55 protein-coding genes and 1 pseudogene are annotated in these 56380 nt (G+C 57.9%); 40 read left to right on the forward strand and 16 right to left on the reverse strand.

Features of this window, described 5'->3' with window-relative positions; all coding sequences use genetic code 11:
* Positions 1-154 precede the first annotated feature (154 nt).
* From ABLU88_RS27145 to ABLU88_RS27155, 3 genes are read right to left on the reverse strand one after another with little or no spacing between them, the layout of a single operon-like run.
* A complete protein-coding gene (locus ABLU88_RS27145) occupies positions 155-358 on the reverse strand; it encodes a YpfN family protein (protein ID WP_004123464.1) in 204 nt (67 codons plus the stop codon).
* A gap of 27 nt (positions 359-385) precedes the next feature.
* Positions 386-1513 (reverse strand): succinyl-diaminopimelate desuccinylase, encoded by a 1128-nt coding sequence (dapE, locus tag ABLU88_RS27150; RefSeq protein WP_004853076.1) that lies wholly within the window; start codon positions 1511-1513, stop codon positions 386-388.
* A gap of 3 nt (positions 1514-1516) precedes the next feature.
* Positions 1517-1870, reverse strand: coding sequence for an ArsC family reductase (locus tag ABLU88_RS27155; RefSeq protein WP_004853073.1), 354 nt, complete (start codon positions 1868-1870; stop codon positions 1517-1519).
* Between the two features lie 386 nt (positions 1871-2256).
* On the opposite strand from ABLU88_RS27155, the gene ypfM reads away from it, so the two are divergent.
* Positions 2257-2316, forward strand: a complete 60-nt coding sequence (gene ypfM, locus ABLU88_RS27160; RefSeq protein ID WP_100181659.1) for a protein YpfM — start codon at positions 2257-2259, stop codon at positions 2314-2316.
* 137 nt (positions 2317-2453) lie between these two features.
* On the opposite strand, the gene acrD is transcribed toward ypfM, so the two are convergent.
* Positions 2454-5567 (reverse strand): multidrug efflux RND transporter permease AcrD, encoded by a 3114-nt coding sequence (gene acrD, locus ABLU88_RS27165; protein WP_004853071.1) that lies wholly within the window; start codon positions 5565-5567, stop codon positions 2454-2456.
* Between the two features lie 381 nt (positions 5568-5948).
* Here acrD and aegA point away from each other — a divergent pair, with 381 nt between their 5' ends.
* The 3 genes and pseudogenes from aegA to ABLU88_RS27180 all read left to right on the forward strand — a co-directional run bounded on the left by aegA (position 5949) and on the right by ABLU88_RS27180 (position 9702).
* Complete coding sequence (aegA, locus tag ABLU88_RS27170) at positions 5949-7913, forward strand: formate-dependent uric acid utilization protein AegA (protein ID WP_348838669.1); 1965 nt, start codon at positions 5949-5951, stop codon at positions 7911-7913.
* A gap of 58 nt (positions 7914-7971) precedes the next feature.
* Positions 7972-8569 (forward strand): annotated as a pseudogene (gene nudK, locus ABLU88_RS27175) (GDP-mannose pyrophosphatase NudK).
* Positions 8570-8634: 65 nt separating this feature from the next.
* On the forward strand, positions 8635-9702 hold the full coding sequence (locus tag ABLU88_RS27180; RefSeq protein ID WP_032693170.1) for a DUF1176 domain-containing protein: 1068 nt from the start codon (positions 8635-8637) through the stop codon (positions 9700-9702).
* Here the strand turns inward: ABLU88_RS27180 and tkt are convergent.
* Positions 9671-11665, reverse strand: a complete 1995-nt coding sequence (gene tkt / locus ABLU88_RS27185) for a transketolase (protein ID WP_042945780.1) — start codon at positions 11663-11665, stop codon at positions 9671-9673. The two genes, ABLU88_RS27180 and tkt, sit on opposite strands and share 32 nt — an antisense overlap.
* 289 nt (positions 11666-11954) lie before the next feature.
* Between tkt and maeB the strand changes: the two genes are divergently transcribed.
* The 18 genes from maeB (at position 11955) to eutR (ending at position 29257) form a co-directional block, all read left to right on the forward strand.
* The gene (maeB, locus tag ABLU88_RS27190; protein ID WP_004853066.1) at positions 11955-14234 is read left to right on the forward strand and encodes an NADP-dependent oxaloacetate-decarboxylating malate dehydrogenase; all 2280 of its coding nucleotides are present in this window, start codon (positions 11955-11957) and stop codon (positions 14232-14234) included.
* 159 nt (positions 14235-14393) lie between these two features.
* Entirely contained in the window at positions 14394-14729 is a 336-nt protein-coding gene (gene eutS, locus ABLU88_RS27195; RefSeq protein WP_004123425.1) for an ethanolamine utilization microcompartment protein EutS, read from the forward strand.
* A gap of 12 nt (positions 14730-14741) precedes the next feature.
* Entirely contained in the window at positions 14742-15221 is a 480-nt protein-coding gene (gene eutP / locus ABLU88_RS27200) for an ethanolamine utilization acetate kinase EutP (protein ID WP_009654912.1), read from the forward strand.
* Positions 15199-15891, forward strand: coding sequence for an ethanolamine utilization acetate kinase EutQ (gene eutQ, locus ABLU88_RS27205; RefSeq protein WP_014230335.1), 693 nt, complete (start codon positions 15199-15201; stop codon positions 15889-15891). The genes eutP and eutQ overlap by 23 nt, the downstream gene beginning before the upstream one ends.
* On the forward strand, positions 15888-16691 hold the full coding sequence (gene eutT / locus ABLU88_RS27210) for an ethanolamine utilization cob(I)yrinic acid a,c-diamide adenosyltransferase EutT (protein WP_014839175.1): 804 nt from the start codon (positions 15888-15890) through the stop codon (positions 16689-16691). Before eutQ ends, eutT begins: the two co-directional genes overlap by 4 nt.
* Positions 16688-17704, forward strand: coding sequence for a phosphate acetyltransferase (pta, locus tag ABLU88_RS27215; RefSeq protein ID WP_032750862.1), 1017 nt, complete (start codon positions 16688-16690; stop codon positions 17702-17704). The genes eutT and pta overlap by 4 nt, the downstream gene beginning before the upstream one ends.
* 41 nt (positions 17705-17745) lie before the next feature.
* The gene (gene eutM / locus ABLU88_RS27220) at positions 17746-18036 is read left to right on the forward strand and encodes an ethanolamine utilization microcompartment protein EutM (protein WP_000387720.1); all 291 of its coding nucleotides are present in this window, start codon (positions 17746-17748) and stop codon (positions 18034-18036) included.
* 114 nt (positions 18037-18150) lie between these two features.
* A complete protein-coding gene (eutN, locus tag ABLU88_RS27225; RefSeq protein ID WP_004853058.1) occupies positions 18151-18438 on the forward strand; it encodes an ethanolamine utilization microcompartment protein EutN in 288 nt (95 codons plus the stop codon).
* A gap of 11 nt (positions 18439-18449) precedes the next feature.
* Positions 18450-19853 (forward strand): aldehyde dehydrogenase family protein, encoded by a 1404-nt coding sequence (locus tag ABLU88_RS27230; RefSeq protein ID WP_025106624.1) that lies wholly within the window; start codon positions 18450-18452, stop codon positions 19851-19853.
* 10 nt (positions 19854-19863) lie between these two features.
* Entirely contained in the window at positions 19864-20703 is an 840-nt protein-coding gene (gene eutJ, locus ABLU88_RS27235; RefSeq protein ID WP_348838675.1) for an ethanolamine utilization protein EutJ, read from the forward strand.
* Positions 20693-21880 (forward strand): ethanolamine utilization ethanol dehydrogenase EutG, encoded by a 1188-nt coding sequence (gene eutG, locus ABLU88_RS27240; protein ID WP_265810443.1) that lies wholly within the window; start codon positions 20693-20695, stop codon positions 21878-21880. The genes eutJ and eutG overlap by 11 nt, the downstream gene beginning before the upstream one ends.
* Positions 21881-22074: 194 nt before the next feature.
* Entirely contained in the window at positions 22075-23307 is a 1233-nt protein-coding gene (gene eutH, locus ABLU88_RS27245) for an ethanolamine utilization protein EutH (protein WP_004853049.1), read from the forward strand.
* Positions 23304-24707 carry an ethanolamine ammonia-lyase reactivating factor EutA gene (gene eutA / locus ABLU88_RS27250; RefSeq protein ID WP_154919640.1) on the forward strand — a complete coding sequence of 468 codons (1404 nt, stop codon included), beginning with the start codon at positions 23304-23306 and terminating at the stop codon, positions 24705-24707. The genes eutH and eutA overlap by 4 nt, the downstream gene beginning before the upstream one ends.
* Before the next feature lie 11 nt (positions 24708-24718).
* Entirely contained in the window at positions 24719-26080 is a 1362-nt protein-coding gene (gene eutB / locus ABLU88_RS27255; protein WP_004104373.1) for an ethanolamine ammonia-lyase subunit alpha, read from the forward strand.
* Between the two features lie 20 nt (positions 26081-26100).
* Positions 26101-26994, forward strand: coding sequence for an ethanolamine ammonia-lyase subunit EutC (eutC, locus tag ABLU88_RS27260; RefSeq protein WP_348838704.1), 894 nt, complete (start codon positions 26101-26103; stop codon positions 26992-26994).
* A gap of 9 nt (positions 26995-27003) precedes the next feature.
* Positions 27004-27663: an ethanolamine utilization microcompartment protein EutL gene (eutL, locus tag ABLU88_RS27265; protein ID WP_348838679.1), complete on the forward strand. Its 660-nt coding sequence runs from the start codon at positions 27004-27006 to the stop codon at positions 27661-27663.
* A 10-nt stretch (positions 27664-27673) separates the two neighbouring features.
* Positions 27674-28156 carry an ethanolamine utilization microcompartment protein EutK gene (gene eutK, locus ABLU88_RS27270; RefSeq protein WP_128334611.1) on the forward strand — a complete coding sequence of 161 codons (483 nt, stop codon included), beginning with the start codon at positions 27674-27676 and terminating at the stop codon, positions 28154-28156.
* A 48-nt stretch (positions 28157-28204) separates the two neighbouring features.
* Positions 28205-29257 (forward strand): HTH-type transcriptional regulator EutR, encoded by a 1053-nt coding sequence (eutR, locus tag ABLU88_RS27275; RefSeq protein WP_025106630.1) that lies wholly within the window; start codon positions 28205-28207, stop codon positions 29255-29257.
* Between the two features lie 114 nt (positions 29258-29371).
* On the opposite strand, the gene hemF is transcribed toward eutR, so the two are convergent.
* Both hemF and amiA read right to left on the reverse strand, forming a co-directional pair.
* Positions 29372-30271 carry an oxygen-dependent coproporphyrinogen oxidase gene (gene hemF / locus ABLU88_RS27280; RefSeq protein WP_047723139.1) on the reverse strand — a complete coding sequence of 300 codons (900 nt, stop codon included), beginning with the start codon at positions 30269-30271 and terminating at the stop codon, positions 29372-29374.
* Entirely contained in the window at positions 30271-31146 is an 876-nt protein-coding gene (amiA, locus tag ABLU88_RS27285) for an N-acetylmuramoyl-L-alanine amidase AmiA (RefSeq protein ID WP_004870750.1), read from the reverse strand. The genes hemF and amiA overlap by 1 nt, the downstream gene beginning before the upstream one ends.
* Before the next feature lie 211 nt (positions 31147-31357).
* Between amiA and ABLU88_RS27290 the strand changes: the two genes are divergently transcribed.
* The 9 genes from ABLU88_RS27290 (at position 31358) to cysM (ending at position 38865) form a co-directional block, all read left to right on the forward strand.
* The gene (locus tag ABLU88_RS27290) at positions 31358-31783 is read left to right on the forward strand and encodes a GNAT family acetyltransferase (RefSeq protein ID WP_004853033.1); all 426 of its coding nucleotides are present in this window, start codon (positions 31358-31360) and stop codon (positions 31781-31783) included.
* Complete coding sequence (locus ABLU88_RS27295; protein ID WP_004853030.1) at positions 31770-32219, forward strand: DUF2919 domain-containing protein; 450 nt, start codon at positions 31770-31772, stop codon at positions 32217-32219. The genes ABLU88_RS27290 and ABLU88_RS27295 overlap by 14 nt, the downstream gene beginning before the upstream one ends.
* 63 nt (positions 32220-32282) lie before the next feature.
* Positions 32283-32858 carry an RpoE-regulated lipoprotein gene (locus ABLU88_RS27300; RefSeq protein WP_014230324.1) on the forward strand — a complete coding sequence of 192 codons (576 nt, stop codon included), beginning with the start codon at positions 32283-32285 and terminating at the stop codon, positions 32856-32858.
* Between the two features lie 93 nt (positions 32859-32951).
* Positions 32952-33851, forward strand: coding sequence for a Dyp-type peroxidase (locus tag ABLU88_RS27305; RefSeq protein ID WP_009654897.1), 900 nt, complete (start codon positions 32952-32954; stop codon positions 33849-33851).
* 227 nt (positions 33852-34078) lie between these two features.
* Positions 34079-35095, forward strand: a complete 1017-nt coding sequence (gene cysP / locus ABLU88_RS27310; RefSeq protein WP_014230322.1) for a thiosulfate/sulfate ABC transporter substrate-binding protein CysP — start codon at positions 34079-34081, stop codon at positions 35093-35095.
* Positions 35095-35928 carry a sulfate/thiosulfate ABC transporter permease CysT gene (cysT, locus tag ABLU88_RS27315; RefSeq protein ID WP_134898413.1) on the forward strand — a complete coding sequence of 278 codons (834 nt, stop codon included), beginning with the start codon at positions 35095-35097 and terminating at the stop codon, positions 35926-35928. Before cysP ends, cysT begins: the two co-directional genes overlap by 1 nt.
* Positions 35928-36803 carry a sulfate/thiosulfate ABC transporter permease CysW gene (gene cysW, locus ABLU88_RS27320; RefSeq protein ID WP_004853017.1) on the forward strand — a complete coding sequence of 292 codons (876 nt, stop codon included), beginning with the start codon at positions 35928-35930 and terminating at the stop codon, positions 36801-36803. The genes cysT and cysW overlap by 1 nt, the downstream gene beginning before the upstream one ends.
* Complete coding sequence (gene cysA, locus ABLU88_RS27325; RefSeq protein WP_004853015.1) at positions 36793-37887, forward strand: sulfate/thiosulfate ABC transporter ATP-binding protein CysA; 1095 nt, start codon at positions 36793-36795, stop codon at positions 37885-37887. Before cysW ends, cysA begins: the two co-directional genes overlap by 11 nt.
* Before the next feature lie 66 nt (positions 37888-37953).
* The gene (cysM, locus tag ABLU88_RS27330; RefSeq protein WP_014230319.1) at positions 37954-38865 is read left to right on the forward strand and encodes a cysteine synthase CysM; all 912 of its coding nucleotides are present in this window, start codon (positions 37954-37956) and stop codon (positions 38863-38865) included.
* Here the strand turns inward: cysM and ABLU88_RS27335 are convergent.
* From ABLU88_RS27335 to ptsJ, 3 genes are read right to left on the reverse strand one after another with little or no spacing between them, the layout of a single operon-like run.
* Positions 38862-39269: a nuclear transport factor 2 family protein gene (locus tag ABLU88_RS27335; protein ID WP_134898411.1), complete on the reverse strand. Its 408-nt coding sequence runs from the start codon at positions 39267-39269 to the stop codon at positions 38862-38864. The two genes, cysM and ABLU88_RS27335, sit on opposite strands and share 4 nt — an antisense overlap.
* A 45-nt stretch (positions 39270-39314) precedes the next feature.
* A complete protein-coding gene (locus ABLU88_RS27340) occupies positions 39315-40022 on the reverse strand; it encodes a type 1 glutamine amidotransferase (protein ID WP_134898409.1) in 708 nt (235 codons plus the stop codon).
* A gap of 14 nt (positions 40023-40036) precedes the next feature.
* A complete protein-coding gene (ptsJ, locus tag ABLU88_RS27345; RefSeq protein ID WP_025106635.1) occupies positions 40037-41335 on the reverse strand; it encodes a transcriptional regulator PtsJ in 1299 nt (432 codons plus the stop codon).
* A gap of 82 nt (positions 41336-41417) precedes the next feature.
* Between ptsJ and pdxK the strand changes: the two genes are divergently transcribed.
* Together pdxK and ABLU88_RS27355 are read left to right on the forward strand one after the other, a co-directional pair.
* Entirely contained in the window at positions 41418-42284 is an 867-nt protein-coding gene (gene pdxK / locus ABLU88_RS27350) for a pyridoxine/pyridoxal/pyridoxamine kinase (RefSeq protein ID WP_014230316.1), read from the forward strand.
* Positions 42281-42520 (forward strand): hypothetical protein, encoded by a 240-nt coding sequence (locus tag ABLU88_RS27355; protein WP_004104337.1) that lies wholly within the window; start codon positions 42281-42283, stop codon positions 42518-42520. The genes pdxK and ABLU88_RS27355 overlap by 4 nt, the downstream gene beginning before the upstream one ends.
* 41 nt (positions 42521-42561) lie before the next feature.
* Here the strand turns inward: ABLU88_RS27355 and crr are convergent, their stop codons facing one another.
* The 5 genes from crr to cysZ form a co-directional block, all read right to left on the reverse strand.
* Positions 42562-43071, reverse strand: coding sequence for a PTS glucose transporter subunit IIA (crr, locus tag ABLU88_RS27360; protein ID WP_000522253.1), 510 nt, complete (start codon positions 43069-43071; stop codon positions 42562-42564).
* A gap of 42 nt (positions 43072-43113) precedes the next feature.
* Positions 43114-44841 (reverse strand): phosphoenolpyruvate-protein phosphotransferase PtsI, encoded by a 1728-nt coding sequence (gene ptsI, locus ABLU88_RS27365; RefSeq protein ID WP_004852999.1) that lies wholly within the window; start codon positions 44839-44841, stop codon positions 43114-43116.
* 44 nt (positions 44842-44885) lie between these two features.
* On the reverse strand, positions 44886-45143 hold the full coding sequence (gene ptsH / locus ABLU88_RS27370; RefSeq protein WP_002913505.1) for a phosphocarrier protein Hpr: 258 nt from the start codon (positions 45141-45143) through the stop codon (positions 44886-44888).
* 381 nt (positions 45144-45524) lie between these two features.
* On the reverse strand, positions 45525-46496 hold the full coding sequence (cysK, locus tag ABLU88_RS27375; RefSeq protein ID WP_046878226.1) for a cysteine synthase A: 972 nt from the start codon (positions 46494-46496) through the stop codon (positions 45525-45527).
* 159 nt (positions 46497-46655) lie between these two features.
* On the reverse strand, positions 46656-47417 hold the full coding sequence (gene cysZ, locus ABLU88_RS27380) for a sulfate transporter CysZ (protein ID WP_009654873.1): 762 nt from the start codon (positions 47415-47417) through the stop codon (positions 46656-46658).
* Positions 47418-47647: 230 nt separating this feature from the next.
* Here cysZ and zipA point away from each other — a divergent pair, with 230 nt between their 5' ends.
* The 3 genes from zipA to ABLU88_RS27395 all read left to right on the forward strand — a co-directional run bounded on the left by zipA (position 47648) and on the right by ABLU88_RS27395 (position 50971).
* Positions 47648-48661, forward strand: coding sequence for a cell division protein ZipA (gene zipA / locus ABLU88_RS27385; RefSeq protein WP_014230313.1), 1014 nt, complete (start codon positions 47648-47650; stop codon positions 48659-48661).
* Positions 48662-48735: 74 nt separating this feature from the next.
* The gene (gene ligA / locus ABLU88_RS27390) at positions 48736-50760 is read left to right on the forward strand and encodes an NAD-dependent DNA ligase LigA (RefSeq protein ID WP_048260628.1); all 2025 of its coding nucleotides are present in this window, start codon (positions 48736-48738) and stop codon (positions 50758-50760) included.
* Positions 50753-50971 carry a DUF3820 family protein gene (locus tag ABLU88_RS27395; RefSeq protein ID WP_064374459.1) on the forward strand — a complete coding sequence of 73 codons (219 nt, stop codon included), beginning with the start codon at positions 50753-50755 and terminating at the stop codon, positions 50969-50971. The genes ligA and ABLU88_RS27395 overlap by 8 nt, the downstream gene beginning before the upstream one ends.
* Here ABLU88_RS27395 and ABLU88_RS27400 read toward each other — a convergent pair.
* Entirely contained in the window at positions 50968-51966 is a 999-nt protein-coding gene (locus tag ABLU88_RS27400) for a bile acid:sodium symporter family protein (RefSeq protein WP_004852990.1), read from the reverse strand. The two genes, ABLU88_RS27395 and ABLU88_RS27400, sit on opposite strands and share 4 nt — an antisense overlap.
* 89 nt (positions 51967-52055) lie before the next feature.
* Here ABLU88_RS27400 and ABLU88_RS27405 point away from each other — a divergent pair, with 89 nt between their 5' ends.
* The 4 genes from ABLU88_RS27405 to ABLU88_RS27420 all read left to right on the forward strand — a co-directional run bounded on the left by ABLU88_RS27405 (position 52056) and on the right by ABLU88_RS27420 (position 56238).
* Positions 52056-52982, forward strand: a complete 927-nt coding sequence (locus ABLU88_RS27405) for a LysR family transcriptional regulator (protein WP_014230310.1) — start codon at positions 52056-52058, stop codon at positions 52980-52982.
* Positions 52983-53104: 122 nt separating this feature from the next.
* Positions 53105-53938: a xanthosine phosphorylase gene (gene xapA, locus ABLU88_RS27410; protein ID WP_014230309.1), complete on the forward strand. Its 834-nt coding sequence runs from the start codon at positions 53105-53107 to the stop codon at positions 53936-53938.
* Positions 53939-53998: 60 nt separating this feature from the next.
* Positions 53999-55255, forward strand: coding sequence for a nucleoside permease (locus ABLU88_RS27415; protein WP_348838701.1), 1257 nt, complete (start codon positions 53999-54001; stop codon positions 55253-55255).
* 98 nt (positions 55256-55353) lie between these two features.
* On the forward strand, positions 55354-56238 hold the full coding sequence (locus ABLU88_RS27420) for a LysR family transcriptional regulator (protein ID WP_014230307.1): 885 nt from the start codon (positions 55354-55356) through the stop codon (positions 56236-56238).
* Positions 56239-56380: the final 142 nt, after the last annotated feature.

Genomic DNA, 56380 nt, shown 5'->3' on the forward strand with positions numbered 1-56380 from the left:
CCCGTAGCCCGGGCAAGGCGCGTTAAGCGCCGCCCCCGGGAAAAGAGCGCAGAGTAGGATATTTTCCCGGAGGCGATGCTGCGCATCAGTCCGGGCTACTTGACCCGCGTCGAACTCGCCGGGCGATTGCTTTATGGCAATCCGCAGTAAGATGTTACTTCTTCTTCGACGGGTCGTTCTTCGGCCAGTCGTCATCGTCGTCCCACTTGTCGTTGAAGTCGCGATGCGGGGGCAGATCCGGTTTATTGTTGAGAAATTTTTTGTGGTCAACGCGGGTCAGATCTTTAATCACGTTGATCATCACGCCCACCAAAAATACCAACACCAGAACCCACCAGTATTTCGTTAGCCAATCCATGCGCTTACCTCTTCTCTATTGATGCCGTCAGGCGACCAGCTGTTCCATGATGCGTTGGTACATCCGCGCCAGCAGCTGGAGGTCGGCGGCATTCACACACTCGTTTATTTTATGAATGGTGGCGTTCACCGGCCCCAGTTCAACCACCTGCGCGCCCATACGCGCGATAAAGCGCCCGTCGGACGTGCCGCCGTTGGTCAGCAGCTGCGGTTTTATTTCATTATAGTGCTCAATGGCGTTAACCACCGCATCAACCAGCTTACCGCGGCTGGTCAGGAACGGCTGGCCTGAGAGCCACCAGTCGACGCTGTAGCGCAGCGCGTACTTCTCCAGCAGCGCCACGACGCGCGCTTTAATCATTTCGTCGGTCAGCTCGGTGCTAAAGCGGAAGTTGAACTGGACGAACATATCGCCGGGAATTACGTTGTTGCTGCCGGTGCCGGACTGCACGTTAGCGATTTGCATACTGGTCGGCGGAAAGAACTCGTTGCCCTTATCCCATTCGATATTCACCAGCTCCGCCAGCATCGGCGCGGCGCGGTGCACCGGGTTATCGGCGAGATGCGGGTAGGCCACGTGTCCCTGCACGCCGTGAATGGTCAGGTTGCAGGTCAGCGAGCCGCGACGGCCGTTTTTCACCACATCGCCGACGACTTCGGTGCTGGACGGTTCGCCGACCAGGCAATAATCCAGGCGCTCGTTGCGCGCCATCAGCGCTTCAACAACCTTAACGGTGCCGTTTTTGGCGCTGGCTTCTTCATCAGAAGTGATCAGGAAGGCCAGACGACCTTTATGATTCGGATACTGAGCGACAAAACGTTCGGCGGCGACGACCATTGCCGCGAGCGAGCCTTTCATATCCGCGGCGCCGCGGCCAAACAGCATGCCGTCGCGAATGGTGGGTTCAAAGGGGGGGTTAATCCAGCGATCGGCGTCCCCCGACGGGACGACATCGGTATGGCCGGCAAACGCCAGCGTTTCCCCGCGCCCGCGCCAGGCCCAGAAGTTTTGGGTATCCCCGAAATCCATCGGTTCAACGGTAAAGCCAATCGCACGCAGACGTTCAATCATTAACGCCTGGCATCCCGCATCATCGGGGCTGAGGGAAGGGCGGCGAATAAGCTGCTGAGCCAGCTCAATGACCGGGCAAGACATAGACTACACCTCGTTAAACTGCTGATAACTTGATTCACTGAAACCCAGCAGCATAGGCTGACCGGGCGCGCAGAGCAATGGGCGTTTAATGATTGCCGGCATTTCCAGCATCAGTTTTGCCGCAGCGTCGGCGTTATTGATACCGGCGCGGACCGTTTCATCCAGCTTGCGCCACGTCGTCCCCCGGGTGTTAAGCAGGGCTTCCCAGCCGAGTTCAGCGATAAAGGTATCTAATAAAGTGCGATCCAGACCATCGACACGATAATCATGAAAGCGATATTCTATCTGCTGCGTCTCCAGCCAGCGGCGAGCCTTTTTTATGGTGTCGCAGTTTTTTATCCCGTACATGGTAAGCATGATTAAACCTTTTCCGTTGAATTAAACGATTGGCTAAGAATGTTCCGAATATATAAGCCCTGAATAAATAATACGTGAAATGCTTTAATAAATATCGTTTTTTCCCGTCGGGATATATTCATTGTTACATTTTGGCTGTTTTTTAAACGCCCCCTGACGGCGTTTCCTGGCCTCGAGGCGGATTCCGGTGATTCAGGCTGATGAACAAATGTTGCTAAATGTTGCTGTTGGTCACATTAAAATGCGCAAAATCGGCTCATAGTACTTACGAATGAAAGAGAGCGTTCCGCAGGGGGTAATGAAAGTTATCAGTACGATAGCGCAAACAGGCTTTTAACCATCAATGAATTTGCATAAAATCACCCATAATAATAAGAGAGGCTATTATGATTGAACACGAACTGGGGAACTGGAAAGACTTTATCGAAGGCATGCTTCGTAAATAGTTTTCCGCAATAAAAGCATGGCGATTTCACAGGCAGAATAATAATGCAGTTGAAGCGACCACATGAAAAAGGCGACCTGTCCGGTCGCCTTTTCTGTTATTTGGCCCTGGCGAAAATATCGTCAGGGCGCGTCCCGATTATTGCGGCCGTTCCTTGAGCGGGAAGCGGCGGCGTACCAGCACAAAGAACAGCGGCACGAAGAAGATAGCCAGCACCGTGGCGGAAATCATCCCGCCCATCACCCCGGTGCCGACGGCATGCTGGCTGCCGGAGCCCGCCCCGGTGCTGGTGGCCATCGGCAGTACGCCGAAGATAAACGCCAGCGAGGTCATCAGGATCGGCCGCAGACGCTGGCGGCAGGCGGAGAGCGTGGCGGTAAGCAGATCTTCGCCTTTCTGATTCAGCTCATTGGCAAATTCGACAATAAGAATGGCGTTCTTCGCCGACAGGCCGATAACCGTCAGCAGGCCCACCTGGAAATAGACATCGTTTTCCAGGCCGCGCATCCAGGTTGCCAGCAGCGCGCCGATAACCCCCAGCGGCACCACCAGCATCACCGAGAACGGCACCGACCAGCTTTCATACAGCGCCGCCAGGCACAGGAACACCACCAGCAGCGAAATGGCGTACAGCGCCGGCGCCTGCGCCCCGGAGAGCCGCTCCTGATAAGACATCGCCGTCCATTCGAGACCAAAGCCGTTCGGCAACTGCTGGGCCAGCTCTTCCATAATCGTCATGGCGGTACCGGTACTGACGCCCGGCGCGGCTTCACCGACGATCTCTACCGCCGAGTAGCCGTTGTAGCGCTCCAGACGCGGCGAGCCGGTCTCCCAGCGCGAGGTCGCGAAGGCGGAGAAGGGCACCATCGTACCGCTGCTGTTGCGCACGTACCACAGGTTGATATCGTCCGGCAGCATGCGATACGGCGCGGCCGCCTGAACGTAGACCTTCTTCACGCGGCCGCGATCCATAAAGTCGTTGACGTAGCTTGACCCCCACGCGGTCTGCAGGGTGTCGTTGATATCGTCGATAGAGACGCCCAGCGCCTGCGCTTTACGCTGATCGATGTCCACCTGAAGCTGCGGACTATCGTCGAGGCCGTTGTGGCGGACGCGGGTGAGCTGGTTATTTTTGCCGGCCAGCTCCAGCAGGGTATCGCGGGCGGCCATCAGCGCTTCGTGTCCGTTGCCCGCGTGATCCTCCAGCTCCATATCGAAACCGGCGGAGCTGCCCAGACCGCTGATGGCCGGCGGACTGCTGGCAAAGACGCGCGCTTCTTTAATTTTGTTAAACGCTTTGGTTGCGCGTTCGATGATGGCAAAAGATGAACCGGTTGTGGGATCGCGTTCGTCCCAGTCCTTCAGGCGTACGAACATACGCGCCACGTTCTGGCCGTTGCCGCCGGGGCCGGAGCCGATGGTCGCGAACACCGATTCAACATTTTGCTTCTCATTGTTCAGGAAGTAGTCTTCCGCCTGCTGCACCACCTTCAGGGTTTGCTGTTGGGTTGAGCCGCTCGGCAACTGCACCGAAGTGGTAAACATGCCGCGGTCTTCCAGCGGCAGGAATGACGTGGGCAGATGCAGAAACAGAAAGACCATCCCGCCCAGCAGCAGGACGTAGATCATTATCCAGCGCAGCGAACGATGAAGAATTTTGCCGACCGCGGTTTCGTAGCGGCTGGCGTTACGGTTAAACGTGCGGTTAAACCAGCCAAAAAAGCCCCGCTGCCCGTGGGTTTCGCCTTTATGAACGGGTTTAAGCAATGTGGCGCACAGCGCCGGGGTGAGGATCATCGCCACCAGCACCGACAGTACCATCGCCGAGACGATGGTAATCGAAAATTGGCGGTAGATCGCGCCGGTGGTGCCGCCGAAGAAGGCCATCGGCACAAATACCGCCGATAGCACCATGGCGATACCGACCAGCGCGCCCTGAATCTGCCCCATTGATTTTCGCGTTGCTTCACGCGGCGAGAGGCCCTCCTCGCTCATGATACGCTCGACGTTCTCTACCACCACGATGGCATCGTCCACCAGCAGGCCTATCGCCAGCACCACTGCGAACATGGTTAAGGTGTTGATGCTGTAGCCGCAGGCGTAAAGGACGGCAAAGGTTCCCATCAGCACCACCGGAACGGCGATGGTCGGGATCAGCGTGGCGCGGAAGTTCTGCAGGAACAGATACATCACGAGAAAGACCAGCGCGATGGCTTCAAGCAGCGTTTTCACGACGTCGGTAATCGACGCCTTAACGAATGAGGTGGTTTCGTAAGCGACTTTATATTCCAGGCCGTGCGGGAAATATTGCGACAGCTCGTTCAGACGGCTGATGACGCGTTCAGCGGTCGCCATTTCGTTTGCGCCAGAGGCCAGCTTAACCCCCAGCCCGGACGCCGCCTGGCGGTTGTAGCGGCTGAGGTAATCGTATTTTTCCGCCCCCATCTCGACGGTGGCGACGTCGCCAAGGGTGACTTCCGAACCGTCCTGATTAACCCGCAGGGTAATATCACGGAACTGTTCCGGCGTTTGTAACAGCGATTGTGAATTAATCGTCGCGTTGAGCGCCTGTTTATCCACCGACGGCGTGCCGCCCAACTGGCCGACGGCGATCTGCGCGTTCTGCGAAGAGATGGCATCAGTGACGTCTTTCGCCGTCATCTGAAAGCTGTTGAGTTTGGCCGGATCGAGCCAGATGCGCATCGAATACTGCGAACCATAGGCGTCAATATCTCCGACGCCGTTGACCCGGCTGAGCGGGTCCTGAATATTACTGGCGACGTAGTCGGCGATATCCTGTTTATCCATACTGCCGTCGGTAGAGACGAAGGCGATCGTCAGGATATTGGTATCCCCGGTTTTACGCACCGTTACGCCCTGGTTTTGGACGGCCTGCGGCAGTTTGCGCATCGCCGACTGTAGCTGGTTCTGCACCTGCTGGACCGCTTCATCCGGATCGGTCCCGGCGGTAAAGCTCAGCGTCACGGTGGCCTGGCCGGTGCCGCTGCTCTGGGATGACATATACATCAGGTTATCGAGGCCGGTCATATTTTGCTCGATAACCTGGGTGACCGTATTTTCCAGCGTCTGTGCCGAAGCGCCCGGATAGTTCGCTGTGATCCGTACGTTAGGCGGGGCAAGGTCGGGATATTGCTCAACGGGAAGCGACAAAATTGCGAGCGTACCGGTCAGGCATAAAAGTATTGCCAGTACCCACGCAAAAATGGGGCGATCGATAAAAAAATTCGCCATCAGAATTAGGACCTCATTTTGCACATTTTTTTGTTATTGCACAGCCTGTGACACTCTAGCGGCAAGCCCTCAGGCAATCGTGGAGAAAATAAGGAGATAGTGTAATTTATCGTGTGCCTTTTATGGCAGCGTAAAGAACTCTCTTTCTTCCTCTATCTGCTCCTTCCTTTCGGCGCGCCGCCGCGGTGGCGCATACGTAGCGCATTATTACTTAGCTAAATAAAACGTGATTTCATTTAAGTCAAAAAAATTGATCCACCTCGGGTTATTACCAAAAAATCGGCAACCTATGCAAATGCACATTGTTCCGGCACCGTTTTGTCGGGTAATAGATAAGCATGCGAATTGAGGGGTTATTCACCACGAAGACTGAAGGATGTCATGAACCACTTTATTTTAAGCGATAGTCATAAGTGCATCGGATGCAAGGCTTGTGAAGTTGCCTGCGTCATGGCGCACAACGATGAGCAGCATGTTTTGACCCCGCAGCGTTTTTTGCCGCGCATTACGGTTATCAAAAACGAGCAAAAACGTAACGCCGTAACCTGCCACCATTGTGAAGGGGCGCCGTGCGCCCGCAGTTGTCCCAATGGCGCCATCAGCCAGCTTAACGACAGCGTCCAGGTTAATCAGGAGAAATGCATCGGCTGTAAATCCTGTATGGTTGCCTGCCCGTTTGGCGTGATGCAAATCGTCCTGACGCCGGTACAGGAGGAGAGGGTCAAAGCGACGGCGCATAAATGCGATTTGTGCAGCGGTCGCGAAGAGGGGCCCGCCTGCGTACAAAACTGCCCGGCCGAAGCGCTGGTGCTGGCAACGGACAGCACGCTGGTGAATCTGGCGAAACAGCGGCGTCAGCGCGCGGCGCGTCTTGGCCACCCCGGCGCGGCGATGGCGCCTTGCTCCGCGGGCAAAGTCGCGCAGATGGCCGCGACGCCGCCGCGCGGCGAGCCCGACAAGCTATCCGCCGAGGCGCGTAAGGCCAATTTTAGCGAAATCTATCTGCCGTTCAGCGCTGGGCAGGCCAACCGCGAGGCGGAGCGCTGCCTGACGTGCGGCGAGCACAGCATTTGTGAATGGACCTGTCCGCTGCATAACCACATTCCGCAGTGGATTGAACGCGTGAAAGAGGGGGATATTTCCGCCGCCGTGGAGCTTTCTCACCAGACCAACTGCCTGCCGGAAATTACCGGCCGCGTCTGCCCGCAGGATCGCCTGTGCGAAGGGGCCTGCACGCTGCGCGATGAGCACGGTTCGGTGACTATCGGCAACATTGAACGCTATATCTCCGACCAGGCGCTGGCCAACGGCTGGCGGCCGGATCTTTCTCAGGTCGTTGAAAGCGGCAAGCGGGTGGCGATTATCGGCGCGGGTCCTGCCGGGCTCGCCTGCGCCGACCGTCTGGTGCGTAACGGCGTGAGTCCGGTGGTCTTTGACCGTCACCCGGAAATTGGCGGTCTGCTGACCTTTGGTATTCCGGCCTTTAAGCTGGATAAATCTCTGCTTGCCCGGCGGCGGGAAATCTTTACCCAGATGGGCGTGCGCTTTGAGCTGAACTGCGAGATAGGCAAAGATATCCCGCTGACGACGCTGCTTGATGACTATGACGCGGTATTTATTGGCGCCGGAACCTATCGCTCGATGAAAGCGGATCTGCCGAATGAAGACGCGCCCGGCGTATATGACGCGCTGCCGTTCCTGATAGCCAACACCAAACAGGTGATGGGGCTGCTTGAGCTGCCGGAAGAGCCTTACGTCAACACCAAAGGGCTGAACGTCGTGGTGCTCGGCGGCGGCGATACGGCGATGGACTGCGTGCGTACCGCGCTGCGCCACGGCGCGAAGCAGGTTACCTGCGCCTATCGTCGCGATGAAGCCAATATGCCTGGTTCGAAGAAAGAGGTGAAAAACGCGCGCGAAGAGGGGGCGCAGTTTGAATTTAACGTCCAGCCGGTCACCCTGGAGCTGAACGAGAAGGGACACGTCAACGGCGTACGCTTTCTGCGTACCCGGCTGGGCGCGCCGGACGCTCAGGGGCGCCGCAGCCCGTCGCCAATCCCCGGAAGCGAGTTTGTCATGCCCGCCGACGCGGTGATCATGGCCTTTGGTTTCCATCCGCACGGTATGCCGTGGCTGGAATCGGTGGGCGTTAAGCTCGATAGCCGGGGTCGAATCAAGGCCAATGTGGAAAGCCGCTACCGCTACCAGACCACCCATCGCAAAGTGTTTGCCGGCGGCGATGCGGTGCGTGGCGCCGATCTGGTGGTGACCGCCATGGCGGAAGGCCGCCACGCGGCGCAGGGGATAATGGACTTCCTCGAGGTTAAATCGATTCCGCTTCACTGACGACAAAGCGGGCTTCACAGCGTAGTATGGAATCGTCATTTCACGCTGTGGGGCTCGTATGTCACTCAATATCAACATTATCAAAGATAAAATCCTCTCCGAAAACTGGTTCCTTTTGCGCAACATGACCTATGAACTGACGCGCAGCGACGGCAGCGTGGTTCGCCATAGACGCGAAGTCTACGATCGCGGCAACGGCGCTACCATCTTGCTGTATAACCGCCATAAGCAGACCGTCGTGCTGGTTCGCCAGTTCCGCATCGCGACCTGGATAAACGGCAACGAAGACGGGATGCTGATTGAAACCTGCGCCGGGCTGTTGGACAGCGATGAGCCGGAGGAGTGCGTGCGCAAAGAAGCCATTGAAGAGACCGGTTTCGAAGTGGGTGAAGTGCGCAAACTGTTTGAACTGTTTATGTCGCCCGGCGGCGTCACCGAGCTTATCTATTTCTTTATTGCCGAATATAACGATACTCAGCGGGCCAACGATGGCGGCGGCGTTGATGATGAAGATATTGAGGTGCTGGAGCTCCCTTATCATCGGGCGCTGGAGATGATGGCGAACGGGGAGATCCGCGATGGCAAAGCGGTGATCCTGCTGCAATATTTGCAAACCTCCGGGCTGATGAACGGGGATCTCTGATAAATCCGATTGAGTAAAACCTCGCCGCTGGTGAACATAGCCGCTGTGTATGGCGTTTTCTCCGGGGTTGTGCCGCTCATGTTGCATCGGGTTATTTTGTTTCTGCTTTTCGGTTTACTGCCGACGTCGCTGGTGCGGGCGGCGCCGGCACAACAGCTCTTCAATGACTGGCAGGTAACCTGCAACAATCAGAACTTCTGCGTGGCCCGCAACGTCGGGCTGCATCACGGCCTGGTCATGACCCTCACCCGCAGCGCCGGGGCGGCTACCAGCGCCAGCCTGCGCATTGAACTTGGCGGCGTGGGCAATCCGGTCGCGGCGCTGGCGCCGATTGCGCCGCGCCTTCGCCTCGATGGTAAACCCCTGTCTCTGGGCGATAAACATTGGCAGATCGCCGACAAACTGCTTGAAACCGACGATAGCGTCACCATTGATGCCTTTCTGCAGCAGGTGCAGGCAGCAAAGGCGATAACCCTCGAAAATGGCCTGCAGGCCATCTCTTTACAGGGGCTGAAAGCTGCCCTGCTGTTTATCGATAGCCGGCAGAAGCGCGTGGGGAGCGAAACCGCGTGGGTAGGGAAGGGGGAAGAGCCGCCGCTCAGCGTTCCGCCCGCCCCGGCGCTGCGCTCGGTGGCGAGAATCGACGTGGCGGAGTCCCCCCTCAGCCGCGATGAACTTAACGATCTCATGGATTATGGCAACGAGCGCATGAACAGCAGCGCCTGTTCGCTGGATCCGTTTCGCCGCGAGGTGCGGGTTGCCGCGCTGACCGACGATAGGGTGCTGCTGATGACCAGCTGCGAAGCGGGCGCCTACAACACCATTTGGCTGGCCTGGCTGGTGTCGCGCCAGCGGCCGTATATTGCTCATCCGGTACGGCTCACTCTGCCTTTCCAGCCCCCCGGCGACGGGCCGCGCGATGTCGAACTGGTAAACGCCCGCTACGACGATCGACGCCAGGAACTGGTGACGCTGGATAAAGGGCGCGCGCCCGGCGACTGCGGGACGCAAACGCGCTGGCGCTATGACGGCCAGCGGTTTAGCCTGGTACGCTACGCGCGGCAGCCGCAGTGCGATAACTGGCAGGGGCCAGACGCCTGGCCCACGCTCTGGGTTACCCGTTCAGTACCTCGTCCCCTACGGTAACGATATGCTCAACGGTAAAGCCGAAGTAAGGGAAGAGCTTATCCGCGGGGGCCGATTCACCGTAGCCGGTCATGCCGACGATTTTGCCTTTTAGCCCCACATACTTATACCAGTAGTCGGCGATGCCGGCCTCAACCGCGACGCGGGCGCTGACGTCCGACGGCAGGACCGATTCCCGGTAGGCTTCCTCCTGGGCATCAAACACGTCGGTCGATGGCAGGGAAACCACACGCACGTTCACCCCTTTGGCCAGCAGCTTCTCCGCCGCCAGCACGGTGATCTCGACTTCCGAACCGGTAGCTATCAGTATCAGGTCCGGCTTGCCGCCAGCGTCCTTCAGCACGTAGCCGCCGCGGGCGATATTCTGTACCTGCTCCGGCGTGCGCGCCATTTGCGCCAGATTTTGCCTTGAGAGGATCAGCGCCGTCGGCCCGCTGTGACGTTCGACCGCCAGCTTCCACGCCACCGCGGCCTCCACCTGATCGCACGGTCGCCAGGTGCTGAAGTTTGGCGTCAGGCGCAGGCTGGCCAGCTGTTCTACCGCCTGGTGCGTCGGACCATCTTCGCCGAGACCGATGGAATCGTGGGTATAGACCATGATTTGCCGCGCTTTCATCAGCGCCGCCATACGCGCCGCGTTGCGGGCATATTCGACGAACATCAGGAAGGTGGCGGTATAGGGGACAAACCCGCCGTGATGCGCGATGCCGTTGGCGATGGCCGTCATCCCGAACTCGCGTACGCCGTAGTGGATATAGTTACCCGCCGGATCCTCTTTCAGCGAAGTCGACCCTTTCCAGATGGTCAGGTTGCTGGGCGCGAGGTCAGCGGAGCCGCCCAGCAGTTCCGGCAGATGCGGGCCGTAGGCATCGAGGGCATTTTGCGAAGCTTTGCGGGTGGCGATTTTCGCCGGGTTAGCCTGCAGATCGGCAATATACTTCCGCGTCGTTTCATTCCACGACTCAGGCAGTCCGCCGCTCATGCGCCGCGTAAACTCCGCCGCCAGCTGCGGATGGGCCTGCTGATAGGCGGCAAACTTCTCCTCCCAGCTTTTCTGCGCCTTTTGTCCCTTTTCACGCGCGTCCCAGGCCCGGTAGATCTCTTTCGGGATCTCAAACGCCGGGTGATGCCAGCCCAGCTGCTGGCGCGCCAGCGCCACTTCCTGTTCTCCCAGCGCCGCGCCGTGGGCCTCTTCTTTCCCGGCTTTATTCGGTGAACCAAAGCCTATCACCGTACGGCAGATAATCAGCGAGGGTTTGTCCTTCACGCTCTGGGCTTCCAGAATCGCTTTCTTCACGGCTTCGGGGTCGTGGCCGTCAATTTCATGCACCACATGCCAGTGATAGGCCTCAAAGCGTTTTGCCGTGTCATCGGTAAACCAGCCTTTGGTTTCGCCATCAATGGAAATGCCGTTGTGGTCGTAGAAGCCGATCAGCTTGCCCAGTCCTAACGTCCCCGCCAGAGAGCACACTTCGTGAGAAATCCCCTCCATCAGGCAGCCATCGCCCATAAACACGTAGGTGAAGTGATCGACGATCTCATGGTCTGGCTGATTAAACTGGGCCGCCAGCGTGCGCTCGGCGATAGCCAGGCCCACGGCATTCGCCAGTCCTTGCCCCAGCGGACCGGTGGTGGTTTCCACTCCCGGCGTATAGCCAATCTCCGGGTGGCCCGGGGTTTTTGAATGCAGCTGACGGAAGTTTTTTATCTCTTCGATGGGCAGGTCATAGCCCGTCAGATGCAGCAGGCTGTAAAGCAGCATCGACGCGTGGCCGTTGGAGAGAATAAAGCGGTCGCGATCGTACCATTGCGGGTTTTCAGGATTGTGCTTGAGGAAATCGTTCCATAGCACCTCGGCGATATCGGCCATACCCATTGGCGCGCCGGGGTGGCCGGAGTTGGCTTTCTGGACTGCATCCATACTCAGGGCGCGGATGGCGTTGGCTAGTTCTCTACGGGACATAATGTGCTCCTGAAACAATAGGTTACATGATTTTTTATTGGATTAGGATAGAGAGGGTGATGAGTTGCATAACTAAAAAGCATAGCAGACGGGGCTATCATTGCTTCTGAAACTAAGTTACATAAACAATATAAATCGATAACAAATATAACTTTGTTATGGCGAGAGTTTGGCGGTGTTCAAAGTTTACGAAGCCGTCAGGCGAGATACTAGGTGGCCCTTTAGGGTGAACACCAGGTACGCGATAACGTTTCACCCCCTACGATCGATACGTGAAAGGAACGATAAAATGGATGAGCAGTTAAAACAAAGCGCCCTTGATTTCCACGAATTCCCGGTCCCCGGAAAAATCCAGGTCTCCCCGACCAAACCGCTGGCTACCCAACGCGATCTGGCCCTGGCCTACTCGCCGGGTGTCGCCGCGCCCTGCCTGGAAATCGAGAAGGATCCGCTGGCAGCCTATAAATATACCGCGCGCGGCAACCTTGTGGCGGTGGTCTCCAACGGCACGGCCGTTCTGGGGCTGGGCAATATCGGCGCTCTGGCCGGTAAGCCGGTGATGGAAGGCAAAGGCGTTCTGTTTAAAAAATTCGCTGGTATCGATGTGTTCGATATTGAAGTCGATGAACTGGACCCGGACAAATTTATCAACGTCGTCGCGGCGCTGGAGCCGACCTTCGGCGGTATCAACCTTGAAGATATTAAAGCGCCGGAGTGCTTCTACATCGAGCAAAAGCTGCGCGAGCGCATGAATATTCCGGTTTTCCATGACGATCAGCACGGGACGGCGATTATCAGTACCGCGGCGATTCTTAACGGTCTGCGGGTGGTGGAGAAAAACATCTCCGACGTGCGGATGGTGGTCTCCGGCGCGGGCGCGGCGGCGATTGCCTGTATGAACCTGCTGGTAGCGCTGGGGATGCAGAAACACAACATCGTGGTCTGCGACTCGAAAGGCGTTATCTATAAGGGCCGCGAGCCGAATATGGCGGAGACGAAAGCGGCCTATGCGGTTGAAGACAGCGGCAAACGCACGCTGGATGACGTGATTGACGGAGCGGACATTTTCCTCGGCTGCTCGGGCCCGAAAGTGCTGACTCAGGAGATGGTGAAGAAAATGGCCCGCGCGCCGATGATTCTGGCGCTGGCTAATCCGGAGCCGGAGATTCTGCCGCCGCTGGCGAAAGAGGTGCGCTCCGACGCCATTATTTGTACCGGCCGCTCCGACTATCCGAACCAGGTAAACAACGTGCTGTGCTTCCCGTTCATCTTCCGCGGCGCGCTGGACGTCGGCGCAACGGCGATTAACGAAGAGATGAAGCTGGCGGCGGTGCACGCGATTGCCGAGCTGGCGCACGCTGAACAGAGCGAAGTGGTGGCCTCCGCCTACGGCGATCAGGATCTGAGCTTCGGCGCGGAATATATCATTCCGAAGCCGTTCGACCCGCGGCTGATCGTCAAGATTGCTCCGGCAGTAGCGAAAGCGGCGATGGACTCCGGCGTCGCGACCCGCCCGATCGCCGATTTTGATGCGTACATCGAGAAGCTCAGCGAGTTCGTCTACAAAACGAACCTGTTTATGAAGCCGATTTTCTCGCAGGCGCGCAAAGAGCCGAAGCGGGTGGTGCTGGCGGAAGGCGAAGATACCCGCGTACTGCACGCGACTCAGGAGCTGGTCTCCCTTGGGCTGGCGAAACCGATTCTGATCGGTCGTCCCGGCGTCATTGAGATGCGCATCCAGAAGCTGGGACTGCAGATCAAAGCCGGGGTTGATTTTGAGATCGTTAATAACGAATCCGATCCGCGCTTCAAAGAGTACTGGAATGAATATTACACCCTGATGAAGCGCCGCGGGATCACCCAGGAGCAGGCGCAGCGGGCGGTGATCAGCAACACTACGGTCATTGGCGCGATCATGGTGCAGCGCGGCGAAGCCGATGCGATGATCTGCGGCACCATCGGTGACTATCACGAGCACTACAGCGTCATTCAGCCGCTGTTTGGCTACCGCGAAGGGGTTCATGCGGCCGGGGCGATGAACGCGCTGCTGCTGCCGAGCGGCAACACCTTTATCGCCGACACCTACGTCAACCACGATCCCTCGCCGGAGCAAATTGCCGAGATCACCCTGATGGCGGCAGAAACCGTTCGTCGATTCGGGATTGAACCGCGGGTGGCGCTGCTGTCGCACTCGAACTTTGGTTCCTCGGACTGCCCGTCCGCCAGCAAAATGCGTCAGGCGCTGGAGCTGGTGAAGGCGCAGGCGCCGGAGTTGATGATCGATGGCGAAATGCACGGCGACGCCGCGCTGGTGGAAAGCATTCGTAATGAGCGGATGCCGGACAGCCCGCTGAAAGGTTCGGCCAATATTCTGGTGATGCCGAATATGGAAGCGGCGCGTATTAGTTACAACTTACTTCGCGTCTCCAGCTCTGAAGGCGTCACCGTCGGACCGGTGCTGATGGGCGTCGCGAAGCCGGTGCATATCCTGACGCCAATTGCTTCGGTACGGCGTATCGTGAATATGGTCGCGCTGGCGGTTGTTGAAGCGCAAACTCAGCCGCTGTAATTTTCATTTAATTATTTCAGGCGCGGGAATTCTCCCGCGCTTTTTTATTTCTGTTTATAAGTGATCTATCTCACCTTTCAAATCAACTTGCCGAATTTTGTTATTTACTCCAGCGGAAACTTGTCACGATAAGCGCAAGTTTTAGCGGAGCGGTGAGCCATGGATAAAGAACGCATCATTCAGGAATTTGTACCCGGCAAGCAGGTGACGCTGGCGCATCTGATTGCGCACCCTGGGGCAGAACTGGCGAAAAAGATCGGCGTTCCCGAATCCGGCGCTATCGGCATTATGACCTTAACCCCTGGAGAAACCGCCATGATCGCCGGTGATTTAGCGATGAAGGCCGCCGATGTGCATATCGGTTTTCTCGACCGGTTTAGCGGAGCGCTGGTGATTTACGGCTCGGTCGGCGCGGTAGAAGAGGCGCTGCTGCAGACGGTGAGCGGGCTTGGCCGATTATTAAATTACACCCTCTGCGAGTTAACCAAAAGCTAATTAGAGGCGGCAATGAAACGTATTGCATTTGTCGGTACGGTGGGCGCGGGAAAAACAACGCTATTTAATGCGTTGCAGGGAAATTATTCCCTGGCGAGAAAAACGCAGGCCGTGGAATTTAACGAGAAAGGCGATATTGACACCCCGGGGGAATATTTCAGCCATCCGCGCTGGTACCACGCATTAATTACCACGCTGCAGGATGTTGATACGCTGATTTATGTCCACGCGGCAAATGATACCGAAAGTCGCTTACCCGCCGGGCTACTGGATATTGGCGCGAATAAACGACATATCGCCGCGATCAGCAAAACGGATATGCCGGACGCCGACGTCGCCGCGGTGCGGCAACTGCTGTACGGGATGGGGTTTCAGGAGCCGATTTTCGAACTCAACGCTCACGACCCGCAAAGCGTAGAGCATCTGGTGAATTACCTGAGTGAGCTCAGCCAAAAGGAGGAAGGGGCAGGTGAAGAAACTTATCACAGCTAACGATATTCGTGCGGCCCACGCGCGAGGCGAAGAGGAAATATCGGTTGTGCTGCGCGCCAGCATCATCACCCCGGAAGCCCGCGAAGTCGCGGAGCTGCTGGGCGTCGCCATCCAGGAGTGCGATGAATCCGCGCCAGAGCCGGCAGTCCCGGCGGCAGAGGAAAAAACCGAAAGCCAGCGCATTCGCGAAACCATTATTGCCCAGCTGCCGGAAGGGCAGTTTACCGAAAGCCTGGTGGCGCAGCTGATGGAAAAAGTGATGAAGGAGAAGCAGTCGCTGGGGATGGACGCGATGCAGCCCAGCTTTAAGGCGGTCACCGGTAAAGGCGGCGTAAAGGTCATTGACGGCAGCAGCGTGAAATTCGGCCGCTTCGACGGCGCCGAACCGCACCGCGTCGGCTTAACGGATTTGGTTACCGAGCAGGACGGCAGCAGCATGGCCGCCGGGTTTATGCAGTGGGAAAACGCCTTCTTCCCCTGGACGCTGAACTATGACGAGGTCGACATGGTGCTGGAGGGCGAACTCCACGTGCGCCATGAAGGCGAAACCATGGTGGCCAAAGCCGGGGACGTGATGTTTATCCCGAAAGGCTCCAGCATTGAATTCGGCACGCCGTCGACCGTGCGCTTCCTGTACGTCGCCTGGCCTGCGAACTGGCAATCGCTATGAAAGATTTTATTACCGAAGCCTGGCTCAGAGCGAACCATACGCTCAGCGAAGGGGCAGAAATTCATCTGCCCGCCGACGCCCGTCTGACGCCTTCGGCCCGGGAGCTGCTGGAAAGCCGCCGTCTGCGCATTAAGTTTCTCGACGAGCAGGGCAGCCTGTTTGTCGATGACGACGCGCAGCAGCCGCAGCCGGTACACGGTTTAACCAGCAGCGGTACGCATCCGCAGGCCTGCTGCGAACTGTGCCGCCAGCCGGTAGACAAAAAACCGGACACCCTGACCCATCTGACGGCGGAAAAAATGGTCGCCAAAAGCGATCCGCGGCTGGGCTTTCGCGCCGCCCTCGACGCCACCATCGCCCTGGCGGTATGGCTGCAAATCGAACTGGCGGAGCCCTGGCAGCCCTGGCTGGCGGATATCCGCTCGCGCCTGGGCAATATTATGCGCGCCGACGCCGTGGGTGAACCGCTGGCGGCGCAGTCTATCGTCGGGCTGAACGAGGATGAACTGCATCGCCTTTCCCACCAGCCGCTGCGCTATCTCGACCACGATCATCTGGTGCCGGAAGCCGGCCACGGCCGCGATGCCGCGCTGCTCAATCTGCTGCGAAGCAAAATACGCGAAACGGAAACGGTCGCCGCGCAGGTCTTTATTACCCGCAGTTTTGAGGTCTTACGTCCGGACATTCTGCAGGCGCTCAACCGCCTCTCCAGCACCGTCTACGTGATGATGATTTTAAGCGTGGCGAAACATCCGCTAACCGTCAGTCAGATCCAACAGCGTCTGGGAGGGGAGCAATGATTATTCAACGCGCCCGTCAACTGGCTTTGCGTTCGCCCGCCCGGGTGGTGTTTGCGGACGCGCTGGATATCCGCGTCCTCAAAGCGGCGCACTACCTCCAGCAGCAGGGGCTGGCAAAGCCGATTTTGATCGCCAGCCCTTTTGCCCTGCGCCAGTTCGCCCTCAGCCACCGCCTGCCGATGGACGGTATGCAGATCGTCGACCCGCACAGCAACCGGCAAATGCGTGAAGCGTTTGCCCGGCGCTGGCTTGCCCGCGCCGGAGAAAAAACGCCGCCGGACGCGGAGGAAAAACTCAACGACCCGCTGATGTTCGCCGCCGCCATGGTCAGCGCCGGGAAGGCCGACGTGTGTATTGCCGGCAATCTCTCCTCGACGGCGAACGTGCTGCGCGCCGGATTACGCATTATTGGCCTTCAGCCTGGCTGCAAAACGCTGTCGTCGATCTTTCTGATGCTGCCGCAGTACGTCGGACCGGCGCTGGGATTTGCCGACTGCAGCGTGGTGCCGCAGCCGACGGCGGCGCAGCTGGCGGATATCGCCATCGCCAGCGCGGAGACATGGCAGGCCATTACCGGCGAGGAGCCGCGGGTGGCGATGCTGTCGTTTTCCAGCAGCGGCAGCGCCCGTCATCCCAACGTCGCCAACGTACAGCAGGCCACAGAGATCGTACGTCAGCGCGCTCCGCAGCTGATGGTGGATGGCGAACTGCAGTTTGACGCCGCCTTCGTGCCGGAGGTCGCCGCGCAAAAAGCGCCCGCCAGTCCGCTGCAGGGGCGGGCCAACGTGATGGTTTTTCCGTCGCTGGAAGCCGGCAACATCGGCTACAAAATCGCCCAGCGCCTGGGCGGCTATCGTGCGGTCGGGCCGCTGATTCAGGGGCTGGCCGCACCGCTCCACGACCTCTCCCGAGGCTGTAGCGTGCAGGAAATTATCGAACTGGCGTTAGTGGCAGCCGTGCCGCGCCGGAGTGACGTAAGCGGCGAGTGCCGCTTACCCACGCAGGTTGAATGAACGGTCCCGTTCTGGACCCCCTTAAGTAAGAGGAAAACACAATGGAAGCATTAGGAATGATTGAAACCCGGGGCCTGGTTGCGCTGATTGAGGCCTCTGATGCGATGGTGAAAGCCGCGCGCGTGAAGCTGGTTGGCGTGAAGCAGATTGGCGGCGGTCTGGTGACCGCGATGGTGCGCGGCGACGTGGCGGCCTGCAAAGCCGCTACCGATGCCGGCGCCGCTGCGGCGCAGCGCATCGGCGAGCTGGTATCGGTGCACGTGATTCCGCGTCCGCACGGCGATCTGGAGGAGGTGTTCCCCATCAGTTTTAAAGGCGACAGCAACATCTGATGGTCGGGCCGGATAAGACGCGCCAGCGTTGCCCTCCGGCATTAACGCGCGCCATTGCCTGATGGCGCTGCGCTTATCCGGCCCACGACTTACCACGCAATTCAGGGAGGCGGTATGAAACTGGCAGTCGTCACGGGACAGATTGTCTGCACCGTCCGCCATCAGGGGCTGGCGCACGACAAGCTGCTAATGGTGGAGATGATTGATGCCGCGGGCAAGCCCGACGGGCAGTGCGCCGTCGCCATCGACAGCATCGGCGCGGGGCCCGGCGAATGGGTGCTGCTGGTGAGCGGAAGCTCGGCGCGACAGGCACACCGCAGCGAGGCGTCTCCTGTGGATTTGTGCGTCATCGGTATCGTCGATGAAGCGGTGGCCGGCGGTCAGGTGATTTTCCATAAATAGGACTGAACATCATGAATCAACAGGATATTGAACAGGTGGTGAAAGCGGTACTGCTGAAAATGACGGCCAGCAGCCAGCCGGACGACGCCGTTCATGAGATGGGCGTCTTTGCCTCCCTGGATGACGCCGTCGCGGCGGCAAAGGTGGCCCAGCAGGGGCTGAAAAGCGTGGCGATGCGTCAGCTGGCGATTCACGCCATCCGTGAGGCGGGCGAAAAACACGCCAGAGAATTAGCGGAGCTTGCCGTCAGCGAAACCGGCATGGGTCGCGTTGAAGATAAATTTGCCAAAAACGTGGCCCAGGCGCGCGGCACGCCGGGCGTGGAGTGCCTCTCTCCGCAGGTGCTCACCGGCGATAACGGCCTGACGCTGATTGAAAACGCGCCCTGGGGCGTGGTGGCCTCGGTCACCCCCTCCACCAACCCGGCGGCGACGGTAATTAATAACGCCATCAGCCTGATTGCCGCGGGCAATAGCGTGGTGTTCGCCCCGCATCCGGCGGCGAAAAGGGTTTCCCAGCGGGCGATTATGCTGCTCAACCAGGCGGTGATTGCCGCGGGCGGTCCGGCCAATCTGCTGGTCACCGTGGCGAACCCGGACATCGAAACGGCCCAGCGGCTGTTTAAGTACCCCGGTATTGGCCTGCTGGTGGTCACCGGCGGTGAAGCGGTGGTGGAGTCCGCGCGCAAGCATACCAATAAACGTCTGATTGCCGCCGGCGCCGGTAACCCGCCGGTAGTGGTCGACGAAACGGCCGACCTGGCGCGCGCCGCACAGTCCATCGTCAAAGGCGCCTCGTTTGATAACAACATCATCTGCGCCGACGAAAAGGTGCTGATTGTGGTCGATAGCGTCGCCGACGAGCTGATGCGCCTGATGGAAGGCCAGCAGGCGGTGAAGCTCAGCGCGGCCCAGGCCGAGCAGCTTCAGCCGGTGCTGCTGAAGAATATCGATGAGCGCGGCAAAGGTACGGTCAGCCGTGACTGGGTGGGACGTGACGCGAGCAAGATTGCCGCCGCCATCGGCCTGAACGTGCCGCCGCAGACGCGCCTGCTGTTCGTGGAAACCCCGGCCAGCCATCCATTTGCCGTGACGGAACTGATGATGCCGGTGCTCCCTGTCGTACGGGTGGCCAGCGTCGATGACGCTATCGCGCTGGCGGTGCAGCTGGAGGGCGGCTGCCACCACACGGCGGCGATGCACTCGCGCAATATCGACAACATGAATCAGATGGCGAACGCCATTGATACCAGCATTTTCGTTAAAAACGGGCCGTGCATCGCCGGGCTCGGGCTGGGCGGAGAGGGCTGGACCACCATGACCATCACCACGCCAACCGGGGAGGGGGTGACCAGTGCGCGCACCTTCGTTCGCCTGCGGCGCTGCGTGCTGGTGGATGCCTTCCGAATTGTATAAGGGATGACTCATGGCACACGACGAACAACGTTGGCTCACCCCCAGACTGCAAAAAGCGGCCGCCCTGTGTAATCAGACGCCTGCCGCCAGTGAATCACCGCTGTGGCTGGGCGTGGATTTAGGCACCTGCGACGTGGTGTCGATGGTTGTCGACAGCGAAGGGCAGCCGGTGGCGGTGTGTCTGGACTGGGCTGACGTAGTGCGTGACGGCATCGTCTGGGATTTCTTCGGCGCCGTCACCATCGTGCACCGCCATCTCGATACGCTCGAACAGCAGCTTGGCTGTCGCTTCAGCCACGCGGCGACCTCGTTTCCGCCGGGCACCGACCCGCGTATTTCGATCAACGTACTCGAATCTGCCGGGCTGGAAGTTAGCCACGTGCTGGATGAACCGACCGCGGTGGCGGATCTGCTACAGCTCGACAACGCGGGCGTGGTGGATATCGGCGGCGGCACCACCGGGATCGCTATCGTCAAAAGGGGCGAGGTGACGTACTCCGCCGATGAAGCGACCGGCGGTCACCATATCTCCCTGACCCTTGCCGGTAACCGCCGCATGCCGCTGGAAGAGGCGGAGCAGTACAAGCGCAGCAACGTCCAGGAGATCTGGCCGGTGGTGAAGCCGGTATACGAAAAGATGGCCGAGATTGTTGCTCACCATATCGAAGGCCAGGGCATTGCTGATTTATGGCTGGCGGGCGGCTCCTGTATGCAGCCGGGCGTGGACGCGCTGTTTCGCAAGCGCTTCCCGGAATTACGGGTGCATTTACCGCAGCACAGCCTGTTTATGACCCCGCTGGCGATAGCCAGCAGCGGGAGAGAGAAAGCGGAGGGAATCTATGCAAGCTGAACTGCAGACGGCGCTCTTTCAGGCATTCGATACCCTGAATCTGCAGCGGGTGAAAACCTTCAGCGTGCCGCCGGTGACGCTGTGCGGCCTCGGCGCGCTGAGCGCCTGCGGTCAGGAAGCGCAAGCGCGAGGCGTAAGCCATCTGCTGGTGATGGTCGACAGTTTCCTGCATCAGGCGGGAATGACCGCCGGGCTTGCGCGCAGCCTGGCGATGAAGGGGGTGGCGATGACCGTCTGGCCCTGTCCGCCGGGAGAGCCGTGCATTACCGACGTCTGCGCGGCGGTGGCGCAGCTGCGCGAATCGAAGTGCGACGGCGTGGTGGCCTTTGGCGGCGGTTCGGTGCTTGACGCGGCGAAAGCGGTCGCGCTTCTGGTCACTAACCCTGAGCAGACGCTCAGCGCGATGACGGAAAGCAGCGTACTGCGCCCGCGTCTGCCGCTCATTGCGGTGCCGACCACCGCCGGAACCGGCTCGGAAACCACCAACGTGACGGTGATTATCGATGCGGTCAGCGGGCGCAAGCAGGTGCTGGCCCACGCCTCGCTCATGCCGGACGTGGCGATTCTCGACGCCGCCCTGACCGAAGGCGTTCCGCCGCCGGTGACGGCGATGACCGGGATTGACGCGCTGACCCACGCCGTTGAGGCGTACAGCGCGCTCAACGCGACGCCCTTCACCGATAGCCTGGCGCTTGGCGCGATAGCGATGATCGGCCAGGCGCTGCCGAAGGCCGTGGGCTACGGCCACGACCTCGCCGCCCGCGAAAGCATGCTGCTGGCTTCGTGTATGGCGGGAATGGCCTTTTCCAGCGCGGGTCTGGGTTTGTGTCATGCGATGGCGCATCAGCCCGGCGCGGCGCTGCATATTCCACACGGGCAGGCCAACGCCATGCTGCTGCCGACGGTAATGCGGTTTAACCGCATGGTATGCCGCGAGCGTTTCAGCCAGATCGGCCGGGCGCTGACCGCTAAAAAAACCGACGACCACGAGGCTATCGCCGCCGTTGAGGCGCTGATCGCCGAAGTCGGCCTGAGCAAACGACTCTCTGACGCCGGGGCGAAGCCCGAACATTTCAGCGCATGGGCGCAGGTGGCGCAGGAGGACATTTGTCTGCGCACCAATCCACGCACCGCCACCCGGGAGCAGATTATCGATCTGTACGCGGCGGCGCGCTGATGCGGCCATTTTCCCGGAGGCGTGTGGCTGTCCCGGCTCGCGCTGCGCTTAGCCGGGCTACAGGATCGCAGCCGTCTGCTATTCCGTAGCCCGGGTAAGGCGTTCACGCCGCGACCCGGGAAAGCCCCCGGAGCGCGGTTAATGCCCCGGCGTTCACAGTATCTACAAATCATAAATGACAGGGAGTAAAGGCTATGGGAATTAACGAAATCATCATGTACATCATGATGTTCTTTATGCTGATTGCCGCCGTGGACAGGATCCTGTCGCAGTTTGGCGGCTCGGCGCGCTTTCTCGGCAAGTTTGGCAAAAGCATCGAAGGATCCGGCGGCCAGTTCGAAGAGGGGTTTATGGCGATGGGCGCGCTGGGCCTGGCGATGGTCGGGATGACCGCGCTGGCGCCGGTACTGGCGCACCTGCTCGGGCCGGTGATAATTCCGCTGTATGAAATGCTCGGCGCCAACCCGTCGATGTTCGCCGGAACGCTGCTGGCCTGCGATATGGGCGGCTTCTTCCTCGCTAAAGAGCTGGCGGGCGGCGACGTGGCGGCGTGGCTCTATTCCGGCCTGATCCTCGGGGCGATGATGGGGCCGACGCTGGTGTTCTCCATTCCGGTCGCGCTCGGCATCATCGAGCCCTCCGACCGCCGCTACCTGGCGCTGGGCGTGCTGGCCGGGATCGTCACGATTCCAATCGGCTGCATCGCCGGCGGCCTGGTGGCCATGTACTCCGGCGTGGAGATTAACGGACAGCCGGTGGAGTTCACCTTCGCGCTGATCCTGATGAATATGATCCCGGTGCTTATCGTCGCGGTGCTGGTGGCGCTGGGGCTGAAGTTTATTCCGGAAAAAATGATCAACGGCTTCCAGATCTTCGCCAAATTTCTGGTGGCGCTGATCACCATCGGCCTGGCCGCGGCGGTCATCAAGTTCCTGCTCGGCTGGGATCTGATCCCGGGGCTCGACCCGATCTTTATGGCTCCCGGCGACCAGCCCGGCGAGGTGATGCGCGCCATTGAAGTCATTGGCTCGATCTCCTGCGTGCTGCTCGGCGCTTATCCAATGGTGCTGCTGCTGACCCGCTGGTTTGAAAAGCCGCTGATGCGCGTCGGTAATCTGCTGAAAATCAACAATATGGCTGCCGGCGGTATGGTGGCGACGCTGGCCAACAACATCCCGATGTTCGGCATGATGAAGCAGATGGATACCCGCGGCAAAGTCATCAACTGCGCGTTCTCCGTCTCCGCCGCTTTCGCGCTGGGGGATCACTTAGGCTTCGCCGCCGCCAACATGAACGCCATGATCTTCCCGATGATCGTCGGCAAGCTGATCGGCGGCGTCACCGCCATTGGCGTAGCGATGCTGCTGGTGCCGAAAGATGAAAACGCACCGGCGGCGGCGAAAACCGAAGCGGAGGCGCAATCGTGAAAACTCGCCAGCTGCTGAGCGTCGGTATCGATATCGGCACCACCACCACTCAGGTGATCTTCTCCCGCCTTGAGCTGGTTAACCGTGCGGCGGTGTCGCAGGTGCCGCGCTACGAATTCATCAAACGCGAAATTAGCTGGCAAAGCCCGGTCTTCTTTACCCCGGTTGATAAACAGGGCGGTCTGAAGGAGGCCGAACTCAAGGCGCTGATTCTGGCGCAGTACCAGGCCGCCGGGGTTGCCCCCGAATCGGTGGACTCTGGGGCGATCATTATCACCGGCGAAAGCGCGAAAACCCGCAACGCAAGGGCGGCGGTGATGGCGCTCTCGCAGTCGCTCGGCGACTTTGTGGTGGCCAGCGCCGGGCCGCATCTGGAATCGGTGATTGCCGGTCACGGCGCCGGGGCGCAAACCCTTTCTGAACAGCGGATGTGCCGGGTGCTGAACATTGATATCGGCGGTGGTACTTCAAACTACGCGCTGTTTGAAGCGGGAAAAATCAGCGCCACCGCCTGCCTGAACGTCGGCGGGCGCCTGCTGGAGACCGACGGCCAGGGGCGGGTGGTTTATGCCCATCAGCCGGGACAAATGATCGTCGATGAGGTTTTTGGCGCAGGCGCCGATGTGCGCGCGTTGAGTGCTTCGCAGTTAGCGCAGGTAGCGCGGCGGATGGCGGAGCTGATCGTCGAAGTTATCGACGGCACGCTCTCTCCGCTGGCGCAACGGCTGATGCAAACCGGCCTGCTGCCCGCAGGCGCGGTACCCGAGGTGATAACCCTTTCCGGCGGAGTGGGCGAGTGCTACCGCAACCAGCCCGCGGATCCGTTCTGTTTTTCTGATATTGGGCCACTGTTGGCCACGGCGCTGCATGAGCATCCGCGGCTGCGGGAGATGAACGTGCAGTTCCCGGCGCAAACCGTACGCGCCACGGTGATTGGCGCCGGCGCGCACACGCTCTCGCTTTCCGGCAGCACCATCTGGCTGGAGGGGGTTCAGCTCCCGCTGCGCAATCTGCCGGTGGCGATCCCGCTTGATGAAGCCGATCTGCTGAGCGCCTGGCAGCAGGCGCTGATGCAGCTCGATCTGGATCCGGGATCGGATGCTTACGTGCTGGCGCTTCCTGCTTCGTTGCCGGTGCGCTACGCCGCCCTGCTGGTGGTGATTGACGCGCTGCTGGCTTTTGTCGCGCGCTTTCCCAACCCGCATCCCCTGCTGGTGGTGGCCGAGCAGGACTTTGGCAAAGCGCTGGGCATGCTGCTGCGCCCGCAGTTGCAACAACTCCCGCTGGCGGTCATCGATGAGGTGAGCGTACGGGCGGGGGACTATATCGACATTGGTACGCCTCTTTTTGGCGGATCGGTTGTGCCGGTGACGGTGAAATCACTCGCATTTCCTTCCTGAGGGAACGACTTATGAAACTAAAGACCACATTGTTCGGCAATGTTTATCAGTTTAAGGATGTAAAAGAGGTGCTGGCTAAAGCCAACGAACTGCGTTCGGGGGATGTGCTGGCGGGGGTAGCGGCGGAAAGTTCGCAGCAGCGCGTGGCGGCGAAGCAGGTGCTCTCCGATATGACGGTCGCCGATATTCGTAACAATCCGGTGATTCCTTATGAAGAGGACTGCGTGACGCGCCTGATTCAGGATGACGTCAACGAAACCGCCTATCAGCGGATTAAAAACTGGACCATCAGCGACCTGCGCGAATACGTGCTTAACGATGAGGTCACCAGCGATGATATCGCGTTTGTGCGCAAAGGGCTGACCTCAGAAGTGGTGGCGGCGGTGGCGAAGGTCTGCTCCAACGCCGACCTGATCTACGGCGCGAAGAAAATGCCGGTGATTAAAAAAGCCAACACCACCATCGGCCTGCCGGGCACCTTTAGCTGCCGCCTGCAGCCGAACGATACCCGCGATGACGTGCAGAGCATTGCCGCGCAAATCTACGAGGGGCTCTCGTTCGGCGCGGGCGATGCGGTGATCGGCGTTAACCCGGTAACCGATGACGTGGAGAACCTGACCCGCGTCCTCGATACCGTCTACGGCGTTATCGACAAGTTTAATATCCCGACCCAGGGCTGCGTGCTGGCGCACGTCACCACCCAGATTGAAGCGATCCGTCGCGGCGCGCCGGGGGGGCTTATTTTCCAGAGCATCTGCGGCAGCGAAAAGGGGCTAAAAGAGTTCGGCGTGGAGCTGGCGATGCTCGATGAAGCTCGGGCGGTCGGCGCCGAGTTTAACCGTATCGCCGGGGAGAACTGCCTGTACTTTGAAACCGGGCAGGGCTCGGCGCTGTCGGCCGGCGCGAACTTCGGCGCCGACCAGGTGACGATGGAGGCGCGCAACTATGGCCTGGCGCGGCACTACGATCCGTTCCTCGTCAATACCGTGGTGGGCTTTATCGGGCCGGAGTACCTCTATAACGATCGGCAGATTATTCGCGCCGGTCTCGAAGATCACTTTATGGGCAAGCTGAGCGGCATCTCGATGGGCTGCGACTGCTGCTACACCAACCATGCCGACGCCGACCAGAACCTCAATGAAAACCTGATGATTCTGCTCGCCACCGCCGGCTGCAACTACATCATGGGCATGCCGCTCGGCGACGACATCATGCTCAACTATCAGACCACCGCGTTTCACGATACCGCTACCGTCCGTCAGCTGCTGAATCTACGGCCGTCGCCGGAGTTCGAACGCTGGCTGGAAACCATGGGCATTATGGCAAACGGTCGTCTGACCCAACGGGCGGGCGATCCGTCACTGTTCTTTTGATGACGCGGGGATGACACATGATGGATCAAAAGCAGATTGAAGAAATTGTACGTAGCGTGATGGCGTCAATGGGACAAACGCAGACGGCAGCAGCAGCGCCTGAGGCGACGGTGACGAAATGCGCCAGCCGGTGCGAGGTCGCGGCGGAGAGCTGCGCGCTGGATTTAGGTTCGCCAGAGGCGAAAGGCTGGATTGGCGTGCAGCAGCCGCATCGTGCGGAAGTGCTGGCCGAACTGAAGCGCAGCACCGCAGCGCGCGTGTGTACCGGCCGCGCCGGTCCGCGTCCGCGCACCCTCGCGCTGCTGCGCTTCCTCGCCGACCACTCGCGATCCAAGGATACGGTGCTGAAAGAGGTACCGGAGGAGTGGGTGAAAACCCAGGGATTGCTGGAGGTGCGCTCCGAAATTAGCGACAAAAACCTCTACCTGACGCGCCCGGATATGGGCCGTCGGCTGAGTCCGGAGGCGATTGACGCGCTGAAGGCGCAGTGCGTGGCGAATCCTGACGTTCAGGTGGTGGTATCCGATGGCCTCTCTACCGACGCGATTACCGTCAACTATGAAGAGATCCTGCCGCCGCTGCTGTCGGGCCTGAAGCAGGCCGGACTGAAGGTCGGTACGCCGTTCTTCGTCCGCTACGGGCGGGTCAAAATTGAAGATCAGATTGGCGAAATTCTCGGCGCGAAGGTGGTCATCCTGCTGGTAGGTGAACGTCCGGGGCTGGGGCAGTCGGAAAGCCTCTCCTGTTACGCCGTGTATTCGCCGCGCGTGGCGACCACCGTCGAAGCGGACAGGACCTGTATTTCCAATATTCACCAGGGCGGCACGCCCCCGGTAGAAGCCGCGGCGGTGATTGTCGATTTGGCCAAACGCATGCTGGAGCAGAAGGCTTCCGGCATCAACATGACTCGGTAAGGAGGCATCATGCCTGCATTAGATTTAATTCGCCCTTCGGTGACGGCCATGCGCGTGATTGCCTCAGTGAATGACGGCTTTGCCCGCGAGCTTAAATTACGGCCGCATATACGTAGCCTCGGACTCATCACGGCGGATTCGGATGATGTGACTTATATTGCCGCTGACGAAGCGACAAAACAGGCGATGGTGGAAGTGGTCTACGGTCGTTCTCTTTACGCCGGCGCGGCCCACGGCCCTTCGCCAACCGCAGGTGAAGTGCTGATTATGCTGGGCGGCCCGAACCCGGCGGAAGTGCGCGCCGGTCTGGATGCGATGGTGGCGCATATCGAAACTGGGGCCGCGTTCCAGTGGGCCAACGATACCGAAGATACGGCGTTTCTGGCGCACGTGGTGTCGCGTACCGGCTCTTATCTCTCGTCTACCTCCGGCATTGCGCTGGGCGATCCGATCGCTTATCTGGTGGCGCCGCCGCTGGAGGCGACCTTCGGTATCGATGCGGCAATGAAATCGGCCGACGTGCAGCTGGTGACCTACGTGCCGCCGCCGTCGGAAACCAACTATTCCGCCGCCTTTTTGACGGGAAGCCAGGCCGCCTGTAAAGCTGCCTGTAACGCCTTTACCGATGCCGTTCTGGATATTGCCCGTCATCCAATCCAGCGCGCGTAAGGGGGAAGCGATGATCAACGCCCTGGGATTACTGGAAGTGGACGGCATGGTGGCCGCCGTTGACGCGGCGGATGCGATGCTGAAGGCGGCCAACGTGCGGCTGCTCAGCCATGAGGTTCTTGACCCCGGCAGGCTGACGCTGGTGGTGGAAGGCGACCTGGCGGCGTGCCGGGCGGCGCTGGATGCCGGCAGCGCTGCGGCGCAGCGTACGGGGCGCGTTATCAGCCGTCGGGAGATTGGACGCCCGGAAGAGGATACCCAGCGGCTGATCGCCGGTTTTCAACGGCTGCCGCAAGCGCCGGAGCCGCCGGTGGTCGTGGAATCCTCAGAACCCTTGCTGACGCTGCTCTCTTCGACGCGTCAGGGAATGACGGCAGGGGAGGTGGCCGCCCATTTCGGCTGGTCGCTTGAAGGGGCCAGGAAGGCGCTGGAGCAGCTCTTTTCTACCGGAGCGTTGCGTAAACGCAGTAGTCGCTATCGCTTAAAAAATTAACCAGTCGGAGGTGCCGGGAACGCGAAAGCGCTCCCGGTTTATCAGATCATGAAAAAGAAAAAACCGGCCAACCTGCACCATCTTTATCATGAAGCATTACCCGAAGACGTTAAACTGACGCCGATGGTCGAGGTGGACAACGTCCATCAGCGGCGGACCACCGATGTCTATGAACATGCCCTGACGATTACCGCCTGGCAGCAGATTTACGATCAGCTGCATCCGGGGAAATTCCACGGTGAATTTACCGAAATCCTGCTCGATGATATTCAGGTCTTTCGCGAATATACCGGCCTGGCGCTGCGTCAGTCCTGCCTGGTGTGGCCGAACTCCTTCTGGTTCGGTATTCCGGCAACACGCGGCGAGCAGGGGTTTATTGGCTCACAGTGTCTCGGCAGCGCCGAAATCGCCACCCGACCCGGCGGCACCGAGTTTGAGCTCAGCACGCCGGATGATTACACCATTCTGGGCGTAGTGATCTCGGAGGATGTCATTTCCCGCCAGGCCAGCTTCCTGCATCACCCGGAGCGGGTGCTGCATATGCTGCGTAACCAGTCGGCGCTGGAGGTCAAAGAGGAGCACAAGGCGGCGCTGTGGGGCTTTGTGCAGCAGGCGCTGGCGACGTTTAGCGAGAATCCGGAGAACCTTCATCAGCCCGCGGTGCGTAAGGTATTGGGCGATAATCTCCTGCTGGCGATGGGGGCGATGCTGGAGGAGGCGCAGCCGATGATTACCGCCGAGAGCATTAGCCACCAGAGCTATCGGCGTCTGCTTTCCCGGGCGCGGGAGTACGTGCTGGAGAATATGTCGGAGCCGCTGACGGTTCTCGATTTATGTCAGCAGCTGCACGTCAGCCGCCGTACGCTGCAAAACGCCTTTCACGCCATTCTGGGGATCGGGCCGAACGCCTGGCTGAAGCGCATTCGTTTAAACGCGGTGCGCCGGGAGCTGATTAGCCCGTGGTCGCAGAGCACGACGGTTAAGGATGCGGCGATGCAGTGGGGATTCTGGCACCTGGGCCAGTTCGCTACCGATTATCAGCAGCTGTTCGCCGAGAAACCGTCGCTGACGCTGCATCAGCGGATGCGGCAGTGGGCGTGATGACGATCTATTTAGCGGATGGCGATTCGCGCCGTCATCGCAGGCCTGATAAGCGTAGCGTCATCAGGCAAAACGGCGCCGTATCTGGCCTGCGAACCGCACTATCAGGCAACGTTAAACCCAATCGCGCACCTGAATAAACGCGCTCAGCGCCGCTTCCGGGCTGCCCGCTTCCGGCTGGTAGTCGTATTCCCAGCGCACCAGCGGCGGCATCGACATCAGAATGGATTCGGTGCGGCCGCCGGTTTGCAGGCCGAACAGGGTGCCGCGATCCCACACCAGGTTGAACTCCACGTAGCGCCCGCGGCGGTAGAGCTGAAAATCGCGCTCGCGCTCGCCCCAGACCCTCTCTTTACGCCGCTCGACAATGGGCAGATACGCATCGGTGAAGCCATTGCCCACCGCCTGCATAAAGTCGAAACAATGGTCAAAGTTCGGGGTATTCAAATCATCAAAAAACAGGCCGCCGATGCCGCGCTGCTCGTTACGATGCTTGAGGAAGAAGTAGTCGTCGCACCACTTTTTATAGCGCGGATAAACCTCTTCGCCGAAGGGCTGGCACAGGTCGCGGGCGGTGCGATGCCAGTGAACGGCATCTTCTTCAAAGCCGTAGTAGGGGGTTAAATCGAAGCCGCCGCCGAACCACCATACCGGCTCGGCGCCCGGTTTTTCCGCGATAAAGAAGCGCACGTTGGCGTGGCTGGTAGGGATATAGGGGCTGCGCGGGTGCACGACCAGCGAGACGCCCATCGCTTCAAAGCTGCGGCCCGCCAGCTCAGGGCGGTGCGCGGTTGCGGAGGCCGGCATCGCCTCGCCGTGCACGTGCGAAAAGTTAACGCCAGCCTGCTCAAAGATACCGCCATCGCGCAGCACCCGGCTGCGTCCGCCGCCGCCGCCTTCCCGCTGCCAGCTATCTTCGATGAATTCGCTGCCGTCAACGGCGCTGAGCTTTTGGCAGATAGCATCCTGGAGCTGGAGAAGGAAAGCTTTTACCTGGTGCGCATCGGGTCTCATTAACGTCTCTTCGAGTGGGCTTTCTGGTTATCGAACCAGTGGAAATAGCTGATGATGCCGTTGGCAATCGCCGTGGCGATTTTCTGCCGGAACGCGGTGGTGCCGAGCAGTTTTTCTTCGTTCGGATTGGTAATAAACGAGGTTTCTACCAGCACCGACGGAATCGACGGCGATTTCAGCACCACAAACGCCGCCTGCTCGGTATTGCGGCTGTGCAGCTTGTGCACCGGCTTGATCTTTTTCAGGATATGGGAACCGAGCGTCAGGCTGTTTTTGATGGTATCAGTTTGTACCAGGTCGAACAGCACTTGCTGCAATAGGTGGTCTTTATCCGTCGTTTTCTTGCCGGCCACTTCATCCGCCCGGTTTTCACGGTCCGAGAGATACTTTGCCATGGCGCTACTGGCGCCGCGGTTGGAAAGGGCGAAAACGGAGGCGCCGGCCGCGCTCGGGTTGGTGAAACCATCGGCGTGAATTGACATAAAAAGATCGGCGCCGTGCTGGTGGGCGATCTCCACCCGGTCATAGAGCGGAATAAATGTATCGCCGCTGCGCGTCAGGCGCGCATCGATGCCGTTGCTGCGCAGAATGCTGCGCACGTTTTTAGCGATCGCCAGCACGACGTGCTTCTCTTTTGAACCGTTATGGCCGATAGCGCCGGTATCGATACCTCCATGGCCCGGGTCGAGCATCACGACGCGTTTGGCGCCTTTTTTTTTCGCTGCGGGTTTGCTGTGCCCATTGGATGTTTTCAATGGCTGTTGTTCTTTCGCGCTGGCCTGTGAGGCGATCCCTGAAAGCGTGATTGCTGCCAGCCCGGCTTTCAGCACCTGGCGGCGCGAAGCAAGTATTTTTAATGGTTTAAAAGTGCTCATTCGGCCTGAATTGCAAACAAGTGGTAACCAATGTTATATCGTATCGTCTTTTCTGATACGACCATTCAAAATAAGAATTGTTTTACTTTTCATTTCAATACATGACAAAGTCATAGTATGCCATTTTTTGCGGCTCATTGCGCCTGATATTGGCTATCGGGCACAATCACGCCATAATCTCTGTTTTTAACCGTCAATGGTGGGGAATACCATGGAGATACGCGTTTTTCGCCAGCAAGATTTCGAAGAGGTCATCACCCTGTGGGAGCGTTGCGATCTCCTTCGCCCATGGAACGATCCGGAAATGGATATTGAACGTAAGCTGAACCACGATGCCAGCCTGTTTCTGGTCGCCGAAGTTAACGGTGAAGTGGTTGGCACGGTGATGGGCGGTTATGACGGGCATCGCGGGTCTGCCTATTATCTTGGCGTGCATCCTGAATATCGCGGTCGCGGTATTGCTAATGCGCTGCTTAATCGGCTGGAGAAAAAGCTGATCGCCCGCGGCTGTCCGAAAATAAATATTATGGTTCGCGAAGATAATGATGTGGTGCAGGGGATGTACGAACGCCTTGGCTATGAGCATTCAGACGTGCTGTGCCTCGGCAAGCGCTTAATTGAAGATGAAGAATACTGAGTTTATCCCCGCCGATTTCGATACCCACGGCCGCCTGCGTTTGCCGTTTCTCTTTTGGTGCGTGCTGCTGCTTCAGGCGCGGACGTGGGTGCTATTTCTGATGGCCGGCGCGTCACGCCAGCAGGGCGACGCGCTGCTGAATCTGTTTTATCCGGACCACGATAATTTTTGGCTGGGATTGCTCCCCGGCATTCCGGCGGTGCTGGCGTTTATCATTAGCGGGCATCGTCAGCGCTTCCCCCGGCTCTGGCCCATGATGCGCTGGCTGCTGGTGCTTTCCCAGCTCTTGCTGTTGGTCTGGCAACCGCTGTTGTGGATGAGCGGCGAGTCGCCTTCGGCGGTGACCATCGGCCTGCTGGCGGCGGATCTTTACGCGCTCTGGTGGCTGTTAAGCAGCCGTCGGCTGAAAGCCTGTTTTCGCGAAGAACAGGTTTAACGGCACTTTTTGCCGATCGCGCACTCCAACTTGCGTTGAATACATCAGAAAGGACACTCAGTCATGAAATCGCTACGTTTACTTCTCTGCGCACTACCGCTGGCTTTAACCGGCTGCTCAACGATGAGCTCGGTGAACTGGTCGGCGGCTTATCCGTGGAACTGGTTTGGTTCCTCTATGGAGGTGAGCGAACAGGGCGTAGGCAACCTGACGGCGTCAACGGCGCTGAGCGAGCAGGCGATCGGCGACGCGCTCGGCAGCAGCTACCGCCTGCGCAGCGGCATGAAAACGGCTAACGGCAATATTGTGCGCTATTTCGAAGCGTTAAAAGATGACAAGGTCGCGCTGACCATCAACGGCGAGAGCGGGACTATTAGCCGCATCGACGTGCGCGATAGCAATATCAAAGCCGCCAGCGGCGTGAAAATCGGTACCCCGTTCAGCGATATCTACAGCAAAGCGTTTGGTAACTGCCAGAAAGGCAGCAACGATAACGGTGCCGTGGTGGAGTGCAAGGCCGAGGGTAGCCAGCATATTAGCTATGCCTTCACCGGCAACTGGAGCGGCCCTGATGAGCTAATGCCCTCCGACGACACGCTGAAAAACTGGAAGGTGAGCAAGATTATCTGGCGTCGCTAATTTGATCTGAAGTGATTCGAGGTCCTGAAAAAGCGGGTACAATAGCGCCTTAAAAAGCCACAGCGTTGTGGTTGTACTATTTCAGGAGGAGCGATGTCTCAGGTTCAGAGCGGCATTTTGCCGGAACATTGCCGTGCGGCGATTTGGATTGAAGCAAATGTCAAAGGCGATGTTGACGCCCTGCGCGAAGCCAGCAAGGTGTTTGCCGATAAGTTAGCCACCTTTCAGGCGAAATACCCGGAAGCGAAGCTGGGGGCGGTGGTCGCTTTTGGCCATAACGTCTGGCGTCAGCTAAGCGGTGGCGTCGGGGCTGAAGAGCTAAAAGACTTCCCGTCCTATGGCAAAGGTCTGGCCCCGGCCACCCAGTATGATGTGCTAATCCACATTCTGTCCGCGCAGCATGAGCTGAATTTTTCTGTCGCTCAGGCGGCCCTGTCCGCTTTTGGCGCAGCGATTGATGTCAAAGAAGAGATTCACGGCTTTCGCTGGATTGAAGAGCGCGATCTGAGCGGCTTTGTCGACGGTACTGAAAACCCGGCGGGGGAAGAGACCCGCCGTGAAGTGGCGGTGATTCAGGATGGCGTCGATGCGGGCGGCAGCTACGTATTTGTGCAGCGCTGGGAGCACAACCTCAAGCAGCTTAATCGCATGAGCGTTCCCGATCAGGAGATGATGATCGGCCGTACCAAAGAAGCCAACGAAGAGATTGACGGCGACGATCGTCCGGATACCTCTCACCTGAGCCGCGTGGATCTGAAAGAAGAAGGTAAAGGGCTGAAGATTGTGCGTCAGAGCCTGCCGTACGGTACCGCCAGCGGCACCCACGGCCTCTACTTTTGCGCCTACTGCGCGCGTCTGCACAATATTGAACAGCAGCTGCTGAGCATGTTCGGCGATACCGACGGTAAGCGCGACGCGATGCTGCGTTTTACCAAACCGGTGACCGGCGGATACTACTTCGCGCCTTCGCTGGATAGACTGCTGGCGCTGTAAGATCTTCTCCTGACCCTCTCCCCCGCAGGGAGAGGGGACCGTTCGGCGCGGCCGGCAGGCGTCGAACGTTTTCCGGTTCTGCATGCGTGATTCAGATAAGCTTTGCCATTCCCTTATTCTCTTTTCGACTTCCAAATCGCCAAACGGTATATAAAACCGTTACTCCTTTCATAGCCGTTATAAATATGATGATCAGCAGAAAATCATCATATTGATAAGGGTGCGCAATGGCCGTTAAATCACTAAAAAAAGGATATCTGGCGCTGGCTGCTTCTGTGCTGCTGGTCGCGCAGGCGCAGGCGACGGAATTGCTGAACAGTTCCTACGATGTTTCTCGCGAGCTGTTTGCCGCCCTTAACCCGCAGTTCGAACAGCAGTGGGCGAAAGATAACGGCGGCGATAAGCTGACGATTAAACAATCTCATGCCGGGTCATCAAAACAGGCGCTGGCGATTCTGCAAGGGCTGAAGGCCGACGTGGTGACCTACAATCAGGTGACCGATGTCCAGATCCTGCACGACAAAGGCAAGCTGATCCCCGCCGACTGGCAAAGCCGTCTGCCGAATAACAGCTCGCCGTTTTACTCCACCATGGGCTTCCTGGTGCGTAAAGGCAACCCGAAGAATATCCACGACTGGAATGACTTAGTGCGTTCCGACGTGAAGCTGATTTTCCCGAACCCAAAAACCTCCGGCAACGCGCGTTACACTTATTTAGCGGCGTGGGGCGCGGCGGACAAGGCTGACGGCGGCGATAAAGCGAAAACCGAGCAGTTCATGACCCAGTTCCTGAAAAACGTCGAAGTGTTTGATACCGGCGGTCGCGGGGCTACCACGACCTTCGCCGAGCGCGGTCTGGGCGATGTGCTGATCAGCTTCGAATCGGAAGTGAATAACATCCGCAAACAGTATGAAGCGCAGGGCTTTGAGGTGGTTATCCCGAAAACCAACATCCTGGCCGAGTTCCCGGTGGCGTGGGTGGATAAAAACGTCCAGGCCAACGGTACCGAGAAAGCGGCAAAAGCCTATCTCAACTACCTGTACAGCCCGCAGGCGCAGACCATCATCACCGATTACTACTACCGCGTGAATAACCCGGACGTGATGAACAAACTGAAAGATAAATTCCCGCAGACCGAACTGTTCCGCGTGGAAGATAAATTTGGCTCCTGGCCTGATGTGATGAAAACCCATTTTGCCAGCGGCGGTGAGCTGGACAAACTGCTGGCGGCGGGGCGTAAGTAATGTTTGCAGTATCGACTAAACGCGTGCTGCCGGGCTTTACCTTAAGCCTCGGGACCAGCCTGCTGTTCGTCTGCCTTATCCTGTTGTTGCCGCTCAGCGCGCTGGTGATGCAGCTTGCCCAGATGAGCTGGGCGCAGTACTGGGACGTGGTGACCAACCCGCAGGTGGTGGCGGCCTATAAAGTGACGCTGCTGTCGGCGTTTGTCGCCTCCATTTTTAACGGCGTGTTCGGCCTGCTGATGGCGTGGATCTTAACCCGCTACCGCTTCCCGGGCCGCACGCTGCTTGATGCGCTGATGGATTTGCCGTTTGCGCTGCCGACGGCCGTTGCCGGCTTAACCCTCGCCTCGCTCTTCTCCGTGAACGGGTTGTACGGCGAGTGGCTGGCGAAATTTGATATTAAAGTCACCTATACCTGGCTCGGTATCGCGGTGGCCATGGCCTTTACCAGCATCCCGTTTGTGGTGCGTACCGTGCAGCCGGTGCTGGAAGAGTTGGGTCCGGAATATGAAGAGGCGGCGGAAACCCTGGGCGCCACGCGCTGGCAGAGCTTTCGCAAGGTGGTGCTGCCGGAGCTCTCCCCGGCGCTGATGGCGGGCGTTGCGCTGTCCTTTACCCGCAGCCTCGGTGAGTTCGGCGCGGTGATTTTTATCGCTGGCAACATTGCGTGGAAAACGGAAGTGGCCTCGCTGATGATTTTTATTCGTTTGCAGGAGTTTGATTACCCGGCGGCGAGCGCGATTGCTTCGGTGATCCTCGCGGCCTCGCTGCTGCTGCTGTACTCGATTAACACTCTGCAAAGTCGCTTTGGTCGACGTGTGGTAGGTCACTGATGGCGGAAGTTACGCAATTGAAGCGATACGATGCGCCCCGCATCAACTGGGGTAAATGGTTTCTGATCGGTGCGGGCGTGCTGGTTTCCGCGTTTATTCTCGTCGTGCCGACGGTGTATATCTTCGTTCAGGCCTTCAGCAAGGGGCTGATGCCCGCGCTGGAAAACCTGGCGAACCCGGATATGCTGCACGCCATCTGGCTGACCGTGCTGATTGCATTGATCACCGTGCCGGTGAACCTGGTGTTCGGCACGCTGCTGGCGTGGCTGGTGACGCGCTTTAACTTCCCGGGACGTCAGCTGCTGCTGACCCTGCTGGATATTCCTTTTGCCGTGTCGCCGGTGGTAGCGGGCCTGGTGTATCTGCTCTTTTACGGCTCCAACGGGCCGCTGGGCGGCTGGCTGGATGAGCACAACCTGCAGATCATGTTCGCCTGGCCGGGCATGGTGCTGGTGACGGTCTTTGTGACCTGCCCGTTTGTGGTGCGCGAGCTGGTGCCGGTGATGTTAAGCCAGGGGAGCAACGAAGACGAAGCGGCGGTGCTGCTGGGCGCGTCAGGCTGGCAGATGTTCCGCCGCGTGACGCTGCCGAATATCCGCTGGGCGCTGCTTTACGGCGTGGTGCTGACCAACGCCCGCGCGATTGGCGAGTTTGGTGCCGTTTCCGTCGTCTCCGGCTCTATTCGCGGTGAAACCCTGTCGCTGCCGTTACAGATTGAGCTGCTGCAGCAGGACTACAACACCATCGGTTCGTTTACTGCCGCCGCGTTGCTGACGCTGATGGCTATTTTGACCCTGTTTTTGAAGAGTGTGGTGCAGTGGCGTTTAGAAAATCAGGAAAAACGTCAGCATCAGGAGGGAAATCATGAGCATTGAGATTGCCAATATTAAGAAGTCTTTTGGTCGCACCCAGGTGCTGAATGATATCTCGCTGGATATCCCTTCCGGACAAATGGTGGCGCTGCTCGGGCCGTCTGGCTCCGGTAAAACCACGCTGCTGCGTATTATCGCCGGGCTTGAGCATCAGACCAGCGGGCACATCCGCTTTCACGGCACCGACGTGAGCCGTCTGCATGCCCGCGATCGCAAGGTGGGCTTTGTATTCCAGCATTACGCGCTGTTCCGCCATATGACCGTGTTCGACAATATTGCGTTTGGCCTGACCGTACTGCCGCGCCGCGAGCGCCCGAATGCGGCGGCCATCAAAGCGAAAGTGACCAAACTGCTGGAGATGGTACAGCTTGCGCATCTGGCGGATCGCTTTCCGGCGCAGCTCTCCGGCGGGCAGAAGCAGCGCGTGGCGCTGGCGCGTGCGTTAGCCGTTGAACCGCAGATACTGCTGCTGGATGAACCCTTCGGCGCGCTGGACGCCCAGGTGCGTAAAGAGCTGCGTCGCTGGCTGCGTCAGCTGCATGAAGAGCTGAAGTTCACCAGCGTCTTCGTCACCCACGATCAGGAAGAGGCGATGGAAGTTGCCGACCGCGTGGTAGTGATGAGCCAGGGCAACATTGAGCAGGTTGACGAGCCGGAGCAGCTCTGGCGCGAACCGGCGACCCGCTTTGTGCTGGAATTTATGGGCGAGGTGAACCGTCTGCAGGGCACCATTCGCGGCGGACAATTCCACGTGGGCGCGCACCGCTGGCCGCTGGGCTATACCTCCGCGCATCAGGGGCCGGTCGATCTGTTCCTGCGTCCGTGGGAAGTTGACGTGAGCCGCCGAACCAGCCTCGATTCACCGCTGCCGGTGCAGGTGCTGGAAGCTAGCCCTAAAGGTCACTACACGCAATTGGTGGTACAACCGCTGGGCTGGTATACCGAGCCGCTGACCGTGGTCATGCGCGACGACGTCCCGCCGCACCGGGGAGAGCGCCTGTTTGTCGGTCTGCAGCATGCCCGTATTTATCACGGGAAGGAACGCATTGAGACGCGCGAGGATATTGCTCTGGCTGAGTCAGCCTGATAGGTTATCGCGTATGTTTTTCGCCCGGTGGCGTAATGCTTACCGGGCTTTTTATTGGGCAAAACCGTGAATACATTAGAACAAACAATCGGCAACACGCCTCTGGTCAAACTGCAGCGCATGGGGCCGGACAACGGCAGCGAAATCTGGGTCAAACTTGAAGGCAACAATCCGGCGGGGTCGGTGAAAGACAGGGCGGCCCTGTCGATGATTGTCGAGGCCGAAAAGCGCGGAGAGATTAAACCCGGTGATGTGCTGATTGAAGCGACCAGCGGCAACACCGGCATTGCGCTGGCGATGATCGCCGCGCTTAAAGGCTATCAGATGAAGCTGCTGATGCCGGACAACATGAGCCAGGAGCGCCGTGCCGCCATGCGCGCCTACGGTGCGGAGCTGATTCTGGTCACCAAAGAGCAGGGAATGGAAGGCGCGCGTGACTTAGCGTTAGCCATGGCGCAGCGCGGCGAAGGCAAGCTGCTCGATCAGTTCAACAACCCGGACAACCCGTACGCGCACTACACCACTACCGGGCCGGAAATCTGGCAGCAGACCGACGGGCGGATCACCCATTTTGTCTCCAGCATGGGTACCACCGGCACCATTACCGGCGTATCGCGTTTTCTGCGCGAGCAGGATAAAGCGGTGAGCATCGTGGGGCTGCAGCCGGAAGAGGGGAGCAGTATTCCCGGAATTCGCCGCTGGCCTGCCGAATATATGCCGGGCATTTTTAACGCGCAGCTGGTGGACGCGGTGCTCGATATCCATCAACAGGATGCCGAAAACACCATGCGGATGCTGGCGGTGAAGGAGGGGATTTTCTGCGGCGTCAGTTCCGGCGGCGCGGTGGCGGGCGCGCTACGTGTGGCGGGTGAAAATCCTGGCGCGGTAGTGGTGGCGATCGTTTGCGATCGCGGCGATCGCTACCTTTCTACCGGCGTATTTGGCGAAGAGCACTTTACCCAAGGCGCGGGAATTTAAACCTCGGGCGCGTCGAGCAGGTCCGTACCGTAGGAGTTATCCACGGTGCAGAGCCAGCGTTCACCCTGCTGACGAAAGACATAGGTTGCGCGCCGCGTGACCTGTGTTATCCCGGCTTCCGCCGTCGGGATATCCAGCCGGGTTTCCATAATCACCAGCGCATTGCCGCCGCCTTCGATAATCTCCATTTTTCCCTGCGTCACCACCAGCCGGTGCTGGAAATAGTCGGCAATGGCGATAAACGCGTTGCGGATATTTTCTTTGCCCCGCACGACCATGCCTGGCTTGACGACCAGCGCGGCGTCATCAGCGTAATACTCCATCAGTGTCGCGTAATCCTCCAGGGAGATAGCGCGATCGCAGGCTTCGATGGCGGCTTTAAGCTGTGGGTTGGGATTGGGCATTTCTGGGTATCCTTAAACTGTCGGGCTTTAATAAAAGCCTTTTGCTTACTTTGCCGTCAGCTTATCAAGAAACGCCCATAGCTTCTCATTCATTTCGCGATAATCCCAGGCACGCATCTCCTGTTCACTACGAATGAAACGCCTGCCTCTGGCGGCGCTAAGCTCCTGCTTCGAATGGGCGATCAGCAGCTCAATGACCTCAGCATCAAACTCCATGTGGCACTGGAAGCCATAAACCCAGTCGCTGTATTTCACAATTTGCCGCGGGCAGCCTTCGCTGGAGGCCATCACTTCCGCCTCCGGGGTCAGGCCTGGCATATCGTTATGCCAGTGGCCGACGACCAGCGAGGGGCCAAAATGGGCCAGTTTGTCATCCTGCAGGCCCGCGGTGGTGAGCGTGATGGGATAGTGACCCACCTCTTTTTCCGGACTTTGCATGACCGGCGCGCCCAGCGCTTCACCGATAAGCTGCGAGCCCAGGCATATCCCTACCACGATCCGTCCTGCGGCAATGGCCTGCGCAATCAAACGCTGCTCGGCGTGGCTATCAAACCAGGGGCACTCAGATAATGTCGTGCGCGGCGACTGCGGACCGCCGAGCACAACCAGCATATCAAAAGCGTTGGCGTTTTCCGGTAGCCTGTCCCCCGCGTATACCCGCGACCAGCTGATACCGTAGCCGCGCGCCTGCGCCCAGTGCAGGTAAGCTCCCGGCGCTTCAAAGACTTCATGGACGATAAAGTGGATCTGCATAGCGTTAACTCCCGTCACTGTTGTTGTAATATCTGGTATAAGTCATTGGCGAGCTTATTCATTTCATTGTCGCTGAGCGTCGCAAGCGACAGCCTCAGCCCGTGCGAAGGGGCGCGAATGCCGAACGTTTCGCCTTCGCGAACCAGCCAGCCGGCGTGCGCCAGACGGAGCGCTACCGGCTGGCTCGGCTCTTCCAGCGGGAACCAAAAATTAAGGCCGTCTCCCGGCGTCAGATGGGTGATTCCGCGGCTGGCGAGGGCGGCAATCAGCTTTTCATGCTGCTGACGATAGTGGCGCCGGGTTTCCGCCAGAGAGGCCATAAAGGTGTTGTCGTTAAGGCAGGCGATGACCAGATCCTGCAACAGATGGCTGACCCATTGGCTACCGGAATTAAGCCTCAGCCGCAGCGCCGCCGACGTGTCAGCGTCGCTGGCGACGATGGCCAGACGCAAATCTGGTCCCAGGGTTTTTGACAGGGAGCGTACCAGCGCCCAACGCTGACTTTCCGCGGCGATAGGGGAGTACCAGGGCGTGGCGGAGAGCAGCGCGAAATGGTCGTCAACAATCACCAGAACCTGCGGATAGCGGGCCAGTATTTCGCGTATTGCCCGGGCGCGGGATTCGCTGAGGCTACAGCCGGTCGGATTGTGTGCGCGCGGGGTAATAATGACCGCCCGGGCGCCGTTGCTCAGCGCCTCTTCAAGGGCTTCAGGCTGCATGCCTTCCCCGTCGACCGGTACCGGCGAAGGGCTAAAACCGGCGTAGCGCAGCATATTGATGCTGCTGAGAAAGCAGGGGTCTTCGATGGCCACGCTATCGCCGGGCAGCAGCAGGGCGCACAGCAGGCGCTCAAGCGCATCGACAGCGCCGCTGGCAAGGTTAATATCGGCATCCAGGTTCACATCGTTGTTAACCCAGCGGCTGGCCCACGCGGCCAGCCGTGGTTCAACCGCCGCATCGCCGTACAGACGAGGCGCTGGCGCAATTGCGCTGAGATAGTGCTTGAGGTTTGCCAGGCGAGCGGGGTCGGGATTGCCGCTGGAGATATCCTTCAGCGGCGAAGAGGGATCGCCACCTTCAAGGGCGGGCAGGGTATTATGCGTTTTAATGGCGGTACCATTACGCCCCTGGCTGATAGCCAGGCCAGAGGTCACCAGTCGCTTATAGGCGGCAGCGACGGTATTGCGGTTAACCGACAGCTTGCCCGCCAGCTCGCGGACCGGCGGTAAAACATCGCCAGGCTTGAGTGCGCCGCTTTGTACCAGATGGCGGATGCTATCGAAGATCTCACTGGCAGTTTTTCCAACGATCATTATTGACCTATGACAAAATGAATTTTAGCATAGGACGAATGATAATCAGAGTATGACCCGCTGTCCAGCGGGGGGAGAAAGGATGGGCCAGCAAGATGAAATACAATCGGTGCTCTTCAACGATAAAAGTCGGGCGCTTCAGGTCGATATTGTGGCCGTGCAGTCGCAGGTGGTCTACGGCAGCGTAGGCAACAGTATTGCGATACCGGCTATAAAGCAGCACGGCCTGCGGGTCATCGCGGTGCCGACGGTGCTGTTCAGCAATACGCCGCACTATGATACTTACTATGGCGGCGTTATCCCGGAAGAGTGGTTTGCCGGCTATTTAAAGGCGCTGGAGGAGCGTGACGCCCTGCGCGAGCTGCGGGCGGTAACGACCGGCTATATGGGCAGCGCCGTGCAGATTAAGCGTCTGGCGCAATGGCTGCTGCGCATTCGCGAGCAGCATCCTGAACTGTGTATTCTCGTTGATCCCGTCATTGGCGATGTGGATAGCGGTATTTACGTCAAGGCCGAGATCCCTGAAGCCTATCGTACGCATTTGCTCCCGCTGGCGCAGGGGATCACGCCCAATCTGTTTGAGCTGGAGACGCTAAGCGGTCTGCCTTGCCATAATCAGCAGGAGGCGATTATTGCCGCCCGTAGTCTGCTCTCTGATTCACTGAAATGGGTCGTTATCACCAGCGCGCCGGGAGAAAATAGCGCCACGATCAACGTGCTGGTGGTTAGCGCGCAGTCGGTCGAGGTGGTTGAACATCCGCGCGTTGAAACCGATCTGAAGGGAACGGGCGACCTTTTTTGCGCCGAGCTGGCGAGCGGTCTGGTATGCGGAATGCCGCTGGGCGAGGCCGCCCACGCTGCCGCGCAGCGGGTGCTGGCGGTTATGACCTGGACCAATGAACAGGGCTGCGATGAGCTCATTCTTCCGCCGCATAGGGAGGGAGAATGAAGAGCTATCGTTTAGTGGTGCGTCAGCAGGGAAGAGTCGTCGGCCATTTTGAGACCACCGGCAGCGAAGCCCTTGAGGATGTCTGCGAAGTGGGATCTTTATTTGGCGCCGTTGGCGGATATCAGTGTGATTTGCAGGTTTCTGACAGCGAGAAGCGGATTCTGGAAAGCGGCCCGGAAGGGATGAAAATACTTTCGCGGGAGAAGTGCTATCGGCCGTTTAAAGCGGCGAGATAAAAAAATGGCGCCCGAGAGGCGCCATTCTTCTGCGGCAAGAATTACTTCTTGATGCGGATAACCGGTGTTTCACCCACGGTTACGCTACCGGACAGTTTGATCAGCTCTTTGATCTCGTCCATGTTGGAGATAACAACCGGAGTCAGGGTAGACTTGGCTTTCTCTTCCAGCAGCGGCAGATCGAATTCGATAACCGGGTCGCCGACTTTCACACGCTGGCCTTCTTCGGCGATACGTTTGAAGCCTTCGCCTTTCAGCTCAACGGTATCAATACCGAAGTGAACGAACAGTTCAATGCCGCTATCAGATTCGATTGAAAAAGCATGGTTGGTTTCAAAAATTTTACCGATGGTACCATCTACCGGCGCAACCATTTTGTTGCCAGTAGGTTTGATAGCAATGCCATCACCCACAATTTTTTCCGCAAAAACTACATCCGGCACGTCTTCAATGTTGACGATCTCGCCAGAGAGCGGGGCAACAATCTCAATAGTTCCGGTGTCTTTTTTATCATCAGAAACCAGAGATTTCAATTTATCGAACAAACCCATGATCTTCTCCTAAGCAGTAATTTGGGCCGCGCATCTCGTGAATTAGCAGATTGTTTTTTCTTCAATGAACTTGTTAACCAGCGTCATTAACTCGTCCGTTGTCGGTTGAGCAAGAGCCTGCTCTGCTAATACTTTCGCATCTTCGAAGTTCGTGTTACGGATAATCTTCTTGATGCGCGGGATGGAAATGGCGCTCATAGAGAACTCGTCCAGACCCATACCCAGCAACAGAAGTGTAGCACGTTCATCGCCCGCAAGCTCACCGCACATGCCAGTCCATTTGCCTTCAGCATGAGAAGCATCAATAACTTGCTTAATCAGCGTCAGCACGGACGGGGACATTGGCTGGTAAAGATGTGAAATCATATCATTACCACGGTCAACTGCCAGAGTATACTGCGTTAAATCATTGGTACCGATACTAAAGAAATCAACTTCTTTGGCTAAGTGACGCGCAATTGTCGCAGCGGCTGGGGTTTCCACCATCACGCCAATCTCAATTGCCTCATCAAAAGCTTTACCTTCGTCGCGCAGTTCCTGTTTGTAGATTTCGATCTCTTTCTTCAGTGCACGCACTTCTTCAACAGAGATGATCATCGGGAACATGATGCGCAGTTTACCGAAAGCGGAAGCGCGCAGGATGGCACGAACCTGGTCGCGCAGAATCTCTTTGCGATCCATGGCGATGCGCACTGCGCGCCAGCCGAGGAACGGGTTCTCTTCTTTCGGGAAGTTCATGTACGGCAGCTCTTTGTCGCCGCCGATGTCCATGGTGCGAACGATAACCGCCTGCGAGCCGCACGCTTCGGCAACGGCTTTGTATGCTGCGAACTGTTCTTCTTCAGTCGGCAGCGAGTCGCGGTCCATGAACAGGAATTCTGTACGATACAAACCAACGCCTTCCGCGCCGTTACGTTCGGCACCTTCAACGTCGCGTACGGTACCGATGTTGGCGCAGACTTCAACCTGATGGCCGTCCAGCGTAATGGCCGGCAGGTCTTTCAGCTTAGCCAGTTCCGCTTTCTCTTCAGCGACCTGAGCCTGCAGGTTGCGCAGTTCTTCGATTTGTTGATCGCTCGGGTTAACCAGAACCTGATTATTCACCGCGTCGAGAACCAGATAATCGCCGTTTTTCACCTGGGTAGTCACGCTACCGGTGCCCACGATGGCCGGCAGTTCAAGGGAACGCGCCATGATGGAGGTGTGGGAAGTACGGCCGCCCGCGTCGGTGATGAAACCCAGCACCTTGTTCAGGTTCAGCTGTGCGGTTTCAGACGGGGTGAGGTCAGCGGCTACCAGGATAACTTCATCCTGAATCGCGCTCAGATCGATGATGGCCAGACCGAGGATGTTGCGCAGCAGGCGCTTACCGATGTCGCGTACGTCAGCGGCACGCTCTTTCAGGTATTCGTCATCCAGTTCTTCCAGGGCAGTAGCCTGACCTTCGATAACTTCATTGGCTGCCGCATCGGCAGTCATATGCTTATCTTTAATCAGGGCTATGATTTCCTGCTCAAGCTCCTCATCTTCCAGCAGCATGATGTGCCCTTCGAAGATGGCTTCTTTTTCTTCACCGAAGGTTTCACCAGCTTTGGTTTTGATGACCTCCAGCTGGGCGGAGGCCTTGGTGCGGCCATTCAGAAAACGTTCAACTTCCTGATCAACCTTATCGGCAGAAATTTTCTTCCGGTCGATGACAATTTCATCTTCTTTCAGCAGAAGTGCCTTGCCGAAAGCGATACCCGGGGATGCTAAAATGCCTGAAATCATAACCCTACCTTACTTGTGACTGATATTAAAAAGAACCCGTGAACTTACTCGAGTTCAGCCATCAGTTTTACCAGATGCTCAACTGCTTTTTGCTCGTCTTCGCCTTCGGCAGAGAGAGTGACAACGGTACCCTGGGTCAGGCCCAGAGTCTGCAGTTTGAACAGGCTTTTGGCGCTGGCGCTTTTGCCGTTGGAGGTTACAGTGATCTCAGAAGTGAAGCCTTTTGCTTCTTTAACAAACTGAGCAGCAGGGCGGGTGTGCAGACCGTTCGGAGCGGTAATAGTAACTTCTTGCTGGAACATTATATTTCCCCAACTTATAGGTTTAGTGTTGTGGACCTAAAGTTTAGCCTAACGGCCAAACTTTAGCCTGTATCGTTAGCGCCGGCATCACGTATCCGGCTCCGGCACCATCAGCGGAAAATCGCTGTGGAAACCTTCAGGCCGTTAACGTCTACCACGTCATTAAACATTATGCCGCTAAAGGAAGACTTGAACCAAATCATAAAATCGATTCAGCTTATGGAAATCCAAATCGGAATAATTTCGCGCATCGAAATAAATGTGCTGGTTAAATACCAGACCCAACGAAGTGAATCAATGCCAGGAGGGGTAAAAGTTTGATGTGCGCCACAAAAAAGCACCTGAAAAGGTGCTTTTTTACACGATATTAACAAGCTGGCATTACTGTTGCAGTTCTTTCTCGGTGAAGAGATCGGCAAACAATGCGGTGCTTAAATAGCGCTCACCTGAAGAGGGTAGGATAACCACAATATTCTTGTTGGTAAAGGCTTCATCCTCCTGCAGCTTCAGCGCAGCGGCAACGGCAGCGCCGGAAGAGATGCCGGCCAGAATGCCTTCCTCTTCCATCAGGCGACGGGCGGTGGAAATGGCTTCTTCATTGGTAATAGCCACTACTTTATCCACCAGCTTCAAATCCAGGTTGCCTGGGATAAAGCCTGCGCCAATACCCTGGATTTTGTGCGGGCCTGGCTTCAGCTCTTCGCCTGCCAGCGCCTGGGCGATAACCGGGGAGTCGGTAGGTTCAACGGCAACGGTAATCAGATCTTTTTTACCTTTGGTGCCTTTGATATAGCGGCTCACGCCGGTCAGCGTACCGCCAGTACCGACGCCGGAGATGAAGACGTCGATTTGACCATCGGTATCTTCCCAGATTTCCGGGCCGGTGGTTTTTTCATGAATTTCCGGGTTGGCCGGGTTGCTGAACTGCTGGAGCAGGAGGAATTTTTCCGGGTCGCTGGCGACAATTTCTTCGGCTTTCTGGATGGCGCCTTTCATCCCCTTGGCGCCTTCGGTCAGCACCAGGTTAGCGCCCAGGGCCTTCAGCAGCTTGCGGCGTTCGATGCTCATGGTCTCCGGCATCGTCAGCGTCAGTTTATAACCGCGCGCCGCAGCCACGTACGCCAGCGCGATACCGGTATTACCGCTGGTCGGTTCCACCAGCTCAACGCCGGGCTTCAGCACGCCGCGTTTTTCGGCATCCCAAATCATATTGGCACCGATACGGCATTTTACGCTAAAGCTCGGGTTACGAGATTCTACCTTTGCCAGGATGCGTCCGTTACCGATGCGGTTCAGTCGTACCAGCGGCGTATGGCCGATAGTCAGGGAGTTATCTTCAAAAATCTTACTCATGGCCCGTCCTTAACTGTATGAAATTTGGGAGTACGGCTTCAGCATACCCGCTTAAAGAATATGCGGAAGTAAGGATTTAGCATATCTATATTCAGAAGAGAAATAATGGCAAGCCAGAAGTAATAAGGAGCGGCATAAGCCGCTCCGAAAGCGATAGCGCTACTTCCACATGGCGTGTTTGTCACGGTAGCAATCGACCCACATCGCCGTCGCGCCGCAAATCGCGACGGGCAGGATGACCAGGTTTAGCACCGGGATCATGGTAAACAGGCTGGTCAGGGCGCCAAACTGCATATTGGTCACTTTGCGCGTGCGCAGCGCCTGACGCATCGTTTTAAACGGCACCTTATGGTTATCAAAAGGGTAATCGCAGTACTGAATCGCCAGCATCCAGGCGCTGAACAGGAACCACAGCACGGGGGCGACGGTCTGGCCGATACCGGGGATAAAGTAGAGAAGCAAAAGGACGATGGCCCGCGGCAGGTACCAGGCAAACTTCTGCCACTCGCGCTTCATGATGCGCGGAACATCTTTCAGGATGCCGAAAACCCCGACATCCGGCGGCGTCGCGCCCGTCAGGCGCGCTTCAAGCTGCTCGGCCAGCAGGCCGCTAAAGGGCGCGGCAATCCAGTTGGCGATTGTCGAGAAGAAGTAGCCGAAGACAAGCAGAATAGAAATGACCACCATGGGCCACAGCAGATAGTTAAGCCATTGCAGCCATTCAGGAACATGGCTCATCAACGAAGGGATCCAGCTGTCCAGACGCGTGAACAGCCACCAGAATGCGCCGCCCATCAGAATAATGTTGACGAGTAAAGGGAGGAATACGTATCGACGGATCCCCGGCAGCCCGATCAGCTTCCAACCCTGCGAAAAATAGTAGACGCCACTACGCGGGGTCGTTACGGATGATGAAACCATAGTCAGGTAATGCTCCTTTTTTGACATCCAGGCTGAATGCCGGGCTATTTTATCGGGTTAGCAGACAATAACCAGTTAGGAAATGTTCGAAAAAACAGCAAAAAGCACGATTTAGTTCATCTTTATGTAGTGAAAGCCCCCGACGCACTTGCACTTGATGTAATCGGCAAATACTCTTAGTGAGTAAATGTTTGCCGTGGTGGCAAGGTGTTAGAACAACAGAGAATATAATGATGCAGGATTTGCGTCTGATATTAATCATTGTTGGCGCGATCGCCATAATCGCTTTACTGGTGCACGGTTTCTGGACCAGCCGTAAAGAACGCTCCTCGATGTTTCGCGATCGCCCACTGAAACGTATGAAGTCTCGCGACGATGAAGCGTCGGAAGGCGACGACTTTGATGACGATGTTGAAGGCGTTGGTGAAGTCCGGGTTCATCGGACCAGTCATGCGCCGAATGGCGTTCATGGGGAGCATGAAGCACCTCGTCAGCCGCAGCACCAGTATCAGCCTCCTTATGAGCGTCAGGCGCAACAGCCACCTGTGCGCCCGGAAGAGCCTGTCCGTGCACCGCAGCCGCCGCAACATCAGCCCGTTCACGCCCAGGCCCCGGTCCAGCAGCCGCAGCGCGCCGTGCCGCCTCAGCAGCCGGTACAGCCGCAGCCCGTTCCGCATGTGCAGCAACCCGTTCAGCATGCGCAGCAGCCCGTTCAGCATGTGCAGCAGCCGGTTCAACAACCTGCCGCCGCTCCAGAGCCGCAGCCGGCGCCGGAACCTCAGGCCCCTGAGCCGCAGCAGGCCGCGCCGCAGCCTAAAGAGCGTAAGGAGACGGTCATCGTGATGAACGTCGCTGCGCATCACGGTTCGCAGCTCAACGGCGAGCTACTCATCAATAGCATCCAGCAGGCGGGCTTCAAATTTGGCGATATGAATATCTTCCATCGCCACCTCAGCCCGGACGGCAGCGGTCAGGTGCTCTTCAGTCTGGCCAATATGGTTAAGCCTGGCACCTTCAATCCTGACAGCATGGCGGATATGATGACGCCCGGGGTGACTATCTTTATGCAGGTTCCGTCCTTTGGCGATGAACTGCAAAACTTTAAGCTGATGCTGCAGTCCGCGCAGTACATTGCCGATGAAGTCGGTGGCGTAGTGCTGGATGACCAGCGTCGTATGATGACGCCGCAAAAATTGCGTGAATATCAAGACCGAATTCGTGAAGTGAAAGAGGCTAACGCCTGATTCATCTTCTTGCGTTTCATCTACTTATCCTGAACCCCCGCCCGTCGGGGGTTTTTTATCATTGATGGTGTGATATGGAATCGAACGAACAAAAACTGACTGAACTGCGAACCACGCTTCGCCATCATGAATATCTCTACCACGTCATGGATACGCCGGAAATCCCTGATGCGGAATACGATCGGTTAATGCGCGAACTGCGCGAGCTGGAAGCTCAGTACCCTGAGCTGATCACCCCGGACTCGCCCACCCAGCGCGTCGGTGCCGCACCGTTAGCCTCTTTTAGCCAGATTCGCCATGAAGTCCCGATGCTGTCGCTGGACAACGTTTTTGATGAGGAGAGCTTCCTCGCGTTCAACAAGCGGGTACAGGATCGCCTGAAAAATACCGATAACCTGACTTACTGCTGTGAGCTCAAGCTGGATGGCCTGGCGGTCAGTATCCTGTATGAAAACGGCCTGCTGGTGCAGGCGGCGACCCGCGGCGATGGAACGACCGGCGAAGATATTACCTCCAACGTGCGTACCATTCGCGCGATTCCCCTGAAGCTACGCGGTGACAATATTCCGCAGCGGCTTGAGGTGCGCGGAGAGGTGTTCCTGCCGCAGGCAGGGTTTGAAAAAATTAATGAAGAGGCGCGGCGAACCGGAGGTAAAGTCTTTGCTAACCCGCGTAACGCGGCGGCGGGGTCTTTACGCCAGCTCGATCCGCGAATTACCGCGAAGCGTCCACTCACTTTCTTTTGCTACGGCGTGGGCGTGCTGGAAGGCGGCGAGCTGCCTGCCAGCCACTCGGCGCGCTTGCAGCAGTTTAAGTCCTGGGGGCTGCCGGTCAGCGAGCGTGTAAAGCTCTGCCATACGCCAGAGGAAGTGCTTACTTACTATCGCCAGGTTGAAGATGATCGGCCGAAGCTGGGGTTTGATATCGACGGCGTGGTCATCAAAGTCGATTCGCTGGCGCTGCAGGAACAGCTTGGCTTCGTAGCCCGCGCGCCGCGCTGGGCGGTGGCGTTTAAGTTTCCGGCGCAGGAGCAGATGACTTTCGTGCGCGACGTTGAGTTTCAGGTCGGGCGCACTGGCGCCATCACGCCGGTTGCGCGTCTGGAGCCGGTACACGTCGCCGGGGTCCTGGTCAGCAACGCGACGCTGCATAATGCTGATGAAATCGAGCGTCTGGGACTGCGTATCGGCGATAAGGTGGTCATTCGCCGCGCCGGCGATGTTATCCCTCAGGTCGTGAACGTCGTGCTCTCAGAACGCCCGGAGGAGACGCGTGAGATCGTGTTCCCCACCCATTGTCCGGTATGTCATTCCGACGTTGAACGCGTGGAAGGCGAAGTGGTGACGCGCTGTACCGGCGGTCTGATCTGCGGCGCCCAGCGTAAAGAAGCGCTCAAGCATTTTGTCTCCCGTCGCGCCCTGGACGTTGACGGTATGGGCGATAAAATCATCGATCAGCTGGTTGAAAAAGAGTACGTGCATACGCCGGCCGATCTCTTCCAACTGACGCCGGGTAAACTCACCGGGCTCGATCGCATGGGGCCCAAATCAGCGCAGAACGTGGTGGATGCCCTGGAGAAGTCCAAAGAGACCACCTTTGCCCGTTTCCTTTATGCGCTGGGGATCCGCGAAGTCGGTGAGGCGACGGCAGCCGGTTTAGCGGCCCACTTTGGCACCATTGAGGCGCTGGAGCAGGCTTCAATTGACGATCTGCAAAAAGTGCCCGATGTCGGGATTGTGGTTGCCACGCACGTGCGTAATTTCTTTGCCGAAGAGAGCAACCGCGAAGTGATTGCTCAGCTGCGTAAAGAAGGCGTCCGCTGGCCGGCGCCGGTCGTGGTCAATGCGGAAGAGATTGATAGCCCCTTTGCCGGCAAAACGGTGGTTCTGACCGGTAGCCTGAGTCAGCTCTCCCGTGACGATGCGAAAGCCCGGCTGGTTGCGCTGGGGGCGAAGGTGGCGGGCAGCGTGTCGAAGAAGACCGACCTTGTCATCGCCGGGGAGGCGGCGGGCTCTAAGCTTGCCAAAGCGCAGGAGCTGGGAATTGCGGTGATCGATGAAGACGAAATGCTGCGTCTGCTCGGAGAGTCGCGTGGATAAAGATCAGCTTATTGAGATTGCCAACACGGAAATGCCGTTTGGTAAATACAAAGGGCGGCGCTTAATCGATGTGCCGGAAGAGTATTTGCTGTGGTTTGCCCGTAAGGATGAATTTCCCGCCGGGCATCTTGGCGAGCTGATGGCATTAACGCTATTGATTAAAACGGAGGGGCTGACCAGCCTGGTCGAGCCCCTTAAGCGCCCGCGTTAGGCTTCGGAGGCGCGGCTTTTCTCCTGCGCCTGTAACGCTTCGGCCTGGCGCTTATAGCGCCGCGCCAGCACCGCACAGACCATAAGCTGAATCTGATGGAAGATCATCAGCGGCAGAACCATTATCCCCAGGATAGAGGTCGGGAAGAGAATGTTGGCCATCGGAATGCCGTTCGCCAGGCTCTTTTTCGACCCGCAAAAGACAATCGTAATTTCATCCGCTTTATTGAACCCGCACCTGCGCGCCACAAAGACGTTAATCGCAATCACAATCGCCAGCAGCACCATGCTGACAATAACGATAAACAGCAGCGAACCGACGCCGACTTTGTGCCAGATACCGTTAACAACCGCCTCGCTGAACGCCGAATAGACCACCAGCAGGATGGAGGTCTGGTCGGTTTTCGAGATCCACTTTTTATGTTTTGCCACCCAGTTGCCAATCCACGGACGAGAGAGATGTCCCAGCACAAACGGCAGCAGCAGCTGCAGCATGATTTTGCCAACCTGCTCCAGACTCCCCCCCGCACCGTGCAGGTTCATCAACAGGCCGACCAGCAGCGGCGAAATGAAGATCCCCAGCAGGCTTGAGGCCGAAGCCGAGCATACCGCAGCCGCCACGTTGCCGCCCGCCAGAGAGGTAAACGCAATGGCTGACTGGACGGTGGCGGGAAGAATGCAAAGATAAATAAATCCGGTATAGAGCGCCGGATCGACGTTAACGGGCGCCCACCAGGCGAACAGCACGCCAAGTACGGGAAAAACGATAAACGTGCTGCACATGACCCAGAGATGTAAACGCCAGTGGCTGCCCCCGGCAACGATCGCCTCACGGGAGAGCTTGGCGCCGTGCATAAAGAAAAGCAGCGCGATGGCGGCGGTGGTTAAATGTTCAAAGAAGGGGACAAATCCGCCGCGCGCAGGAAAAAAGGAGGCCAGCAGGACGACGGTGACTAATGTCAGGGTGAATGGATCAAGAATGCGGAAAAATTTCATAAACGCTCCTGAAAATCGATGTCGCTATTGTGCTTTCTTTAGTTTGAGAAATAAAATCGATTTATTGCATCTATTCATGAAAAAAAGAGATGAATTATTCGCTACGTCAGTTGAAGGTTTTTGTGACCGTTGCTCGCGTCAAAAGCTTTAGCCGGGCAGGGGAGAGTATTGGCCTGAGTCAGTCAGCGGTAAGCCACAGCGTGAAAGAGCTGGAACATCAGACCGGCGTACGCCTGCTTGACCGAACGACGCGCGAAGTGGTGCTCACGGAAGCCGGACAGCAGCTGGCGGCCCGGCTTGAGCGCCTGCTGGATGAGTTAAACGGCACGTTGCGTGAGGCCGGGCGCGTCGGGCAGCAGCTTATGGGAACCGTGCGGGTGGCGGCCAGCCAGACTATTTCCGCCCATCTGATCCCGCAGTGCATCGCCTACAGCAACCGTCGCTATCCGGAGATAGATTTTGTTCTGCACGATCGCCCCCAGCAGTGGGTGCTGGAGAGCATCCGTCAGGGAGAAGTTGATTTTGGCATTGTTATCGACCCTGGCGCCGCGACCGATTTGCAGTGTGAGGCGGTTCTCGCTGAACCTTTCCTGCTGCTTTGCCGTTGCGATCACCCTTTCGCTAAAAGGGATGCGGTGAGCTGGCATGCGCTGCATGACCAGCGGCTGGTTTTGCAGGATTATGCTTCGGGTAGCCGGCCGCTGATTGACGCCGCGCTCGCGGGATTCGCCGTTACCGCAAATATCGTGCAGGAAATCGGTCATCCGGCCACGCTATTCCCGATGGTTGAGTCGGGGATAGGCATCAGCATCCTACCTGCGTTAGCGCTGCCGCTCCCTCAGGGAAGTCATCTGCAGGTGAAGCGGCTCACCCCGGTGGTGGAACGCCAGCTGATGCTGGCGCGGCGTAAAAACCGCTCGCTATCGACAGCCGCAGAGGCGCTGTGGGAGGTGGTGCGGCAGCAGGCTGGCCAGCTGACCGCCTTACGCGAAAACGACCCCTTGTATCAGAAATGAAATCAATAGCTTTTTAATATCAAACGTCCGGGAAAACTGTATTGGTAATCGATTGCGTAGCATCGTTATAACAGCATGGTAGCCAATCACTTTATCGATCTTTCAGTTTTTAAGGACAGCTTATGAGCGACACGCTTTTCTCACAGAATCCCTGGTATAGCGCCGATATTATTCGCGGATATAAGCCGGATTTTACGCCGCGGGTGGCCTTTATCCTGGGGTCGGGTCTCGGGGCGCTGGCGGAACAAATTGAAGATGCGGTGGCGATATCTTACGAGAAGCTGCCCGGCTTTCCGGTGAGTACCGTGCACGGCCATGCCGGCGAACTGGTGCTTGGAAATCTGGCCGGCGTACCCGTTGCCTGCATGAAAGGGCGTGGGCACTTCTATGAAGGTCGGGGCATGACGGTGATGACTGATGCCATCCGGACGCTAAAGCTGCTGGGGTGTGAACTGCTGTTTTGTACTAACGCGGCCGGTTCTTTACGTCCGGAAGTGGGGCCGGGAAGTCTGGTGGCGCTCAGCGATCATATTAACACGATGCCGGGTACGCCAATGGTGGGCCTGAATGATGAGCGCTTCGGCGAACGCTTCTTCTCCCTGGCCAACGCCTATGACGCGGATTACCGCGCCGTTCTGCAGCGCGTAGCGGAGGAGGAGGGGTTTCCGCTGACTGAAGGCGTATTTGTCTCTTATCCCGGGCCGAATTTTGAAACGGCGGCGGAGATTCGCATGATGCAGATTATCGGCGGCGATGTGGTGGGGATGTCCGTCGTGCCGGAGGTCATCGCTGCCCGCCATTGCGAGCTGAAAGTGGTGGCCGTCTCAGCCATTACCAATCTGGCTGAGGGCCTCGGCGATGTGAAACTATCTCACGCGCAAACCCTGGCAGCGGCCGAACTCTCCCGGCAGAACTTTATTAACCTGATCTGCGGCTTCTTACGCAAACTGGCCTGAAAAAATAATAAATATTGACCCCGCTTGCGGGGTCTTACTTTAATGGCAAGGAACGGAAAAATGGGTATCGCCTCTCGCTTAAAACTCATGTCGTTTTTGCAATATTTTATCTGGGGTAGCTGGCTGGTCACCCTGGGTTCTTACATGATAAACACACTGCATTTCACCGGGGCAAATGTCGGCATTGTCTATAGTTCCAAAGGGCTGGCGGCCATTATCATGCCCGCCATTATGGGGATCGTTGCCGATAAATGGCTACGTGCAGAACGGGCCTATATGCTCTGCCACCTGGTCTGCGCGGGCGTGCTTCTTTATGCAACGACCGTCACCGATCCGGAGACGATGTTCTGGGTAATGCTGATTAACGCGATGACCTATATGCCGACTATCTCGTTGTCTAATAGCATCTCCTATTCATGTCTGGCACAGTCCGGCCAGGATCCGGCGACCGCGTTTCCTCCTGTTCGCGTATTTGGCACTCTTGGTTTTATTGTCGCCATGTGGACGGTGAGCCTGATGGGGCTGGAGCTGAGCAGCGCGCAGCTGTATATCGCCTCTGCCGCGTCGTTATTACTGGCGATTTATGCGCTTACGCTACCGAAAATTCCTGTGACCGAGAAGAAACCTGGCGCCACATTGGCCGCGAGGCTGGGACTGGATGCATTCATATTGTTTAAAAATCCGCGGATGGCCATTTTCTTTTTCTTCGCGATGATGCTCGGGGCGGTACTGCAAATCACCAACGTCTTCGGTAACCCCTTTCTGCATGATTTCGCCCGCAACCCGGCGTTTGCCGACAGCTTTGTCGTGCGCTATCCCTCTATTTTGCTTTCAGTTTCGCAGATGGCGGAAGTCGCCTTTATTCTCACCATTCCATTCTTTCTGAAACGCTTTGGCATTAAAACGGTCATGCTGATGAGTATGCTGGCGTGGACGCTGCGCTTTGGCTTTTTTGCCTTTGGCGATCCGTCTCCGTTCGGTTTTGTTCTGCTGCTGATGTCGATGATCGTTTACGGCTGCGCATTCGACTTTTTTAATATTTCAGGATCGGTGTTCGTAGAGCAAGAGGCGGGGGCGCATATTCGCGCCAGCGCGCAGGGGTTGTTTATGACCATGGTGAACGGTGTTGGCGCATGGGTAGGTTCGGTTCTCAGCGGCATGGCCGTGGATTACTTCTCTGTTGATGGCGTAAAAGAGTGGCAGACCATCTGGCTGGTGTTCGCGGCCTATTCATTGCTGCTGGCGGTTATTTTTGCCGCGTTCTTCAAATATAAACATGAACCTGAGAAGTTAATGAAAAAAGCGCTGACGCATTAATCCTCTTCCGCGGCGGGCACATGTTCCGCCGTTTCATTTTTTCTGATGCAGTGTGGTAACTTTGCGCATTATCTTTATGCCTCAGGAGCGCATGACCCATGGAACGCACGCATCGTATCGATCTGAAGTTATTGCGCTATTTTCTGGCTGTTGCCGAAGAGCTGCATTTTGGTCGTGCGGCGGCCCGTCTGAACATGTCGCAACCTCCGCTCAGCATTCACATTAAAGACCTGGAGCAGCAGCTTGGCACGCTGCTGTTTGTTCGCCACTCCCGCAGCGTAGCGTTGACCCACGCAGGAAAAATCCTGATGGAGGAGTCCCGTCGTCTGCTTTCCAGCGCGAATCAGGCGCTGGCGCGCGTGGAACAGATTGGGCGGGGTGAGGCGGGACGGGTAGAGTTGGGCGTGATAGGTACGGCTATGTGGGGAAAAATGCGTCCGGTGATGCGGCGTTTTTTGAAAGAGAACCCTAACGTAGAGGTGCTTTTCCGCGAGAACATGCCCGCCATGCAGATGGCGATGCTGGAACGACGCGAGCTGGACGCCGGCGTCTGGCGAATGGCGACAGCGCCTTCTCCTGGATTTACCAGCCTGCGATTGCACGAATCCTCTTTTCTGGTGGCCATGCCGGAAGAGCATCCGCTTGCCGCGCGTAAGGCGATCCCGCTTGCGGCGTTGCGTAACGAATATTTTGTCACCATGCCTTCAATACATACCGACTGGACGTTTTTGCAGCGCGTGTGCCAGAGCGCCGGATTCTCACCGATGATTATCCGTGAAGTGATGGAGCCGCAAACGGTTCTGGCGATGGTCAGTATGGGGATAGGTATTACGCTCATCGCTGATAGCTATGCGCAAATGACGTGGCCGGGGGTGGTGTTTCGCCCGCTGGAAGAACGCATACCCGCAGATTTGTATATCGTCTATGACCAACAGCAGGCGACGCCCGCGCTGGAGAAGCTGATTGCGGCGCTGGTGAATTGATGGTCTGTGCCGGATAGCAAGATGAAGGCCCGTGTCGGCTTTGTCTATCGCAGATAGCAAAAAAGCGCCTTTAGGGCGCTTTTTTACATTGGTGGGTCGTGCAGGATTCGAACCTGCGACCAATTGATTAAAAGTCAACTGC

The sequence above is a fragment of the Klebsiella sp. GW_Kp182 genome (assembly GCF_040062275.1).
Taxonomy (GTDB): Bacteria; Pseudomonadota; Gammaproteobacteria; order Enterobacterales; family Enterobacteriaceae; genus Klebsiella; species Klebsiella michiganensis.

Excerpts from the sequence above, each read along its gene's own strand:
- eutG (WP_265810443.1), top strand. The coding sequence starts at position 20,693 with ATGCAAGCTGAACTGCAGACGGCGCTCTTTCAGGCATTCGATACCCTG.
- ABLU88_RS27415 (WP_348838701.1), top strand. The coding sequence starts at position 53,999 with ATGGGTATCGCCTCTCGCTTAAAACTCATGTCGTTTTTGCAATATTTT.
- ABLU88_RS27420 (WP_014230307.1), top strand. The coding sequence starts at position 55,354 with ATGGAACGCACGCATCGTATCGATCTGAAGTTATTGCGCTATTTTCTG.
- xapA (WP_014230309.1), top strand. The coding sequence starts at position 53,105 with ATGAGCGACACGCTTTTCTCACAGAATCCCTGGTATAGCGCCGATATT.
- ABLU88_RS27355 (WP_004104337.1), top strand. The coding sequence starts at position 42,281 with ATGAAGAGCTATCGTTTAGTGGTGCGTCAGCAGGGAAGAGTCGTCGGC.
- ptsI (WP_004852999.1), bottom strand. The coding sequence starts at position 44,841 with ATGATTTCAGGCATTTTAGCATCCCCGGGTATCGCTTTCGGCAAGGCA.
- ptsJ (WP_025106635.1), bottom strand. The coding sequence starts at position 41,335 with ATGATCGTTGGAAAAACTGCCAGTGAGATCTTCGATAGCATCCGCCAT.
- ligA (WP_048260628.1), top strand. The coding sequence starts at position 48,736 with ATGGAATCGAACGAACAAAAACTGACTGAACTGCGAACCACGCTTCGC.
- cysW (WP_004853017.1), top strand. The coding sequence starts at position 35,928 with ATGGCGGAAGTTACGCAATTGAAGCGATACGATGCGCCCCGCATCAAC.
- cysP (WP_014230322.1), top strand. The coding sequence starts at position 34,079 with ATGGCCGTTAAATCACTAAAAAAAGGATATCTGGCGCTGGCTGCTTCT.
- acrD (WP_004853071.1), bottom strand. The coding sequence starts at position 5,567 with ATGGCGAATTTTTTTATCGATCGCCCCATTTTTGCGTGGGTACTGGCA.
- ABLU88_RS27180 (WP_032693170.1), top strand. The coding sequence starts at position 8,635 with ATGTTGCATCGGGTTATTTTGTTTCTGCTTTTCGGTTTACTGCCGACG.
- cysA (WP_004853015.1), top strand. The coding sequence starts at position 36,793 with ATGAGCATTGAGATTGCCAATATTAAGAAGTCTTTTGGTCGCACCCAG.
- eutH (WP_004853049.1), top strand. The coding sequence starts at position 22,075 with ATGGGAATTAACGAAATCATCATGTACATCATGATGTTCTTTATGCTG.
- aegA (WP_348838669.1), top strand. The coding sequence starts at position 5,949 with ATGAACCACTTTATTTTAAGCGATAGTCATAAGTGCATCGGATGCAAG.
- eutC (WP_348838704.1), top strand. The coding sequence starts at position 26,101 with ATGGATCAAAAGCAGATTGAAGAAATTGTACGTAGCGTGATGGCGTCA.
- ABLU88_RS27145 (WP_004123464.1), bottom strand. The coding sequence starts at position 358 with ATGGATTGGCTAACGAAATACTGGTGGGTTCTGGTGTTGGTATTTTTG.
- eutM (WP_000387720.1), top strand. The coding sequence starts at position 17,746 with ATGGAAGCATTAGGAATGATTGAAACCCGGGGCCTGGTTGCGCTGATT.
- pta (WP_032750862.1), top strand. The coding sequence starts at position 16,688 with ATGATTATTCAACGCGCCCGTCAACTGGCTTTGCGTTCGCCCGCCCGG.
- ABLU88_RS27340 (WP_134898409.1), bottom strand. The coding sequence starts at position 40,022 with ATGCAGATCCACTTTATCGTCCATGAAGTCTTTGAAGCGCCGGGAGCT.
- cysK (WP_046878226.1), bottom strand. The coding sequence starts at position 46,496 with ATGAGTAAGATTTTTGAAGATAACTCCCTGACTATCGGCCATACGCCG.
- ABLU88_RS27300 (WP_014230324.1), top strand. The coding sequence starts at position 32,283 with ATGAAATCGCTACGTTTACTTCTCTGCGCACTACCGCTGGCTTTAACC.
- eutR (WP_025106630.1), top strand. The coding sequence starts at position 28,205 with ATGAAAAAGAAAAAACCGGCCAACCTGCACCATCTTTATCATGAAGCA.
- ABLU88_RS27295 (WP_004853030.1), top strand. The coding sequence starts at position 31,770 with ATGAAGAATACTGAGTTTATCCCCGCCGATTTCGATACCCACGGCCGC.
- hemF (WP_047723139.1), bottom strand. The coding sequence starts at position 30,271 with ATGAGACCCGATGCGCACCAGGTAAAAGCTTTCCTTCTCCAGCTCCAG.
- ABLU88_RS27230 (WP_025106624.1), top strand. The coding sequence starts at position 18,450 with ATGAATCAACAGGATATTGAACAGGTGGTGAAAGCGGTACTGCTGAAA.
- ABLU88_RS27400 (WP_004852990.1), bottom strand. The coding sequence starts at position 51,966 with ATGAAATTTTTCCGCATTCTTGATCCATTCACCCTGACATTAGTCACC.
- pdxK (WP_014230316.1), top strand. The coding sequence starts at position 41,418 with ATGGGCCAGCAAGATGAAATACAATCGGTGCTCTTCAACGATAAAAGT.
- eutL (WP_348838679.1), top strand. The coding sequence starts at position 27,004 with ATGCCTGCATTAGATTTAATTCGCCCTTCGGTGACGGCCATGCGCGTG.
- cysT (WP_134898413.1), top strand. The coding sequence starts at position 35,095 with ATGTTTGCAGTATCGACTAAACGCGTGCTGCCGGGCTTTACCTTAAGC.
- maeB (WP_004853066.1), top strand. The coding sequence starts at position 11,955 with ATGGATGAGCAGTTAAAACAAAGCGCCCTTGATTTCCACGAATTCCCG.
- eutP (WP_009654912.1), top strand. The coding sequence starts at position 14,742 with ATGAAACGTATTGCATTTGTCGGTACGGTGGGCGCGGGAAAAACAACG.
- eutS (WP_004123425.1), top strand. The coding sequence starts at position 14,394 with ATGGATAAAGAACGCATCATTCAGGAATTTGTACCCGGCAAGCAGGTG.
- eutN (WP_004853058.1), top strand. The coding sequence starts at position 18,151 with ATGAAACTGGCAGTCGTCACGGGACAGATTGTCTGCACCGTCCGCCAT.
- ABLU88_RS27155 (WP_004853073.1), bottom strand. The coding sequence starts at position 1,870 with ATGCTTACCATGTACGGGATAAAAAACTGCGACACCATAAAAAAGGCT.
- ABLU88_RS27405 (WP_014230310.1), top strand. The coding sequence starts at position 52,056 with ATGAATTATTCGCTACGTCAGTTGAAGGTTTTTGTGACCGTTGCTCGC.
- dapE (WP_004853076.1), bottom strand. The coding sequence starts at position 1,513 with ATGTCTTGCCCGGTCATTGAGCTGGCTCAGCAGCTTATTCGCCGCCCT.
- eutJ (WP_348838675.1), top strand. The coding sequence starts at position 19,864 with ATGGCACACGACGAACAACGTTGGCTCACCCCCAGACTGCAAAAAGCG.
- zipA (WP_014230313.1), top strand. The coding sequence starts at position 47,648 with ATGATGCAGGATTTGCGTCTGATATTAATCATTGTTGGCGCGATCGCC.
- tkt (WP_042945780.1), bottom strand. The coding sequence starts at position 11,665 with ATGTCCCGTAGAGAACTAGCCAACGCCATCCGCGCCCTGAGTATGGAT.
- crr (WP_000522253.1), bottom strand. The coding sequence starts at position 43,071 with ATGGGTTTGTTCGATAAATTGAAATCTCTGGTTTCTGATGATAAAAAA.
- eutB (WP_004104373.1), top strand. The coding sequence starts at position 24,719 with ATGAAACTAAAGACCACATTGTTCGGCAATGTTTATCAGTTTAAGGAT.
- ABLU88_RS27335 (WP_134898411.1), bottom strand. The coding sequence starts at position 39,269 with ATGCCCAATCCCAACCCACAGCTTAAAGCCGCCATCGAAGCCTGCGAT.
- amiA (WP_004870750.1), bottom strand. The coding sequence starts at position 31,146 with ATGAGCACTTTTAAACCATTAAAAATACTTGCTTCGCGCCGCCAGGTG.
- ptsH (WP_002913505.1), bottom strand. The coding sequence starts at position 45,143 with ATGTTCCAGCAAGAAGTTACTATTACCGCTCCGAACGGTCTGCACACC.
- ABLU88_RS27290 (WP_004853033.1), top strand. The coding sequence starts at position 31,358 with ATGGAGATACGCGTTTTTCGCCAGCAAGATTTCGAAGAGGTCATCACC.
- eutT (WP_014839175.1), top strand. The coding sequence starts at position 15,888 with ATGAAAGATTTTATTACCGAAGCCTGGCTCAGAGCGAACCATACGCTC.
- cysZ (WP_009654873.1), bottom strand. The coding sequence starts at position 47,417 with ATGGTTTCATCATCCGTAACGACCCCGCGTAGTGGCGTCTACTATTTT.
- eutK (WP_128334611.1), top strand. The coding sequence starts at position 27,674 with ATGATCAACGCCCTGGGATTACTGGAAGTGGACGGCATGGTGGCCGCC.
- ABLU88_RS27305 (WP_009654897.1), top strand. The coding sequence starts at position 32,952 with ATGTCTCAGGTTCAGAGCGGCATTTTGCCGGAACATTGCCGTGCGGCG.